Origin of the sequence: Arthrobacter sp. CAN_A212, from assembly GCF_015752345.1 — a bacterium.
Taxonomy (GTDB): domain Bacteria; phylum Actinomycetota; class Actinomycetes; order Actinomycetales; family Micrococcaceae; genus Arthrobacter_D.
Map to the genome: position 1 here is coordinate 1 of NZ_JADOUT010000002.1, position 57671 is coordinate 57671.

Here is a 57671-nt window from a genome sequence, read left to right on the forward strand (position 1 = left end):
CCTCCGCGCTCGGTGATTCGTGTTCAGTCATCGTCACAATGATTCTCCAATCAATCAGCAACCGCATCCCTTACACAATCAATCTGACACCCTCGGCACCGGACACCATGGCCTACCTGACAGCGTTGCTCCCGGTGAAGGAGGCCGTCGCGACCTACGCTGTGTTGACGCGTCACGCTGACACGGTCCGGGGTACCGGTGACCCGAGGTCTCGGGGTCAGGTGATGGCCGATACCCTCGTTGAACGCGTCACCGGTGTCCCCGGTGGGATCAGCCGGGTCGAGTTGCAGCTCATCATGACCGACCGTGCCCTCTTCCAGGGCGACAGCGAACCAGCCAGGATCCCCGGCTACGGCATCGTCCCCTCCAGCTGGGCACGCAACCTCCTCCAGGCAGGAACACCGACCAGCCCAGCAACCAGCCGAGCAAACAGCCAGGACAATCCGGCCGGCCCACTAACCGGCGAGGGCAGTCGGATCAGCCCAGCAACCAGCCAGGACAATCTGACCGGCCAAACCAGCCCAGCAGATTCGACCGGGTCAGGACCAGCTGGCGGCACTGGCACTGGCCGGAAGGATCAAAGCCGGTCGGGGCAAGGAGGTTCGGCTTTCGACGTCTGGTTACGTCGCCTCTACACGGCACCATCGACCGGGGATTTGGTGGCGATGGATTCCACGGCCCGGCTCTTTACGAAAGCGCAACGCCGGTTTATCACCGCCCGGGATGACACCTGCCGGACCTCGTACTGCGACGCACCGATCCGCCACATCGACCACATCATCCCGTGGCACCCGGGAGGACCGACATCGATCACGAACGGGGCAGGACTCTGCGAAGCGTGCAACCACACCAAAGAACACCCCGGCTGGACTGTAGCCCCCGCACCCGGACCGAGACATCAGCTCAAAACCACCACCCCCACCGGCCACACCTACCACTCCACCGCACCACCATTGCCTGGAGCTGGAGCTGGAGCTGGAGCTGGAGCTGGAGCTGGAATTGGAGCTCGAGCTGGCGCCGAGCCGGGGAGAGCCAAACCAGCTATTCGGCTCGAATCCGTCACGCTAGGTATCCGACGCCGACGGATACGGAAACGCGGAAGCCCTCAACCCGGAGCGGCTTGAACCCGGTGCGGCCCAACATCCCCGATACTGACAGAGTGCTTGCCGAATTCACCTCGCCCAAAGGCACGATCAAAGCGGTGAACGAACAGCATGGGGATGACCATCGGGTGAAACTGGGTCGCAGGATTGCGGGACGGGACTGTGAAACCTACGTGCCGCAGAAGGTCCGGTAGGTTCCGAAGTCCTCAGGTGCGCCGGTAGCGTAGCGTTCCAGTCCGGGGCGGCTGTCAAAAGGCGCGGTGACCGCTTCCAGGAGGCGTCCGAGTGGCTCCAAATCGCCGTCCGTCGCCGCCGCGAGAGCTTCCTCCACCAGATGGTTGCGGGGGATATAGACGGGATTGGTCCGATCCATCGCTGCGGAATCCGGACCCAGAGCGAGCCAGCGGTTCAGCCACTCATCCAGACCCTGCTGGTCGCCCTCAAACAGGGCGTGTACCGGACCGGCGTCGCCCCGTGCCGCAGCCCCGAGGGACCGGAAGAAGGAGGTGTAGTCGGCGCGAGAGTCCTGCAGCAGGGCCAGGAGCTGATCCACCAGCGGCAGCACCACCGAATCAGCATGGTCGGCGGCGAACCCCAGTTTGGACTTCATCCCGGCTGACCACGCTGCACCGTACTGATCACGGAACCGGCCGAGGGATTCGGTGGCCAATGCGACGGCCTGCTCCTGGTCATCGTCCAGGAGGGGCAGCAACGCCTCGGCGAGCCTGGCCAGGTTCCATTCGGCAACCACCGGTTGGTTGGCGTAGGCGTAGCGACCGGCGTCGTCAATGGAGCTGAACACTGCTCCGGGATCAAACCCGTCCATGAACGCGCACGGTCCGTAGTCAATCGACTCCCCGGAAATGGTCATGTTGTCCGTATTCATTACCCCGTGGACAAACCCGACGAGCATCCATTGGGCCACCAGGGAAGCCTGGGCGGCCTGGACTGCCTCGAACAGAGCGAGATAGGGGTTGGCGGCGATCGCGGCCTCGGGATAGTGGCGGCTGATCGCGTGATCGGCGAGGCGGCGGAGGAGGTCGACGTCGCCCATTGTCTGGACGTACTGGAAGCTGCCTACCCGCAGATGGCTGGCCGCCACCCGGGCCAGCACGGCACCGGGCAGGAGCGTCTCCCTGCGGACGGATTGTCCGGTCGCCACCACGGCAAGGGATCGGGTCGTTGGAATACCGAGGGCGTGCATAGCTTCGCTGACGATGTATTCACGGAGCATCGGTCCGACAGCGGCCAGCCCGTCGCCGCCGCGGGCGAAGGGCGTGCGCCCCGACCCCTTGAGGTGGAGGTCGTAGCAGTGGCCGCTGGGGTCAGTGAGTTCCCCGAGCAGGAGCGCCCGACCATCACCGAGACGAGGAGAGAACCCCCCGAATTGGTGCCCGGCGTAGCCTTGCGCCACCGGGGTTGCACCTTCGGGCACCTCGTTACCCGTCAGGAGCCCGAGGCCCCCGGGTGTGCGCAGTGCAGAGACGTCGAACCCCAACTGCGTAGCGAGAGGTTCGTTCAGGACGAGCAACCGGGGTTCAGGCGTAGTCTCAGCCTGCCAGGGAACCGCCAACTCGGGCAGTTCCCGCACGAAGCGGTTGTCGAGTGAAAGTGCCAGCTCGGGTGTAACGCTCATGGTGTGAGCCTACAGGGCAAGGTCCGCCGGCGGTGCGGGGCAACCCGGGCTCTAGTCATCGGACACTTTCCGGAGCGCTGCGGCCTCGGCTGCCTCCCGGTGCTGGCCGAGCCACCACGCGACGCCAATGGTGATCACGGCGGAGCATAGGATCGGCAGCAGCCAGCTGAGCCAGAACAGATCCGGGTTGTAGCCGAGCCCGGTGAACTGCACGATCACCCAGGCCGCCAGTCCCGAGGCGAGGGCAACGACCGGTAGCAGCAACGTGTTGTAGTGCTGATGGTGCCGGTTGGCGAACCGCACGGCAAGGCCGAGCACCAGCGTCACCAGGGTGACCGCCAGGAGCGTTACCATGCCCGACCCCGCCTATGGTCCCTGTGGACCGTTCCCTAGAGGGCCCCGAAACCTACCCGACGCGACTCTTCGGCGCCGATTTCCACGTAGCCGAGAACGTTTGCCGGGACAATGACGTGGCGGCCCTTGCTGTCTGCCAGCCGGAGCTCAGCGCCGCCGTTCATCGCCTTCGCCACAATGTCCGCAACCTCGTCGGCGGTCTGTTCGGACTCGAGAACAATTTCCCGGTTGACGTTCTGGATACCAATCTTGATTTCCATGGCGGTTCCTCCTGCTATAGCGGTAAGTGGGTGGTTATTGCTTGCCCTCACTGGAACTTACTCTAGATTTCCTTGGGGAAGCGACTGATTCCGCGCCAAGCTAAACGGTAAATCAGCTCGCTTGCCACATCGATGTCCATGCTGCCGTCTGTCTCAAGCCAGTAGCGCGCGCTGACCTGTGCCATCCCGGCCAGACCGTGCCCCAGCAGGGTCGCTTCCAGGTGGGACAGGCGGGTGTCCTCGGCGATCACGCCGGCGATCGCGTCGGCAAACCGGGCGTTGAACTCTTCGAGTTTGCCGCTGACATCAGGGTCGTTGAACAGGTCGGATTCGAAGACCAGCCGGTGGGCCTGGCTGTCCTGGGCGATGAACTGGAAGTAGGCCCGCATCGTGGCGTGGACCCGGAGCTTGTTGTCGGTGGTGGACTGCAGAGCCTCCACCAGCAGGGCGGTCAGCTCGGCGAGGTGGCTCTCCAGCAATGCCAGGTATAGCTCCCGCTTCCCCGGAAAGTGCTGGTACAGCACCGGTTTGCTGACTTTCGCCACCTCTGCGATCTCGTCCATCGCCGCACCGTGATACCCGTTGGCGACAAACACTTCGTGGGCGGCGCTCAGCAGTTGGCGTCGTCGCTCATCCCGCGGTAGGCGCGTCGATTTGCCGCCTGTCGGTACTTCTGCGCTCACAGTTCGTCTGGCTTTCGGTCGAGGTGCGTCCCGCGGTGGGGCCGGGGAGGGTAGCCTCCAGTTTACCCGCGGGTAACCTCGTTGGTCGCGCGACTGGCCCCCGGGAGTTTGCCGGGCATACATTTAAGGCATGAGCACAAACGGCCAGGCTCTGGCCCCCCTGGTCGGCCCGGATGCCACGCTGACCAAGGAAGAGACCGAGCGCTATTCCCGCCACCTGATCATCCCCGAGTTCGGGATGACCGCGCAGCAGCGACTGAAGAACGCCCGGGTGCTGGTCATCGGCGCGGGAGGCCTGGGCTCCCCAGCGCTGCTGTACCTCGCCGCCGCCGGGGTGGGGACCCTCGGGATTGTCGACGACGACGTCGTCGACCTTTCCAACCTGCAACGCCAGATCATCCACGGGGTCTCGAACGTCGGTCAGTCGAAAGCGGAGTCGGCCGCACAGCGCATCGCCGAATTGAATCCGTTGGTCACCGTCGTCAAGCACGAGGTGCGGCTGGACAACAGCAACGCGGTGGACATTTTCTCCGGCTATGACCTGATCCTGGATGGCACCGACAACTTTGCCACCCGCTACCTGGTGAACGACGCCGCAGAGATCCTGGGAAAGCCCTATGTCTGGGGTTCCATTCTTCGGTTCGACGGTCAGGTGAGTGTGTTCTGGGCCAAACACGGCCCCAGCTACCGTGACCTGTACCCGGATGCGCCGCCGCCCGGATCCGTTCCGTCCTGCGCCGAGGGCGGGGTGCTCGGTGTCCTGTGCGCCCAGATCGGCTCGGTCATGGTCAATGAGGCAATCAAACTCATCACGGGCACGGGGGTTCCGCTGCTGGGCAGGGTGCTGATCTTCGATGCACTGGAGATGAGCTGGCGTGAGGTGCGGGTCCGCCGCGATCCCGACGCGGTGCCGGTCACCGAGTTGATGGACTACCAGGCGTTCTGTGGCCTGCCGGCCGTCGGCGACGCGACCGGCGATGCGGCGTCGGAGAACCCCATACCGTCGGTAAGCGTCACCGAACTGGAGCAGCTGTTGCGCGAGCGGGGGAGCGGGCAGCGTGACTTCGACCTGATCGACGTCAGGGAACCGGGCGAATACCACATCGTCCATATCGACGGCGCTACCCTCATGCCCAAGAACTCGGTGCTCTCTGGCGAACTCACGGTCAGCGCGGACCGGGACGTCTACGTGCACTGCAAAGCGGGTGGTCGATCGGCGGACGTAGTCCGGCACCTGCGGACCGAGGGACATTCGCGGGTCTACAACGTGGACGGCGGAATCCTGGAGTGGGTCAAACAGATTGAGCCGGAGAAGCCGGTCTACTAGATAGGGGTGCGGTTATCCAGTGCCGGTGGCGGGTGGATCCTGCCTCACCGGGCAACCGGCGTCGCCTGACTGGTCGGCCGGGGCATCCAGATTGATGCCGTACAACGCTTCCAGCGCTGCGGCGTAATCCTGTTGGCGGCCGTCAGCGGCCAGTTCCCGGGCGCGGACCGTCGGCACGTGCAACAGTTGGCGGACCATCCGGCGCAGAGCGAACTCCACTTCCTCAGCGGCCGCCGTGCACCCGTGCTGGGCCCGGACCTTCTGCATCTCGGATTCCAGTACCTGCTGCGTGTGCTTCCGGAGCGCGACAATGGCGGTGTCCATTGCGCGTGAGTCCTGACGGTCCTGGAAGTTCTTTGCGGCGTCGATGACGAGGGTGCTTGCCTGGCCGAGGGCCGCTGCCTGCTCGCTGGGTGCCGCAGCCCGGACCGATTCAAGGGTGATCAGTTCAACGTTGTGCAGGGACCCGACGGCCGGGTCGAAATCATGGCTCAGCGCGAGGTCGACGATGATCAGGGGCTTGTCGACGCCGGCCCGCACCCGTTCGACGTCGTCGGCCCCAACCCGGTTATCGCTGCCGCTGCAGCCCACGACGATGTCGGCGTCGGCCAGCGCGGCCGGAAGTGTTTCGGAGGTCAGCGCGACCCCGCCCCGGGTGGAGACGAAGGTTTCGGCGCGATCGGAGGAGGAGTAGACCGAGACGCTGGTGCAGCCTTTCTCCTTCAGCAGTGCCATGGTCGCACCGGCGTAGGCCCCGGTGCCGAACACCACCACTGACTTGTCAGTAAACTCGCGGGTCAGTGACAGGTCCGCCGCCAGCTCGAGGGCTACCGACACGATGGAGCGGCCCTGGCTACCCAGCGCTGTCTGCGCGCCGACGTCCTTCGCGGTGCGGGAAGCTTCCTGGAAGAGCTGAACCAACGGTCCGCTGGTGGTCCCGTTAGCCTGGGATTCGATCAATGCCCGTCGCACCTGGCCGGCGATTTCCCGTTCCCCGACGACAGCAGAGTCAAGACCCGCCCCGACGGCGAAGAGGTGGCGGGCAACGTCCTCGCCCGTACGGGTAGTGAAGGCCGAGGAGACCCAGCTTTCGGGCAGGCCCGACAGTCCGCTGATGCGGGCGATGACGGTGGAGCGTGCAGCCTCCACATCATCGGTGGACGGGGCATCGCAATAGATTTCGAGGCGGTTGCACGTGGCCAGGGTGACAGCGCCAGAGACCGCCGGGCCGTCAGCGAGCACAGCGGATGCGACCTGGTCGGCGCCGACACTGAGTCGGGCGACGGTTTCCAGATCCACATCGGAATGGGTTGCAACCAAAGATAGTAAAACCACAGCCCCATCAGCATAGCGAAATCTCCTTCCTGCGCTTCAATAGGTATGCCTAAGTTCCCCGCCAATTCGGTGATCGTGGCGGGTGAGATTCACCACCCTCCATCGGCTGTGGCCAGCGGAGGCAGGCGGACCGCTCAACGTCGGCGACCGGTGGGTTAACCCAAACCGTCTGAACTTGGGCACAATCGAGATATGACTTTGAGTGCAGCACACCCCCTGGTAGATGGCCGGACTTCTTCCTCGCCTCTGATCTCGGCCTACCGCGGTCAGCGGCCCAGCCGTCGTCCGGTGTGGTTCATGCGCCAGGCCGGACGGTCCCTCCCTGAATACCGCAAGCTGCGGGAGGGGACAGCGATGCTCGACTCCTGCCTCGACCCGGCCATGGCCTCGGAGATCACTCTCCAGCCGGTCCGCCGGCACGACACAGATGCGGCCATCTTTTTCTCCGACATCGTCATCCCGCTGAAGCTCGCCGGTGTCGACGTCGACATCGTCCCGGGGATCGGTCCCGTGCTCGGCGCCCCGATCCGCACTGCCGCCGACGTCGCGGCGCTTCCGGAGCTTACCGACGAGGCACTTGAACCAATCCGTCAGGCGGTCGCACTGACCGTCGCTGAACTCGGCAGCACCCCCCTGATCGGGTTCGCCGGTGCGCCGTTCACCCTCGCCGCCTACATGGTCGAGGGCAAACCCTCCCGCGACCACCTGGGTCCGCGCACCATGATGCACTCCGATCCCGAGACCTGGGGTGCGCTCACCCGCTGGGCTGCCGATGCGTCGGGTAAGTTCCTCCGGGCCCAGCTGGAAGCCGGCGCCAGCGCGGCGCAACTGTTCGACTCGTGGGCAGGGTCCCTCGGTCTGGCGGACTACCAGGCGCACGTCGCCCCGGCCTCCGGACGTGCCCTCGAGTTCGTGAGGGGTCTCGGCGCACCCCTCATCCACTTCGGGACCGGTACCTCGGAGCTGCTGGTCGCCATGCGCGACGTCGGCGTGGACGTGGTGGGAGTGGACTACCGGCTACCGCTCGACGAGGCCAACCGGCGCCTCGGCGGCACGGTTCCCCTGCAGGGCAACATCGACCCTGCACTCCTGACGGCGCCGTGGGAGGTGCTCGAAGCACACGTTCTCGACGTCCTCAAGGCAGGGTCGGCTGCCCCGGGCCACGTGGTGAACCTCGGCCACGGGGTACCACCGGACACCGATCCCACCGTTCTGACGCGCATCGTCGAACTTATCCACTCGGTGGAACCGTAACCATGCCGCACCGCACCACTGTTTCCCGCCAGCCAGCGGCCAGGACCGTCGTCGTGGTCGGTGGCGGAATGGCCGGGCTGGTCGCTGCCCGCGAGCTGGCGGAGCGGGGCCTGGACGTGACTGTCCTTGAGCGCTCGGCGGGTTTCGGCGGTTGCGTCGCTGACCATGAGGTCGCCGGGCTGCGGCTGGACAGTGGTGCCGAGTCCTACTCCACCCGGTCGGAGACCGTCCCGGCGCTGGCACGTGAGCTGGGCCTCGGAGATCTGCTGGTCACGCCCAACCCGGTGGGCGCCTGGATTCAGTTCCCCGGGAAGGATCCGCAGCATAGCGCGATGCCGTTGCCCCGCAGCGGCATCCTGGGTATTCCCGCAGACGTGCTCGACCCGGACATTGTCAACGCTATTGGCCGCGCAGGAGCGCTGCGGGCATCCCTTGACCGGGTGCTGCCCCTCGGGAGCCTGTACAAGGACGACGGCGTCAGCCTCGGTGAGGTGGTGCGCGCCCGCATGGGAGTCGACGTCCTCGACCGCCTCGTTGCCCCAGTGGTCGGCGGAGTATTCTCGGCGGACCCCGACGACCTGGACGTCGATTCGGTGGCGCCGGGCCTCCGCAAGATGATGAAGAAACACGGGTCACTCGGTGCCGCAGTGGGTGCCATGCGTGCCGCTGCGCCAGCCGGATCAGCGGTTGGTGGACTGAGCGGAGGAATGGCCCAGCTCACCCGGGTGCTGACCGACGAATTACGGGCCGCCGGAGTCCACCTGCGCCCCGGGAGCGAGGTGCGCAACATCGCCCGTTCCGGGACCGGCTGGACAATCACGACGAGCGTTTCCACCAGCACGGAATCCACCAGCACGAATCACGCCAGTGCAGAAGTTTCCAGCACGGAATCCGACGCGGAGTCCACGGTGAAGGCCGACGCCGTCGTCATGGCAGTGGATGGGCCCGGCGCCGTCGACCTGCTGGGCGACGCGCTGCCGCGCCTCCTCGCCGACCGTCCCCGGGCCGTTCCCGGCGTTGCACTGGTGACCCTCGTGGTCGACGTCCCGGAACTCGACGCGCATCCCCGGGGGACGGGGGTTCTGGTGGCTGCCGGGGCCGAGGGCGTCAGCGCCAAAGCCCTCACCCACGCCACCGCCAAATGGCAGTGGCTGGCCGACCAGGCAGGGCCGGGCTCGCACGTGTTGCGACTGTCCTATGGCAGGGCCGGGCAGGTGGGGGAGGAACTCGCCGACGACGACAGCCTGTACCGGCAGGCGCTCGCCGACGCGTCGGCCCTGCTCGAGACCCCGATTGCCGATGACGACGTGGTGGGGTGGAAGGTGGTCCGCTGGAACGGAGCCCTCCCGCACGCGTCGGTGGGACACCGGGACCTGGTGGCACGGGTTCGTGCCGCCGCCGCCGCCGAACGGAACCTGGAGATCACGGGTGCCTGGCTGGCGGGCACCGGCCTGGTCGCCGTCATCGACGATGCACGGGTCCGGGCGACAGCGCTGGCCGACCGGCTCACCTAGCGGTCGGCAACGTGGCCGCATTGTGATGTTCGCGACTTTCTACGCGCAGTAGAACCTTTGAATTTCGGTTTGCTCATTGCGGCGGGGCAGACTAGTACCATGAGTGAGCAAACCCGCACGGAGCACACGCAGAATTCCTCGACAGCCACCGACGGCGACGCCGCGGTAGAGCAGTACTTCACCCTGTGGACGGTGTTCAAACGCAGTGCCGTCACGCAGCCCTCCGCCACCGGATCTCTCGATGAGGTAGTCACCTCCCTCGACGCTGACGGTGTGACACTGCGCGGCTTCTATGACGTGTCAGCGATGCGTGAGGATGCCGACGTCATGGTCTGGCTCCACGGGTCCAAGCCCGAAGCGCTGCAGGCAGCGGTCCGCAAGATCCGTCGGACCACCGAGTTCGCAGCCGCCGAGATCGTCTGGTCGGCAATGGGAGTCCACCGGGCTGCCGAATTCTCCAAGAGCCACTCGCCGGCCTTTTCACGAGGCGTGGCGCCGGCCGAATGGGTCTGCGTCTACCCGTTTGTCCGCTCCTACGACTGGTACATCCTGCCATCGGAAGAACGCCGAGAAATGCTGTACGACCACGGCTTAAAGGGCCGCGACTACCCGCAGGTCCTGTCCAACACCGTCTCCTCGTTCGCCCTCGGCGACTGGGAATGGATCCTGGCCCTTGAAGCACCCGAACTGGTTGACCTCGTTGACCTCATGCGCCACCTGCGTGAGACAGAGGCCAGACGCCATGTTCGTGACGAGATTCCCTTTTATACCGGACGGCGGATTGATACCGCCGGGATTGCAGAGGTGCTCCTATGACCGCACAGGCATTTCACCCGCTCGACGGTGTTGACGACAATGGCAGGATGGCGCCGAAGGACTACGACGCTATTGTGCTCGCCTCCTTCGGCGGACCCGAAGGCCAGGAAGATGTCATTCCGTTCCTCCGGAACGTGACCCGGGGCCGCGGTATCCCCGACGAACGGCTCGAAGAGGTCTCGCACCACTACCGTGCCAACGGCGGCATCAGCCCGATCAACGCGCAGAACCGTGCGCTGAAAGCGGCGATGGAGGCCGAACTGGCCAGCCGCGGGATCGACCTGCCGGTGTTCTGGGGCAACCGCAACTGGGCCCCGTTCATCGCTGACACGCTGCAGGAGGCGTACGACGCCGGCCACCGCCGCGTGCTGACCGTCACCACCAGCGCCTACTCCTGTTACTCCAGCTGCCGCCAGTACCGCGAAGACTTGGGGATGGCCCTGGTGGAAACCGGCCTCGACGGGAAGCTCGAGGTGGACAAGGTCCGGCAGTACTTCGACCACCCCGGCTTCGTTGAGCCCTTCGTTGAAGGGGTGACCGATGGCCTGGCCGCGCTGCGCCGGAAGCTCGCCGACAGCGGGGAGGCCGATGCGCCGATCCACATCCTGTTCGCGACCCATTCGATTCCCACCGGTGACGCCGACGCCGCCGGACCCCGGGTCAACGGCGAAGCCGACGGCGGCCCCGCCTATGCCGAGGGTGCCTACGTGGCCCAGCACCTGGCCACCGCGCAGGCGGTTCTGGACCGCATCCCGACGTCGGCCAACGTCGACTGGTCGCTGGTGTACCAGTCGCGCTCCGGAGCGCCCCATGTGCCGTGGCTTGAGCCGGACATCAACGACGCCATCAAGGACCTCGCCGCTGCTGGCACCAAGGGCGTCGTGATCGTGCCTCTCGGATTCGTCAGCGACCACATGGAAGTGAAATGGGACCTCGACACGGAGGCCCTGGAGACCTGCGCCGATCTGGGCGTCCTCGCTGAGCGGGTGCCGACCCCGGGAACCCACGAGAAGTTCGTCGCCGGTCTGGTAGACCTGATCTGCGAACGGACCGTCGACAACAACATCACCGAACGGCCCGCCGCAACGAACCTGGGACCCTGGTTTGACGTGTGCCGGCCCAACTGCTGCGCCAACCGCCGGGGGCCCAAGCCCACGGTGTCCGCCGCCGACTCGACGGTCGGTGTACCGGGGGCGGTGCCGGGCGCGTGACCCAGCCGCTCCGGGTAGGCACCCGCGCCAGCGCGCTGGCGCTCACCCAGACCACCACGGTCGCCGAGCGGATCAGCGACCTGAGCGGAGCGCAGCACGAACTGGTCCGGATCCGTACCGAAGGGGACGTCCACAAGGGATCGCTCACCCAGATCGGCGGGACCGGGGTGTTCGTCGCCGCGCTCCGGGACGCGCTGCTCGCTGACCGCTGTGACCTTGCGGTCCACTCCCTGAAGGATCTGCCAACCACCCTTGCCGACGGGTTGACGGTAGCTGCCATTCCGGAACGCTCCGACACCCGGGACGCGCTGTGCGCCCGCGACGGACTGACCCTGGCCACCCTGCCCGACGGCGCCACCGTGGGAACCGGGTCGCCCCGCCGGGCGGCACAGTTGCGGGCCGCCCGGCCGGGCCTGGACGTCATCGACATCCGCGGCAACGTGGATACCCGGCTGGCCCGGGTGGCTGGGCTGAGCGAATCGGGACCCGGGGACCTGGACGCCGTGGTACTCGCAGCCGCCGGGCTGCTCCGACTCGGCCGCGATTCCCACATCACCGAACTCATCGACCCGGCCGTCATGTTGCCGGCACCCGGCCAGGGTGCCCTGGCCGTCGAATGCCGGACCGGCGACGCCGGGGATTCACCGTTCGCCGCGGCCCTGCACGACTACGACCACACCCGGACCCGGTTGGCGGTCACCGCAGAGCGGGCCGTCCTGCGCCGGCTCGAGGCGGGGTGTAGTGCCCCCATCGGGGCGCTCGCCACCGTCAACGACGGGGTCCTCGCCCTGCAGGCAGTGGTGTGCAGCCTCGACGGGACGAAACTGCTCCGTCTGGCGCGCTCGGGACGGGACCTGTCCGTTGACGGCGCCGACGCGCTGGGTGTGGGGCTCGCCGAGGACCTGCTCGCTGCGGGCGCCGCCACCATCGCGCCGTTGACCGCTCAATGATCCCAGCCCCGGCCTCCGGTGCGCTGCCGCTTGATGGTGTCAGCACTGTGTTGCTGCGCGGGGCAGACCAGGCAGGGCCGATCGTTGGGGAACTGACCTCCCGGGGGGCGACGGTGAAGCTGCTGCCGCTTATTGACTTCGAAATTCCCCAGGACACCGCACCGCTTGATGCCGCCCTGGGTAGCCTGCGCGAGGGCGGGTATCACTGGCTCATCGTGACGAGCAGCACCACGGTCCGCGCCCTGAAACAGCGCTCGGCCCACCTCGGTTTGGATCTCCCCGGTGGGATTCCCCGCCACACCCGCATTGCTGCAGTCGGGGAGGCCACCGCCAGTGCCCTGGCAGCCGAAGGCTACCGGGTGGATCTGGTGCCCGGGCGGTCCGGCCAGGAGAGCTCGGCGTCCGGGCTGGCCGTCGCCCTGGGCATGCTGCCACCCGTCGGCCGTGTCCTGGTCCCGCAGGCCGACCTCGCGGCTGACACCCTGGAGCGTTCGCTCAGGGAACAGGGCTGGGATGTGCTCCGGGTCATTGCCTACCGAACGGTCGCTTACCCGGCGGTGGCTGCACAGCGGCTGACCACCGAGATTTCGCTGGCCTCCGAACGGGGCGTGCCGCGACCGGCGTCAACCGAGACCGAGTTGGATCCGGCGGGTTTTTGGGCGGCCGTGGCCGACGGTGCAGTCGACGCGGTGGTGTTCACCTCACCGAGCACCGTCCGCAGGTTGAGCGAGCAACGTCCCGGACCCAGCGGTAAGGATTTTCCGGCCGGGCTCGCCGCCGTCATGATCGGTGCCAGCACAGCTGCGGAAGCGGTGCGGTGGGGCATCCCCGTCGCTTCCGTGGCCGTCGAGCCGACCCCCGCGGGAATCGCCGACGCCGTCGCCGTCGCCATCGCGGGACCACTTCCAATCGTGACAGGCTAAGTGCAAGAGAGAAGGAGCACCATGAGTTTCCCCCAACACCGGCCCCGTCGGTTGCGGACTACGCCGGCGCTGCGCCGCCTGACCGCCGAGCACCGCCTCAGCCCCGCCGAGCTGGTGCTGCCAGCCTTTGTCAGGGAGGGCCTCACCAGCCCCCACCCTATTTCGTCGATGCCCGGGGTAGTACAGCACACCACCGACTCCCTGAAGCGCGCCGCAGCGGAAGCTGTCGGATTGGGCGTTGGCGGAATCATGCTGTTCGGTGTTCCCGCGCACCGCGATGCGACCGGCAGCGCTGGCCTGGATCCGGACGGCGTGCTGAACCGGGCGATCGCCGATGTCCGCGCCGAGGTGGGCGATGATCTCGTGATCATGAGTGACGTGTGCCTGGATGAATTCACCGATCACGGGCACTGCGGTGTCCTGGCCGCTGACGGCACTGTCGACAACGACGCGACGCTCGCCGTCTACGCCGAGATGGCCGTCGCCCAGGCGGACGCCGGTGCCCACGTCTTGGGGCCGTCGGGGATGATGGACGGCCAGGTCGCGGTCATCCGGCAGGCCCTCGAGGAGGCGGGACATCAGGAGACGGCCGTCCTGGCCTACGCCGCCAAATACGCTTCGGCGTTCTACGGCCCGTTCCGGGAAGCCGTGGACTCCCAGCTACAGGGCGACCGGCGCACCTACCAGATGGATGCCGCCAACCGCCGCGAGGCACTCCTCGAGGTCGAGTTGGACCTCGAAGAGGGTGCTGACATGGTGATGGTCAAACCGGCCATGAGCTACCTCGACATCCTGGCCGACGTCGCTGCGCTCTCCCCGGTGCCGGTCGGGGCCTACCAGATCTCCGGCGAGTACGCCATGATCGAAGCCGCCGCAGCCAACGGGTGGATCGACCGCCGCCGGGCCATCGAAGAATCGGTCCTCGGCATCAAACGCGCCGGGGCAAACATCATTTTGACCTACTGGGCCGCCGAACTTGCCGGCTGGCTGAAGGAGCAACACTCATGACCGTTTCAGAAGATCTCTTCGCCCGCGCGCAGACCCTCATGCCGGGTGGTGTGAACTCGCCAGTCAGGGCCTTCGGGTCCGTCGGCGGCACCCCCCGCTTCCTGGTCTCCGCGAAGGGCCCGCACGTGATCGACGCCGACGGCACAGAATACGTCGACCTGGTCTGCTCGTGGGGGCCAGCGCTGCTCGGACACGGCCACCCGGCGGTGTTGGATGCGGTGCACCGCGCCGCCGACAACGGTCTATCCTTTGGAGCTTCGACCCCGGCCGAGGCTGACCTCGCGCAGCTGGTGCAGAATCGGGTGCCCGCCGTGGAACGGTTGCGGATGGTCTCCACCGGCACCGAAGCCACCATGACCGCTGTTCGGCTGGCCCGCGGCTACACCGGACGCAACCTTATTGTGAAGTTCGCCGGGTGCTATCACGGTCACCTGGACTCGCTGCTGGCCGCCGCTGGGTCCGGCGTCGCCACCCTGGCGTTGCCCGGCTCGGCCGGGGTCACCGCGGCCACCGCAGCCGAGACACTCGTCCTGCCCTACAACGACCTTGCCGCCGTTGAGGCGGCGTTCGCCGACCACGGGGATTCAATCGCCGCGGTCATCACCGAGGCAGCACCGGCCAACATGGGTGTCGTCACGCCGGGCCCCGGCTTCAATGCCGGCCTTGCCAGGATCACCGCAGCGCATGGCGCGCTACTCATTGTCGACGAGGTTCTCACCGGATTCCGGGTGGGTCCGGGCGGGTACTGGGGCCTCACCGGTGGCGCGGCCGACACCGCCGAGGCCTGGACCCCCGACCTGCTGACCTTCGGAAAGGTGATCGGTGGCGGACTCCCCGCTGCGGCCCTTGGCGGCCGCGAAGAGGTGATGAATCACCTCGCCCCGCTCGGCCCCGTCTACCAGGCTGGCACGCTGTCGGGCAACCCGCTGGCGATGGCCGCCGGAGTCGCCCAGCTGACCGCCGCGACGCCGGAGGTCTACCGGCAGATCGACTCCGCGTCGTTGGCCCTCTCGACGGCACTGTCCACCGAACTGGACCGGGCCGGGGTAGATCACTCCATCCAGCGTGCCGGTAACCTGTTCAGCGTGGCCTTCGGTACGTCGTCGGGCGGTGTGCACAACTACGCTGACGCGCTGGCGCAGGAGGCCTACCGGTACGCTCCGTTCTTCCACTCAATGCTGGACTCCGGTGTCTACCTGCCGCCGTCGGTGTTCGAGGCCTGGTTCCTGTCCTCGGCGCACGACGACGCCGCCCTGAACCGGATCTACGATGCTCTGCCCGCCGCCGCGGCGGCCGCTGCGCGTGCGACGCCGGAGAGCTGAAGCTGACGCAGACACCAAAGAACCCCGCACCGAGACGATGAGCGCTCTGGGTGCGGGGTTCTTTGGCGAAGGCCCTGTCTAGGAAGCCGGTGCGACGTCGCCGCTCGGCCACTGTTCCTCAATGTAGGCCTTGACCTCGGGGGAGTGCAGGAGTTCCTCCAGCTTGTCGATCCGCGCGTCGCCCTCCGACGCGGTGTTCCACGCCAGGAAGTTTGCGTACGGGTTGCCGTCCAGCGACTCCACCACCAGTGCATCAGTGGTGCTCAGCCCGGCGTCGAGGATGTAGTTCCCATTGATGATTGCCAGGTCAACGCTGGGATCCTGCAGGTCGTTCAGCAGCAACTCCGGCTGGTTCTCGATAAACTCCAGGCCCATCGGGTTCTGCTCGTCGGACAGCGCGAGCACTGACGCGTCCTCGGCAATGTCCTCCAGCAGCCCGGCATCCTGCAGCAGGGTCAGCGCGCGGGCCTGGTTGGATGGATCGTTGGTGATCGCAATACGTCCACCCTCGGGGATCTCAGCGACGTCCCCGTGCTGCTCCGAAAAAGCGGCGTACGGTTCGATGTGGACACCCTCACCATGGGCGAACTCGTAGCCCTGGCCCTCGACCTGGCTCTCAAAGTACGGCAGGTGCTGGAAATAGTTGGCATCCAGATCCCCGTCGCTGAGCGCGATATTGGGGGTCGTGTAGTCGTCGAACTCGGTGATCTCCAGGTCGAGCCCTGCGTCCTCGGCGAGGTTCTCGTCGACAAATTCGAGGATCCGGGCGTGGGGTTGCGGGCTCGCGCCGACGGTGATGGTCTGAGGGTTTGCCGGGTCCAGCGAGGAGACGACCTCGGTATCGGCTGACCCTCCACAGGCGCTCAGGGCCAGGGAAGCAGCGACACCGGTAATGGTGAGGGTAAGTAGCTTGCGCAACAGAGTTGGTTTCCTTTCGAGATGACGTGCAAAAAAGATTCGTGACCGGGTGGGCTAGCTGCCGACCACCTGGACAGCGGCCCGACGGCGGAGCCGCCTGCCGCTTCCCGCAGTCGCGGCCGAGCGATGATCAACGCGGCGCGCGGCTGCGTCGCCGGCAAGCTGGATGGCCTGCACAATGAGCACGATGATGACGATCACCACCACCATGACCGTGGTGTCGAACCGTTGCAGGCCGTAGTTGTAGGCCAGCCGTCCCAGCCCGCCACCACCGATGATCCCTGCCATCGCTGAATAGCCGACCAGGGTGACCAGCGTGGTGGTGAATGCGGCAATCAGGCCAGGAAGCGCCTCACGAAGCAGGACCTTGCTCACCACCTGCATCCGGGTAGACCCCATCACGAGCGCGGCATCGATCTTTCCGCTGCTCACATCCCTCAGCGACGTTTCGACCAGGCGTGCGAAGAACGGGATGGCTCCGATGCTCAACGATACTGACGCCGCGACCGGCCCGATCGAGGTGCCGGTCAGGAGCCGGGCCAGCGGGATCAGGGACACCATCAGGATGGCGAACGGAATGGAACGGGTGATGTTGACGACGACGCCGCTGATCACCTTATTGGTCAGGGGCATCGGCCGCAGCCCGTCGGGGGCGCTGGCGGAAAGGAAGACACCCAGGGGTAGCCCGATCAACAGGGTGAAGAACCCTGAGATGCCGACCATCTGCAGGGTCGCTGCAAATTCCTCGGGCAACGCGCGGGTAATGCCCGGGTTGGTGAACAGCTGATCAAAAAATTCCATTACGCCACCTTCGCCGAGACGCCCTGGGACTGCAGGTACTCGAGCATCTCGTCGATGGGCGCCAGTTCCCCGACTTCAATGCGGAGCCGGCCAAACCGGCTGTCTGCAAGCGTCTCCACACTCCCGGCCAGCACATTGATCCTCTGATCGAACTGGCGGCCAAGATCGGACAGTACGGGCCCGGAGGCGACCTCACCGGCTAGCAGCAGTTCAAGCACTGGCCGGTCACCCGGCCGGTGCGCCGGTAACGGCAGGAGGGCCTGCGACAGCTTTCCATCAAGCTGGGCGGCGACGTCCCGCAGTTGGCCGTGCTCCACGACGCGTCCATCCTCAAGCAGGGAGACCGAATCGCAGATCCGCTTTACGACATTCATCTCGTGGGTGATGATCAGCACAGTCAGCCCGAGGGTGTCGGTGAGATTGTGGATCAGGTCCAGGATGTCATCGGTGGTCGTCGGATCGAGGGCTGAGGTGGGCTCGTCGCAGAGCAGCACATCCGGGTCGGAGGCCAGGGCGCGCGCAATCCCGACCCGCTGTTTCTGGCCGCCGGAAAGTTGTGAGGGGTAGGCATCGGCGAAACCGGCCAGGCCCACCAGATCCAGGAGCCGTGCCACGGTGCTGGCGATTTCGGCCTTCGGAGTCTTCACCAGCTCCAGCGGATGGGCCACATTCTGGGCGGCTGTCCGCGAATCCAGCAGGTTTGCATGCTGGAACACCATGCCGATCCGGCGTCGGGCGGTGCGAATCTGGGAATCGTGGACCGCGGTGAGTTCCCGGCCGTCGATCGTCACCGAGCCGGAGGTGGGACGGTCGAGGAGGGTAAGACACCGGACGAGCGTGGACTTTCCGGCACCGGAGTGCCCGATGATGCCGTGGATCGACCCTCGCGGCACTGTCAGGGAAACGCCGTCCAGGGCGGTGATGGTGCGGGTGCCCTGCCGGTAGGTCTTGCGCAGGTCGGAGACGGTGATCATTGGCCCTCACGGTTGCAGGTGCGCCCCAGGACCTGTTGGGATCCCGGTGGCGGGCGCGCTGGCCAGCGCCCAAGCCATCTTCACACGCATGAAAGATGTGACTGAACTTTAGTGCTACGCATCACGCTGACGCCGTCGATGGGGGATCTGGGTCCCTATCCTCGAAGAATCTTCGATGGGCCTCGGGTGGTGGTGCGGCGAAGTGGGGACGACGGGGCCCGGTGGCTAGGAGGCGATCGCCGGCCAGCGCCCTTCGACGACTGCCGACGGGTTCTCGCGGCGGAGGTACTCCTGGAAGCTTTCAGCCTGTCGCGCCGCCCACACCACCTGCGATGCGTGCAGCGCATCAGCCGGGTGTTGCAGGTGGGGGAAACGAACAGCCAGGACCGCTGCCACCTGCAGCGTGGCCAGCACATCGGCGGCCGAGGTGTGGGCGTTCTGAAACGGCACCCCATAGTGCTCGCACATGGCCGTCAGGGTCCGTTTGCCGCGACGGAAGCGATCCGCCTGTTTGTCCATGATGTAGGGATCCAGCACGGGGAACGGAAGGGGCACTTCCACGCCGTGACGTGAGCCTTCGCGGGCCAGCACAGTGAAGTCATAGCGGGCGTTGAAGGCGAGCACCGGGATGCCCGCCGCGAACAGCCGCCCGAGGACTGCCGAGATCTGGCCAACAACCTGCTGTATCGGGTGACCGTCCCGGCGGGCTCGTTCGGTACTGACCCCGTGGATGGCTGCGGCTTCGGCGGGAATCTCGACGCCGGGGTCAGCCATCCACTCGTGCTGTTCCAGCACCGCCCCGTCGCCGTCGACAAGCAGGATCGAGGCGGTCACGATCCGTGCCTGCTGCGGATCGCGTCCGGTGGTTTCGAGGTCAAATGCTGCGCGTGGGTGGTGGTGCCAACTGTCCATACCTCAAGACGCTATCGGTCGGCTATGACATTTTCGGGGAGGTTCCTCCGGCTAGGCTGGAATTCATGCGCGGGGACTTTGCTGAGGCGGTGTACGAGGTGGCGGGGCTGATTCCCGCCGGCCTGGTGTTGTCCTACGGGGACATTGCCGAACTCCTGGAAATGTCCGGCCCGCGCCAGGTGGGGGCCGCGATGTCCCGATCCGGGGACGGCTCCCCATGGTGGCGGGTTATCCGCGCAGGCGGGCAGCCACCCCGCGGCCTCAGCGCACGGGCGCTGCCCTGCTACGAAGCAGAAGGCACCCCGCTGCGCAGCAGGGGGTCGGACCGGGCACCGTCCCCAGACGGGTACTCGATCGACATGCGGGCAGGGCGCTGGCAGCCGACAGCCCAGGAGCGGGCCATCCTCGACGGCATCCGCGACCGCCTCGCGGCGTACTCTGACCCGGCTGCGGACGTCACGTCAGTGGAAGTCATGGCAGCGGAGAAGACGGCGTCGAAAATGTCAGTGGCCCGTGATGAGCTGGTGCCATGAATTCGATACCACGGCTGGTGACGGCTCCGGACGCCGCGGCGCCCGCATCAGCACTACCCCAACTCAGCCCCGAGCAGCTCCGGGTCGTTGAGCTGGGTGCTGGCAGTGGCCCGGTGCTGGTCCTCGGCGGTCCAGGAACCGGCAAGTCAACTGTCCTGATCGAGTCGGCCGTGCGCAGGATCAACGAGGAGGGCCTCGACCCGTCGACAGTGTTGGTGCTGGCACCCTCGCGCCTGGGCGCCGCGCGCTTGCGTGATGCATTGACCGCCCGCCTGAACCGGAGTCTCAGCACTGCGCCGGCGAGGACCTGGACTTCCTACGCCTTTGATCTGATCCGTAGGGCACGGATCGCCGGCAGGATGCCGGAGCTGGTCCGCAGCCCCCGGCTCCTCTCGGGCGCTGAGCAGGACCTCATCATCAAGGAACTTCTGGACGGGCACAATCGCCCCGGGGCCACCGCGCTGGGCTGGCCGGACGGGCTGTCCCTGGCGCTGGGAACCAGGGGTTTCAGGCAAGAGGTCAGGGAGCTCTTTGACCGGATCAGCGAATACGGAATGGACCCGGCCGAGCTGGCCGATCTGGGACGCCGGTTCGACCGGCCCGACTGGACGGCGGGCGCGCAGCTGTACCGCGAGTACCGCGACGTCGTGGACCTACGGATGCCCGAGGCCTTCGACCCGGCCGGAGTGCTGACCGCCGCCCGGCACCTGCTGGAGTTCGATGAGGAGTTCCTCGATCAGGAGCGTGCCCGCCTGCGGCTGATACTGGTGGATGACTACCAGGAGTCCAACGCAGCCGTCCACGCATTGCTGACCCTGCTGGCCCGGGACCGCGACGTGCTGGTGGCGTCCTGCCCGGACACGGTGGTCCACGGATTCAGGGGTGCCCGCCCGGAGCTGACGGGGAGACTTGCCGCAGACCTGACGGGCACCACCGAACTCCACACCGTTGCGCTCACAGCCTCCCACCGGTTGTCGGGTTCACTTGCCAGTGCCTGGCAAAACGTCGCCTCCCGTATCTCGGTGGTGGGCGGCGCCCCGGTGTACCGGACGCTCGAGCCTCCTACCCCAGGCACAGGATCTGTCCTCGCCGCGGGAGCGGCAAAGGTATCAGCGCACCTGGTCGATTCCTCCTTCCACGAATTGCGGTACGTTGCCCAACGCATCCTTGAGGCACAGCTGTTCGGCGGGCGAAGCCTGGCCGACATCGCCGTGATCGTGCGGACCGGCGCACAGGTGAACGAGTTCCAGCGCTACCTGACGGGCCAGGGCATTCCCGTGAATGTCCCCGCCGCCGAGCGGGCCATCCGTGACGAGCCGGCGGTGAAGCCGCTTCTGGACCTTTTCGGCGTGGTGCTGGGTCAGCTCCACCTCGACGCCGAGGTGGCCGTTTCACTGCTCTGCTCGCGGATCGGGGGAGCAGGGACCCTGGAACTTCGTCGGCTCCGCCAGAGTCTCCGCCAGGAGGAAGTGGCGTCCGGCCGCGGACGTACCAGCGACGAACTGCTCGTGGAAGCCCTGACCGATGCCCGGCTGCTCGGCACCGGGCTGCAGGGCGGAACGGCGGCGCGGCGGATCTGTCGCATGATTGCCGCTGGAACCGCTGCGCTCGACGCACCCGGTGCCAACCCCGAGACGGTGTTGTGGGCTCTCTGGGAGGCCTCCGGGTGGTCCACCAAATGGGCCGACGCTGCGGTGGCGGAAGGGCCGTCGTCGGTCCGGGCGGACCGTGACCTCGACGCCGTCGTCGCACTTTTCCAGACCGCTGAACGGTTCGTCGACCAGGTCCCCGGTGCTCCGCCGGCACGATTCCTGGAATATCTGACCAGCCAAGAGCTTCCCATGGACACGCTGGCGCCGCGTGCCCAAAAGCAGGAGTCGGTCGCCTTACTCACTCCGGCCAGCGCTGCAGGCAGGCAGTGGCCAGTGGTTATCGTGGCGGGTATCCAGGAGGGGATCTGGCCGAACCTGCGGCTGCGGGGGGAGCTGCTGGGGTCGGGGGAGCTCACAGCGCTGATGGACCATGGAGCCGACTTCCGGCGGCACCGCGACCCGTTGATCCTGATGCAGGACATTCGCTTCGATGAACTGCGAAGCTTCTCGGTCGCCGTGTCACGGGCCGCCGAGGAGCTCATCTGTTGCGCTGTCGCTTCAGATGTCGCGCAGCCGTCCCCGTTCCTCGACCTGGTGGATCCGCTCCCGCCAGGGCAACTGGAGCGTTCCCGCACCGAGGTCCAGCGGCCCCTGACGCTCCGGGCCCTGGTGGCCGAACTCAGAAAGTATGCTCAGCAGGCTCCCACCCACCCCGACCTTGCAGCCGAAGCGGCGCGCCATCTGGGATCCATGGTCAATCATTCGCCTGCTGTACCCGGTGCCCATCCGAACGGGTGGTGGGGCCTGTTGGACCTCTCCACCACGTTGCCCGTCGCGCCGGTGGACCAACCGATTCCGGTGTCTCCCTCCAAGGTCGACGCCGTGTTGAAGTCACCGCTGAACTGGTTCGTCTCAGCCGCCGGTGGTGAACCGACGATGGACTTCGCCCGATCGCTGGGGACGCTGGTCCACGGGATCGCCCAGGACTATCCCGAGGCGACCGGAAACCAGTATGTCGAGGAGCTGCAGCGGCGGTGGCCATCCCTGGGAATGAAGGAGAATTGGGAAGGGAAGATCGATTTCGAACGGGCCGAACAGATGGTCCGGAAGCTCGCCGGCTACGTCCTGATGATGCCTAAGTCGGGCCGGTCGCTGGTCGGGACAGAGGTGGACTTCGAGGTCGATCTTGAGGTCGCTGTCGGGGACGAGCAGCGTGTCGCGCGGCTACGGGGACAGATCGACCGCCTGGAAATAGATGCCGAGGGCCGTCTGGTCATTGTGGACCTCAAGACGGGGAAATCCTCGCCGTCCCAGACGGACCTTCAACAGCACCCCCAGCTTGCTGCCTACCAGGTGGCCTTGAACGAGGGGGCGCTGGCGGGTGGGCAGGCCGCCGGATCCGGCGGTGCGGCACTGGTTCAGCTCGGCACCACCCGCAAGGAGGCGGGAGTTCAACAACAGCCAGCACTATCCACCGACGACCGGTGGGCGAGGGAAATGATTGAGGAGGCAGCGGGTCTGATGTCCGCAGCGCAGTTCGACACGATCCACGATCCGAAACGCTCGGGTCACGGCGGATCGGGGTGCAGGCTCCCCGAGATCTGTCCGCTGTGCCCAGAGGGTCGGCAGGTGACCGAATGACCAGCCCGGTGGCCCCGACGAGTGTCACAACCCCGACCCCTGCCGACAAAGCGCCGGAGAGTCGCCCCACGCCGCGGTTCTCCGCCCGGGAGCTCGCCGAATTGCTGCACCAGGACCCGGACTCCCCGGTGCAGTACCCGACGCCCGACCAGGTCACGATCATTGAGGCACCCCTCGAACCGCTGCTCGTGATCGCGGGTGCCGGATCGGGCAAGACGAAGACAATGGCTGACCGCGTGGTCTGGCTCGTGGCGAACGCTCAGGTACGTCCCGAACAGATCCTGGGGGTGACCTTCACCAAGAAGGCGGCGGGGGAGCTGTCCACCCGGATTCGGCAGCAGCTCGCCGCCCTCTACCCGGCGCTGCACGCGGCCGGCTACGACAACGCCGACGAGGACCGCCTGGATCCCAGTGTCTCCACCTATCACTCCTATGCGAACGCCATCGTGCAGGACTACGGGCTACGGATCGGTGTGGAACGGGACTCGGTGCTGTTGGGGGCGGCACAGGCCTGGCAACTATCCAGTGCTGTGGTGGAGGCCTACGAAGGGGAGTGGGAACACTTCAGCGCCACGAAGTCCACCCTGGTGAAGGCTGTCCTGTCGATGGCCGGGGAATGCGCTGAGCACCTGGTCACCCCCGCGGAGGTGCGGGGGATTCTTCGGGAACAGATCGCGGCCGTGGGCGAGCTGGAGTACGCGGCAGGTACGTCCCGCCGCCCGGCCCAGGCGGTATCGAAACTGTTGGACAAGCTGCGGACCCGGATTACCGTCACGGAGCTGGTCGAGCATTACTCCGACGCCAAGCACTCCCGCAGGCAACTCGACTTTGGAGATCTGGTGGCACTTGCGGCCCGGATTGTCAGTGACATTCCTGAGGCTGTCGAGATGGAGCGCCGCAAGTTCAAGGTGGTGCTGTTGGACGAGTTCCAGGACACCTCGTTTGCCCAGATGGTGTTGTTCTCCAAGCTTTTCGGGGACGGGCGGGCAGTCACCGCAGTGGGTGACCCCCACCAGTCGATCTACGGGTTTCGGGGAGCGTCGGCGGGCCAGCTCGGCACCTTCCGCCACACGTTCCCGCTGAGTGTCGGTGAGGGACTCCGTCCGTCACCGGTGGCCAATCTTTCGGTCGCCTGGCGCAACGGGACCAGTATCCTCGCTGCAGCGAACACCGTCGCCGCGGAACTCAACCAGACCCCCAGCTGGCTCCGATCCACCACGCTGTTCGTTCCCCCACTCGCACCCAAACCTCGGGCAGGCGTGGGCCAGGTGTATCTGGGCCGGTTTCTCTGCGAAGCGACAGTGGCACATCAGGGTGGCCCGCTTCCCGGTGAGGCAGCAATGCTTGCGGACCAGGTGGTCCAGCACCGGCGTCGAACGTTCGAGCGCGGCGGGGACGGCCGCCGGCTCAAACCAACCGTGGCGGTGCTCTGTCGCGGGCGTCGGCAGTTTGAGCCCATCAGGGCCGAACTTGTTCAGCGCGGGATCCCCGTCCAGATCATCGGGCTGGGCGGACTGCTCCGCACCCCCGAAATTGTGGAGGTGCTGGCTGTCCTGAGGGTACTCGGCGATCCGGACCGGTCGGACTCGCTGCTCCGGTTGCTCTCCAGCGCGCGGTGGCGGATCGGTGCCGCAGACATCATGGCCCTCGGGGACTGGGCCAGGCAGCTGGCCAGACGCAGACTTTTCTCGGCGACCGGCCAGGGTTCCGGCGCTGAGGCAGCGCCCGGCTCGGGGGCCGTCAATGAGCCGAACGAGACGGTGGTCCTGCCCGACACGGTGGTCCTGCCCGACACAGTGGAAGCGGGCAGCCTGGTCGAGGCGGTCGACCAGCTTCCGCCGAGCGACTGGATCTCGGGAAGCGGCCGCGGGTTGAGCGCCGAGGGTCGTACCCGCCTGACCCGGCTCCGCGATGAGCTGCGGGTTCTCAGGGATTTCGTCGGTGATGACCTCACCACCCTGATCAACGAGGTGGAACGCCGGATCCTCCTCGACATCGAGGTGGCCGCAAAGCCCGAGGTCGGTATCCACGAGGCCCGGCGGAATCTTGATGCATTTGTCGAAGCGGTGGCCGGGTTCAGCTCGACCGCCGAACGGGTTGACCTCGCGGCCTTCCTGGCATGGCTTGAGGCGGCTGACGCCGAAGAGGACGGCCTGCCCGTCACCCAGTTGGAGACCAACCGGGACGCCGTGCAACTCTTGACGGTGCACGCAGCGAAGGGGCTGGAATGGGACGTCGTGCTCGTCCCGGGCCTCAACGAAGGGTCCTTCCCCAGTGGGTCGGACTCCCGGTGGAGCAGCGGCGATTCGGCGATCCCCTGGAATCTCCGTGGAGACGCTGCCGAGCTTCCACAGTGGGATTGGGAACAGCCTGACCAGGTGTCCTGGATCGCCAGTGAGAAAGACTTCACCGGGGAGGCCCGCTACCACGCCGAGAGGGAAGAACGCCGGCTCGCCTATGTGGCCTTCACCCGAGCGAAGTACGTCCTGGTCTGCACCTCGGCGGCATGGGGTGGGGGTCGGACCAAACCCACGCCGCCGTCGCCGTATCTCACCGAGCTGCGGGAACTCGCCGAGCAGCGTGAGCCTGGCTTCACTCTCCTGAACTGGCTGCCCGAGGAGGATGAGGGGGACACGAATCCAGCGAACTCAGTGCTGGCGCGGGCTGCGTGGCCCGCGGATCCCCTGCGTTCGCGGCGGCAGGGAGTCGAGACAGCTGCGTCAGCGGTTCTCGCCGCAGCTGCCGAGCAGATGGCAGGTACGGGCCCGGACGCCGCCGGTACTGACGCCCCATCGCAGACCCCAGGCGGCCGCTGGGCCGAGGAAACCCGGCTGGCACTCGCCCGGCATTCGCGCCACGTGGTGAGTTCTGCCGTGGAACTGCCCGCGCATATATCGGCGTCGTTGCTGGTGGAACTCTCCGACGATCCAGCCGCCGTCGCACGCCAGCTTCGGCGGCCGGTACCGCGGCGTCCCGGAATGGCCGCGCGTCGTGGCACTGCCTTCCACTCCTGGATCGAGGAGTACTACGGTAAGAGCGGCATGCTGGACCTCGGCGAGACCCCGGGCGCGGACTCGCACATTGACGAGGCGCTCGATCTGGAGGAGATGATCAAGACGTTCAAGAACTCCATCTGGGCGCAGCGGGTGCCGGTGGAGCTTGAAGTGCCGATTGAAACGAAGGTGGGTTCCCTGGTGGTCCGGGGCCGGATCGACGCAGTGTTCAGCGACGGCGATGGCACCTGGGAATTGGTCGATTGGAAAACCGGTAACCCTCCGTCGCGGGAGAAACTCGCTGTCCGATCGGTGCAGCTAGCGCTCTACCGGCTGGCCTGGGCACGGCTGAAGGAGGTTCCCCTGGAATCGGTCCAGGCAGCGTTCTACTATGCGAGCACGGACACCGTCATTCGTCCCTACGACCTGGCTGACGAGGCGGGACTGGAGGACATCATTCAGCGGGCGACGGCCGAACCCCGGGCTCCCCACAAGGGGCCGGCCCGGCGGGCCACACGAGGCTAGTCGGACTTGATGATGGGAAGCGCTGAGGTTTCGGTGTCCTCGGCGGGAACCCGGGACGCGGAGACTGTATTCCGTGGATTCTCCTCAGCGAGATCCTGCCCGGGGTGCACCTCGGCAACGAGTTCCTCGGGGGTGGTGCCGGCGAGGTGGTCCTCGTCCGAGAGTTCGCCGTCCCGGGGATCCCGCCCGTCAACGCCGTCGTCAGATGTTTCCCCGTCGTTGTAATCCTCGCTGTCGTCGAAACCGTCAATGTCGTCGAAACCGTCAGTGTCGTAACGGTCACTATCGTCGGTGCCGCCGGTAGGGTCCTGGTCTGCCGCTGCCCGGTTGGCTTCCTGGGCTGCCAGGTAGGCGGCGGCCGATGCTTCCTCCGCCTGGAGGTCGCGGTCGAGCGTGGCCATCATGTCCTCCGCCTCGGCGATCATCTCGGCGTTGTCCATGGCCACGCCGCGCACGAGCCACTGCGCCAGGGCGAACTCTGCAGCCAACGCGGCACGCCGCATCAGGTGCGGGTCGGCGGGGTCGGCACGGGCCGAGAGATAAGCGTCGTGGACGTCGACGGCGAAACGCGGGTTCGTGGCGGCCAGGAGCCAGGCGAAATCGTCCGCGGGGTCACCCACCCGAAGATCGGTCCAACCCGTCACGGCGCTCACCCGGCCCGCCGAAATCAGCAGGTTGTCCTCATGCAGGTCCCCATGGACCACAGTTGGGTGGAACCGCCACAACGTGACGTCCTCCAACGCGTGTTCCCAGCGCCGCAGGAGGTGGGCGGGGATCCGGCCGGTGATGGCTGCCTGGTCGAGTTCGTTCAGCTTCCGCTGACGGAACTCGTTTGCCTCGTAGCTGGGCAGATCAGCGTTGTGGACCAGCAGCGGCGGAAGATCATGAATGACGGCGAGGGTCCGTCCCAGCTCGCGGACCATCTCGGGGCCTCCGGCGGCGAGGCCATCGAGCTCGCGGGGGGACCCCTCCAGATGGGCGTACACGAACGTACACAGCTCGCCGTGCCGCAGGGTTCCGGCGATGTGGGGCACCTGGAACGGCAGTTCTGCCCGCATTGCGGGGGTGAAGGCCTTCAGCGCCTGAAGTTCGGTCTCGAGCCTCATGGAGGCGTCCGGGTGCTTCGGTGACCGCACCCGCCACTGCTTCCCCGAGTCATCGACCAACAGCGCCGACTCGAAGTCTGCTGCATCGTCCGGGACGCCCGCCACCCCGGTGGGGGTAAGCCCGGGTACGGCGGCGCTGGCAATCGCGGCGAGTTCCATGGGTGTCCGTTTCACATCCTCAACGGTAGGGCTGACACCCCCATAATGGGGTGGTAACGGGCGGCGAGTCGTCAGAACCTCGTCCACCGTCCGCCGAAAAGCCCTGTGAAATGTGTTTTGGGGGAGCAAGAACGTACCGTAGAACCATGAGTGAAACCCTCCGGATCCCTGCACTGCCATCCTTCGGAAATCTCCCCCTGGCACGGGTGTCCCTGGACCGGGGCGGTGCCCTCCGGTCCGACCCTGCGCTCCTGGATGAGCTGTGGGGAGCACCCGGCACCCGGGTGATGTTCATTGCGGGGGGCCGGTCACCGGTGGTTGGCGGCCAGCTGATGCTGAAGGATTCGGCTCAGGTGGAGCGTCCGGACACGCCCATTTATCTCGGCAGGACACTCACGGATGAGCCCGACCATGGCGGTGTCACCGAAGGCACCCATATTCTTTTGGCGGTTCTGGACGCGGTGGACCCGGACATCCTTGACGACGGCGGCTGGGTGGGCCTGCGCGAGGCCGCGACTCTCCTGTCTGGTCGGGACGCAGGTATTTTCGTCCAGGCGGCCGCCATTGCCAACTGGCATGCCAAACACACCCACTGCCCCCGCTGTGGCACGCTGACCGAGGTTGTTGAGGGCGGGTGGGTGCGTCGCTGCCCGACCGACGGCACAGGCCACTACCCCCGGACCGACCCGGCTATCATCGTCGCAGTTGTCGACGACGACGATCGGCTCCTGCTGGGATCGGCTGCTGCCTGGCCGGAGGGAAGGTTCTCCACCCTCGCCGGGTTTGTTGAACCGGGTGAATCACTCGAGGGCGCGGTGATTCGTGAGGTCGCCGAAGAGTCGGGGATCGAAGTGCATTCGCCGCAGTACCTCGGTTCACAACCATGGCCCTTCCCTGCCTCCCTGATGCTGGGTTTCATCGCTACGGCCGTGAATACCAATCAGGTGCCCGACGGCGTGGAGATCATGGACGTCAGGTGGTTCACCCGCTCAGAACTCGCGACAGCGGTGCGCGACGGCGACATCAGCGTCCCCACGGGGGCGTCGGTCTCCCGGGCACTGATTGAGCACTGGTACGGCGGTCCCCTCGATGAGTCCGTCGCGGAGGGTCAACCATAGGCATGGAAACAACTCTCGAAGAGAGGATCCTGGCCGGCCTCGATGACGAACAGCGCACAGTCGCGTCCACCCTCACCGGGCCACTGTGTGTTCTGGCTGGTGCCGGTACGGGCAAGACCAGGGCCATCACCCACCGGATCGCCTACGGCGTCCATACCGGGGTCTACAAACCACAGCAGGTGCTCGCCGTCACCTTCACGGCACGTGCCGCTGCTGAGATGCGCACCCGGCTTCGCGACCTGTCCGCCCAGGGGGTGCAGGCGCGGACGTTTCACGCCGCCGCACTTCGCCAACTCCAGTACTTCTGGCCCACTGCGGTGGGCGGCCCGCTCCCGGCCCTCCTCGACCACAAGGCCCAGCTGATCGCTGAGGCCGCCCGACGGTTGCGGCTTTCCACCGACCGTGCGGCGATCCGGGACGTAGCGGCAGAAATTGAATGGGCCAAGGTCTCGATGCTCACCCCCGAGCGGTACACAGTGGCGGCCGCCGGCCGGGTGGAACCCGCCGGCATGGACCTCACCACCGTGGCCCGAATCTTTGCGGGCTACGAGGACCTGAAGATCGACCGCAATGTGATCGACTTTGAGGACGTCCTGCTCATCACAGTGGGCATCCTGCAGGAGGACGAGAAGGTCGCGGCCACCGTGCGTGCCCAGTACCGCCACTTCGTGGTTGACGAATACCAGGACGTTTCCCCGCTCCAGCAGCGTCTGCTCGACCTGTGGCTCGGTGACCGGCGTGAACTCTGTGTCGTCGGTGATGCGAGCCAGACGATCTACTCGTTCACCGGGGCGACATCGCGTCACCTGCTCGACTTCACCGGTCGGTACGAGGGAGCCCAGGTGGTACGGCTGGTCCGGGACTACCGGTCCACGCCCCAGGTGGTCCGGCTCGCCAACAACCTGCTTGCGGCCCGGACCGCGGAAACCGGTAGGCATCCCGGTTCGTCCAGCTGGTCGACCCCGCTGGAACTGATCGCGCAGCGGCCAGCCGGTCCTGAGCCCTCCTTCACCGAGTGCAGTGATGATGAAGCCGAAGCGGCCGAGGCAGCACGCCGGATCGCCGCGCTGCTGGACAGCGGGGTGCTGGCCAGTGAAATCGCCATCCTCTACCGCACCAACGGGCAATCCGCAGCTTATGAACAGGCGCTCGCCAGCGCCGGGATCGGGTACCAGTTGCGCGGCGGTGAACGGTTCTTCGCGCGCCGGGAAGTCCGGGACTCGCTGCTGCAACTGCGCGCCGGTGCACGGACTGCCGGGTCCGACGACGTCCCCCAGCTGGTCCGCGACATCCTGGCCAGCCTTGGGTACACAGCCGTAGCGCCGGGCAGCTCGGGTGCCGTCCGGGAAAAGTGGGAATCGCTCGCCGCGCTGGTTGCACTGGCTGACGAGCTTAGCGAGTCACGGGCGGCGGACGGGTTCACCCTGCAGGACTTCGTTGCCGAACTTGAGGAGCGGGCCGCAGCCCAGCACGCTCCCACCGTGCAGGGGGTCACCCTGGCCTCCCTCCACGCCGCAAAGGGCCTTGAATGGGACGCGGTCTTCCTGGTGGGACTCAGCGAGGGCCTGATGCCGATCTCTTTCGCTGATACGCCCGAAGCGGTCGACGAGGAGCGCAGGCTCCTTTACGTTGGTATCACCCGGGCGCGGGAGCACCTGGCTCTGTCCTGGTCGACCGCGCGCACCCCGGGCGGGCGCGCCAGCCGGAAACCTACCCGCTTCCTCGACGGGCTGCGCCCCACCGCCGATGGCGAACGGGTCTACCGCACTCCGAAGGCCAGGCAGCCACGCAAGGTATCGGCCCCGTCCACCTGCCGGGTGTGCGGGAAGGTGTTGGGCTCCGGGTCCGAGCGGAAGATCGGCCGCTGCGCTGACTGTCCGGCAACCTACCAGGAAGCCACGTTCGAGGCGCTGCGAGCCTGGCGCCTGGAACAGGCGCGTGAGAACGACGTGCCAGCGTTTGTGGTGTTTACGGATGCCACGCTGGTCGCCATCGCCGAGGCACGACCGGAAACCATCGAGTCCCTCGGCGGTCTCGCCGGGATTGGGCCGTCAAAGCTGGAGAAGTACGGCGAGTCAGTCCTGGGTATTATCGCGGACAGCAACTCCTCATGACCGCCGCGCCTGCCGATGGCTGGTCGCCGGGGACCGGCAACCCACCCGTTGAAGTCCGACGCTCGGCGCGCCGGCGGCGCACTGTGAGCGCGGACCTGCGCGACGGCGTCGTCGTCGTCTCTATCCCCGCCCACTTCAGCGCCGCGCAGGAGAGGGAGTGGGTGCACCGGATGGTCACCAAGCTCCAGTCCAAATACCAGCAGGCGCCCCGGCCGGAGGATGGCGACGGGGCCTCCGGGTGCGCGGATGAGCTTCTGCAGCGGGCGGCCGGTCTGTCGCGGGACTACCTGCAGGGTAGGGGGCAGCCCCTGAAGATCGGGTGGGTGAGAAACCAGAACTCCCGGTGGGCCTCGGCCACTCCGTCACGCAGGACGATCAGGCTGTCCCACAAACTGCAGGGCATGCCCGACTGGGTGGTTGACTATGTGATCCTGCATGAGATGGCACACCTGATCGAACCGTCCCACAACAGGGCCTTCTGGCGGCTGCTGGAGGCCTACCCGCAGACGGAAACAGCGAAGGCCTTTCTTGCCGGTGCGGCCTTCGCGGCCAACCACGCGTTGGTTGGCCGCTAGGCAGCGACCCGGGTGCCCGGCCGAGGCCCTGCCAGAGCTCTGTCAGGGTGAGTCGTCAGCGACGACGCCGCGCGGCGTCGAGCCAGTAGTTGCTGAAGCCAGCATCGGCCGGGTCGATGTTGGTACCGGGGGGAACAATCCCGTCGATCCGGTCAAGGGCCGCGTCGTCGAGTTCCAGGGCCGCCGCGTCGAGCAACGATTCGAGCTGCTCCATAGTGCGGGGCCCGATGATCGCGCTGGTGACCCCCGGATGGCGGAGGACGAAGGCCAATGCGAGGTGCGTCAGGGGCACCCCCAGATCGTCAGCCAGTCCGCCCAGGGCGTCGGCCGCCTCGAACTTCGCAGCGGTGACGGGGTTGGTCAGGTCGAAGGGATCCTTTTCGGAGCCACGCCTCGTCGCTGGGAGGTCCTGGCCCTTGCGGTACTTCCCGCTCAACCAGCCACCAGCGAGCGGGCTCCACACCAGCGTCCCCATCGAGTGGCGGTGAGTGGTCGGCAGAAGATCAGCTTCAACGCCCCGCGCCAGCAGGGAGTAGGGCGGCTGCTCGGTGACAAAGCGGGAGGTGCGATGCTCCCGGGCGGCCCACTGGGCTTCAACCACCTGCGAGGGCTGGAACGTTGACGAGCCAATGTAACGGACCTTGCCCTGACGGACGAGGTCATCGAGTGCACCGAGGGTTTCGTCGATGTCGGTGTGCTCATCGGGCCGGTGCATTTGGTACAGGTCGATGTAGTCGGTGCCCAACCGGCGCAGCGAGTCCTCGACCGCGCGCATGATCCAGTGGCGGGACCCGCCGCGATAGTTCGGTTGCTGCTTCATCCCATTGAAGAATTTGGTAGCGATCACCAGGTCTTCGCGGTTGCCGTGCTCGGCAATCGCCTTGCCGAGAATTTCCTCCGACTCGCCGTACGCGTAGATGTCGGCGCTGTCAATGAAGTTGATTCCCGAATCGATGGCGCGCCGGATGATCCGCACCGAATCCTGGTGGTCCTTGTTGCCCCAGTCGCCGAACATCATGGTGCCGAGGCAGAGGCGGCTAACCTCCACGCCGGTCCTGCCGAGCTGGGTCGTGGGCTGGGTCGTGGTGTGCTCAGACACTAGGCTTTCCCGCTTTCGGAACTGTCGTCGTCGTTGTCGTTCTTCTCGGGCTCGTCGGTCGGGTCAGCCTCAGCCGCTTCGGGGGCCTCGTCAAAACCGCCGTCCAGCAAACGCTGCAGGGCCGCATCGACCTCGGAGTCCGAGGACTCAGCGAGCTGCCGACGCTGACTGAACCCCTGGGGGTCATCGAGGTCCTCTGCTGTCGGCAACAGATCGGGGTGGTCCCAAACTGCGTCCCGGCCATCGATACCGCGCTCTTCGGTCAGGTGAGCCCACAGCGCGGCCGCGTCGCGGAGCCGCCGGGGGCGTAGCTCAAGTCCCACGAGCGAAGCGAACGCCTGCTCGGCGGGCCCGCCGGTGGCGCGGCGGCGCCGCACCATTTCCCGCAGGGCAGCGGAGGATGGCAGGTTGGCGGTGGCGGTGGCGGTCAGTTCGTCGACCCACCCCTCCACCAGGGCAAGGGCGGTTTCCAACCGGACCAACGCGGCGTCCTGCTGTGGGGTGCGTCCTGGCATGAAAACACCCTCGGACAGGGCAGCCTGCATCGACTCGGGGTTGGACGGGTCAATGTCCCGTGCGACCTCTTCGATCTTGGACATGTCGATGTGGATCCCGCGGGCGTAACTTTCAATTGCGCTCAGCAGGTGGCCGGAGAGCCACGGCACCCTGGTGAACAGACGGGTATGGGCGGCTTCGCGCACCGCGAGGAACAGCTTGACTTCCTGCTCCGGAATGTCCAGACCCTCCCCGAACGCGCTGACATTCGCAGGGAGGAGTGCCATTTGCCCCTCGGCCAGCGGCACGCCGATGTCTGTGGAACTCACCACGTCCTTGGACAGGCCACCGACCGCCTGGCCCAGCTGCATGCCGAACATGGCACCGCCCAGATTCTGGAGCATCGAGGACGCCCCGCCCATCATGGTTTTCATTTCCTCGGGCAGCTGCTCCGAGATTGCATCGGACAACGCCTTCGCGATGCTGACAGCTACCGGTTCGGTCAACCGTTTCCAGGTGTCCATGGTCGCCTCGACCCATTCGGCACGCGACCACGCACGGCCGAGGGTGCTGGTGGACGGGAAGTCTGTCACCGGATCCAGCCACATTTCGGCGAGCTTCAGGGCCTCGTCGACGTCGCGGCGCTGCTGTGGTGTGACCGAAGGGTCACTATCGGCGGCCGCGACACGTCGGGCATGCTCATGGGCGAGCTGCCAGTTCACCGGACCGTCGCTCTGCGCAGCGAACATCGCCTGCACCTGCTGCATCATCATCGCCATCGCCTGGGGATCCGAAGGCAGCCCCGCGGCCTTGGCGAGCTCCTGCGGGTCCATACCCTGCGCGTTACCACCCATCAGGCGCGCCAGCATTTCGGCGAGGGGGTCCTTGGGAGTGTCGCCGTCGTCGTTCGACGGATCTGACGGGTTGGAGGTCACTGCTACCACCGGTCCTGGAATTGACTGCTGTTGGATGTGGCTGCGGCTAGAGCAGAAAGTGGCTCAGCTGCAGCCGGTGAACAACTTGTTCTGGCGCCCACGTTACCCGCCGCCGCCGGGCGTTGTCCCGGGCGCGCTGAACCGTTCGCTGAGGGCAAAGCAGACACCTGGCCAGCGGTAGGTGCCCCTGGTCGGTGCACGAAGTACGCTGGAGAGGCTCACGAGTGGGGTCCGGTGAACCGGCAAAGTCTGGCAAAGACAAGTTGTTCAATCACGCACCACCAGCCAAGAGCGCCGTGTCTGATCGTCGTGGCAGTGTCTGAAGAAGGGCAGTGCCTGAATTCAAGAGAAGGTTCCCTGTTGACCCAGCCCACCCACGTCGACGTCCCGGCACCGCCCAGCAAGGCAACGAGGGACCCCCGCTTTACGGTGATGGTGGTGTCGGGATTCCTGGCGCTCCTGCTGGGTGCGGCGGCGATTCTGTTGCCAGCACCCTACGTGGTGGAGTCTCCCGGCCCAACCTTCAACACCATCGGGGAAATCGATTCCCAGCCACTCATTGAGGTGGACGGTAGGGAAACCTTCCCGACCTCCGGCGACCTTGATCTCACCACCGTGTATGTGACCGGTGGGCCGGGAACCCAGCTCGGTATTTTTGAAGTCTTCAGGGCGTGGCTCGACCCCACCGAGTCGGTCGTGCCACGCGAACTGAGGTACCCGCCCGAGGTCACCCAGGAAGACATCCAGGAGCAGAACGCCGTCGCGATGACGTCCTCCCAGGAATCGGCAATCGCCGCAGCCCTCGCCCACCTGAATATCGAGTTCGAAGAGGAGCTCTCCGTCGCTGGTCTGGTCGAAGACGCGGCAGCGGCAGGAATCCTGGAGGAGGGCGACGTCATCACCTCTGTCGACGGGACCGACGTGACCAATATCGGGGTGCTCAGGGATTCATTGAATGCAGCGAACGGCTCAGCGGTCGATATCGGGCTATTGCGCGACGGCGGGGAGCTCACCGAGTCCGTCATCCCCAAGGAGTCACCGGAGGGAGATTTCCAGCTCGGGGTGGGGCTGGTCGCCAACTTCACCTTCCCGTTCGACATCACCATCGCCCTGGACAACGTGGGGGGACCGTCGGCAGGGTCGATGTTCGCCCTCGGGATCGTCGACCTGCTCACCGAGGGTGAGCTGACGGGCGGCAAGCACTTCGCCGGGACGGGAACCATCGACTCGGCCGGCAGTGTGGGACCCATCGGCGGGATCAGGCAGAAACTGGCGGGGGCCCGTGAAGCAGGGGCCGAAGTATTCCTGGCCCCTGCCGCCAACTGCGACGAAGTGGTGGGCCATGTGCCCGACGGGCTGCAGGTGGTCCGGGTCGAAACCCTTGACGACGCCGTGGAGGCTGTCAGCACTCTCGGTGCCGGGGACGACGGCGCCGACCTTCCCACCTGCGAAGCCAGCTGATCGAGCAAATCGGTGACTCCGCGATGCTTTCTGCGGGCGGGGTCGGACAGGTTCCGGGCGGGTTTGGACACGATTTCATTTCGATCCTGGGTCCAGGGGCTCGGACCGGAACGAAATTGGGCTGCTTAGACGTGTTCAGGGCAGAATGTAAATGCATGGAACTACTGTGTTGCGCTGCCGATCTGGGTAGTTGGAACACGGTTTCCGTGATCCAACGGATCCAACGATGAGGTAAATGTGACTTCCGGAGAAGACCGGCCGTTCGGCAGCAGGCCGAGCCAGACCAATTCCAGCAGCGCGAAAAGACGCAGCCCGCTCATCCCGACCCTGGTGGTGCTGGCCGTGCTGGTCATCGCCTTCGTCTGGGTCTCTCAGATTTACGCCGATGTGCTCTGGTACAGCCAGCTCGGTTTCGTGGAGGTCTTCGTCACGGAGAACCTGTCCAGGATCGGCCTGTTCGCAGCGGCATTCCTCATCATGGGAATCTGCGTATACTTCAGCCTCCGGGTAGCGTACCGGTCCCGGCCGATCTATGCTCCGGACAATGCGGTCCAGGACAACCTGAACCGGTACCAGGCCCAGCTGGAACCAATCCGCCGCCTGCTGATGCTCGGCATTCCCGTGGTGCTCGCGGCCTTCGCCGGCACCGCTGCCGCTTCCCAGTGGCAGCCCGTCCTCCTGTTCTTCAACCAGGTGCCGTTTGGCGAGGTGGACCCGGAGTTTGGTCTGGACATTGCGTTCTACGTGTTCACCCTGCCGTTCCTGAACTTCCTGATCGGCTTCCTGATCAGTGTCGTCATTATCAGCGCCATCGCCGGCATCCTGACCCACTACCTCTACGGCGGCATCCGCCTCGAGGAAAAGGGCCTTTTCACGTCGAAGGTAGCCCGCATCCACATTGCCATCCTCGCAGCCCTGTTCCTGCTGCTGCAGGGCGTCAACTACTGGCTGGACCGCTACGCTACCCTCACCGGCACCGGGGGACGCTGGGACGGAGCTCTCTACACCGACGTCAACGCGGTGATTCCCACCAAGGCGATCCTCGCCGCGGCCGCGATCATCGTCGCTGTGCTGTTCATCGTCTCCGCTGTCATCGGCCGCTGGCGCCTCCCGATCATCGGGACGGCAATGCTGATCATCGTCGCCATTCTGGCCGGCGGCGTATACCCGTGGGTCATCCAGCGCTTCCAGGTGGTGCCGTCGGAGTTCAGCCGTGAAGAGCCGTTCATCGAACGCAACATCGACCAGACGCGTGCGGCCTACGGGCTGGACGAGGTCGAGGTCAGTGCCTACAACCCAACGGACATCCCCGAGCCCGGCGCCCTCGACGAGGACGGCGAAACCACCGCGAACATCAGGCTGCTCGACCCGAACCTGGTCAGCGATGCCTTCAGCCAGCTCCAGCAGTTCCGGCAGTACTACCAGTTCCCGGAAACCCTCAACGTCGACCGGTACGAGATTGACGGCGAAGTCGAGGACACAGTGATCGCTGTTCGTGAACTGAACACTGCAGGCGTACCTGACGGCTGGATCAACGAACACGTCCTCTACACGCACGGTTACGGGATTGTCGCCGCGGCAGGTTCGACCACCGAACCCGACGGCCGGCCCACCTTCATCCAGTCGGGTATCCCGTCAACCGGGGTGCTGGGCGACGAGTCCAACTACGAGCCCCGGATCTACTTCGGCGAAGAGTCACCGCTGTACTCGGTGGTGGGTGCTCCCGAGGGAGCGAACCCCATTGAGATCGATCGCCCCCAGAGCGAAGAATCAGATCAGCAGTCGCGCAGCACCTTCCAGGGCAGCGGCGGCCCGGACGTGGGTAACATCTTCAACCGGTTGGTATATGCACTGAAATTCCAGTCGACCGACCTCCTGCTGTCCGATCAGGTCAATAGCGAATCCCAGATCTTCTATGACCGGGATCCGGTGGAGCGGGTCGAGAAGGTTGCCCCGTACCTGACCCTTGACGGCAACAGCTACCCGGCCATTGTCGACGGCCGGGTCAAGTGGATCATCGATGGCTATACAACCACCGCTGACTACCCGTACTCGACGCAGCAGGAGCTGCAGTCCGCAACCCAGGATTCACTGACCGCAGAGGGCCTTGCGACGGCGCTTCCGCCGGAGCAGGTCAACTACATCCGCAACGCTGTCAAGGCGACTGTCGATGCCTATGACGGGTCCGTGGATCTGTACGCCTGGGACGAGGAAGATCCGATTCTGAAGGCGTGGCAGAACATCTACCCCGCATCGATGCAGCCCTACAGTGCCATGTCGGCCGACCTGATGGCCCACGTGAGGTACCCGGAGGATCTCTTCAAGGTGCAGCGTGAACTGCTCGCCCGGTACCACGTGACCGAGACCGAGCCGTTCTACAGCAACAACGAGGCTTGGAGCGTCCCGAACGATCCAACGCTTGAGGGGGAGGCCGTCAGCGTCCCCCAGCCGCCGTACTACCTGTCACTGCAGATGCCCGAGCAGGAGGGGGCCAGCTTCTCGCTGACCACCCCGTTCATCCCGTTCGTCCCTGCGGGCCAGGAGGCCCGGAACGTGCTCTACGGTTTCCTTGCCGCCGACGGCGACGCCGGCACCGGCGAGGACGGCGTGAAAGCCGACACCTACGGCACGTTGCGGCTGTTGGATTCGTCCGGCCAGGACTCGGCGGTTGGACCCGGTCAGGCAGCCAACCTCTTCAACTCGGACACCACCGTGTCGCAGGAGCTGAACCTGCTGCGTCAGGGCGCTTCCGAGGTGATCAGCGGTAACCTGCTTACTCTGCCCATCGGCGGCGGCGTGGCGTACGTACAGCCGGTCTATGTCCAGTCGTCCGGCGACTCATCCTTCCCTGTCCTGCGACGTGTCCTGGTGAGCTTCGGTGAAGAGGTTGGTTTCGCACCGACCCTCGCGGAAGCCCTGGACCAGGTCTTCGGCGGAGATTCGGGTGCGGTGACTGGTGACCGCGAGAACGTCGGCGAGACGCCTGCTGATCCTGCTGCTCCACCTGTCGAGGGTGAGCCCACCGAGGGCGAGCCCACTGAGGCACCTTCCGAGCCAGCGACCGGCGGAACCGATGATCCGGCAGCGGACCTTCGGGCGGCGCTGGAGGATGCCAACACGGCTATCCAGGACGGTCAGGAAGCCCTTGCAGACGGCGACTTCGCCGCCTACGGTGAAGCCCAGGATCGGCTGAGCGACGCTCTGGCACGGGCCCTTGAAGCCGAAGAGCGGCAGTCAGGAGCCGCACCAGCAGGGGAGTAGGGCAGCAAATAGCCGCCCATTTCCCGCCGATTTGCACTATCCACCCCGGGGCCGTAACGTTGAGTCTACGCCGCGGGGTGGAGCAGTTCGGTAGCTCGCTGGGCTCATAACCCAGAGGTCACAGGTTCAAATCCTGTCCCCGCAACGAGAGAAAGATCCCGGCCAGTCACAGACTGGCCGGGATCTTTTTTTGTGCCCAGTCCACTCCCTCAGGAGGCTGCGCACAGGGCTTTCATCTGGCGCAGCCGCCCACGGGTTCAGTGGCCCCAGGGCCTGGGTGACCTATTTCTTGTTATCAGCCGCCGCGGAGATCCTGGTAAGCGGAAAGTGCACGTTCCCTGGTTTCGGCCAGGTCAACCACGGGGGAGGGGTAGCCGGTGGGCGCCTCCGTATCCTTCCACGGTTCGTGGACGTTCCCCGCAGCCCTCAGTTCCGGAACGAAGTGCTTGAGGTACGTGCCGTCCCGGTCGAACTTTTTGCTCTGGGTGACCGGATTGAAGATCCTGAAATAGGGGGAGGCGTCGGCACCGGAGCCCGCAACCCACTGCCAGTTCGCTGGATTGTTGGCTGGGTCGGCGTCGACCAGGGTGTCCCAGAACCATTGCTCGCCCACCCGCCAGTCCACCATCAGATTTTTGATCAGGAAGGAAGCCGCGGCCATCCGCACCCGGTTATGCATCCAACCGGTGTCCCACAGCTGGCGCATCCCCGCGTCGATCAGCGGGTAGCCGGTGCGTCCGCGCTGCCAAGCACCCAGCTCGCCGGGGGTTGGCGTCTGCCACGCGAACCCGTCGAAGTCCCGCCGATAATTCTCGGTCGCAAGATCGGGGTTGTGGTAGAGCAACTGCCAACAGAACTCGCGCCAGCCAACCTCGGAGCCGAAGACCTGGATGTCCTTCGCGATCGAGGGGTTGGTCGCGGCTCTGGACGCGTGCCAGATCTGGAACGGACTGATCTCGCCGAACCGCAGATGGGGTGAGAGCCTGCTGGTGCCCTCGACGCCGGGCAGATCCCTGTTCCCGGCGTACCCGTCGACGGATCCACCGAGAAACTCATCCAGCCGTTCCCCGGCTCCGTCCTCACCAGGGCTCCACTGTTCCTGCAGCCCGGCAGACCAATCCGGCCGGGTGGGGAGCAGACCCCAGCTGGCGAGGTCCTCCGACGGCAGGGATGGGCCCTCCAGCCGCTCAGGGGCGGGTAGGGGTGTCCGTGGCTCGGGCTGATCCCTGCAGGCCCGCCAGAATGGCGTGAACACCTTGTATGGTCCTCCGGAGCCGGTAGTGATCTGCCAGGGCTCGAACAGGAGGTTGGCTTGATAGCTGGTTGCTTCGATCCCGTTATCACCACACCACGTTTTCAGCGCGGCATCGATGGTCCGCTCGGGCTGACCGTACCGACGGTTCCACAGCACATGTTCGGCGCCGGTTTCGGCCACCAGGGCGCGAATGACGTTCTCGGCCGGACCGGAGCGCAGCACCAGCTGGCCGCCGAGCTGCTCGATGGCCTGGCCGAGTTTGGCGAGTGAATGGTGGAGCCACCAGCGGGTGGCACCACCGAGGGGGCGGATCCCCTCGCTTTCCTCGTCGAACACGAAGCAGACAATGGTGTTGGTGGCGTCAGCAGCCAGGGCAGCGGAGAGGGCCGGGTTGTCGCTGAGCCGGAGGTCGTCGCGGAGCCAGACAAGTAGTGGAGACATGGTGCCAATCTACCCGCAGCGGGGGACAAGAGAGGGGCAGCAAAAAGCCGGCGCCTGTCGCTCAACGCCGGACGCCGGCTTTGTGCTGTGATTCCTCCGGGGCTGCTCGCCCGGGTTCGCTGAGGGTTACTGGCCGGGCCGGTATTCCTCGGATTCGCTGCCCTGCCCGATGGCCGACGGAGTGCGACCGCCGGACCCGCCGGACTTCAGGGCGGCGAGGCGTGCTTCGACCTCGGTCTGCTCACCCAGGTCTTCGAGGCTCTCGAATTGTGAGTCGAGGCTTGAGTTGGCCAGTTCAGCCTGGCCGAGGACGCGGGCTTCCTCGCGTCGGATCTTCTCTTCGAACCGTCCCACCTCGCTCGTGGGATCCATGAAGTCGATGCTCTTCACCGCATCGTGCACCTGCTGCTGGGCCTGTGCGGTGCGGGAGCGGGCGATCAGCTCGTCCCGCTTGCTGGTGAGCTCGTTGAGCTTGCCCTTCATCTGGTTGAGCCCGGTCTTCAGCTTCTCGACGATCTCTTCCTGCGAACCGATGGTCGGCTCGGCACCGCGTGCCTCGTTCTCAGCGGTCATCTGGCGCTGGATGGCAACCTTCGCCAGGTTGTCGAACTTCTCGGCGTCGACCGTATCCCCGGCGTTGCGGTAGTCGTCGGCCTTCTTCGACGCGGCAAGTGCCTTGTTGCCCCAGTTCCGGGCATTATCCAGATCTTCCTTGTAATCCTCCTGCAGCATCCGCAGGTTGCCGATGGTCTGGGCCACGGCGCTCTCGGCTTCGGCAATGCTGTTGGTGTAATCACGGACCATCTGGTCCAGCATCTTCTGGGGGTCCTCCGCCTGGTCGAGGAGGGAGTTGATGTTTGCCTTGGCTAGCTGGGCGATACGTCCGAAGATTGACTGTTTTACCATGGGTTTGCCTTTCAATTCGCGTCTGTACTGGATAAATTTTCACCACTGCGGTGAGGTTTGGAGCCGAGGTGCGGGCTAGAAATCGCCGCCGCCGCCACCGAAGCCTCCGAAGCCTCCGCCGCCGCCACCGAAGCCTCCGAAGCCGCCGCCACCGAACATGTCGCCGCCACCCCCGCCGAATCCTCCTCCGCTGTCGCCGCCGCCCCCGAAAAGGCCTCCGCCTCCGCCGCCGCCGTTGAGGATTCCACCGAGCAGGATGCCGCCGAGAAGGGCTCCACCCATTCCGCCGCCGCCCTGGTTGCCCCGGCCACCGAACATGCCGCCGCCGCCGAAGCCGCCCATGCCGCCGCCGAAGCCGTCCACGTCCTGCTGGGCTATCTGAGCCGCCTGCTCTGCCAGGGCCGTGGCCTGTTGTGCATGGGACAGCGCGGCAACGGGGTCGTCCGACTGGATCTGGACCGCGTAGTCAAGGTTTCGTTCCGCCTCCGCGAGCCGGGTGCGTGCTTCACTGCCGACTCCGCCCCGCCGGGCGCGGATGTAGTCGGAGGTTCCTGAGATACGGGACTGGGCCGCCATGATGGCATGCTGCAGCGCCTCACGGGCTCGTTGCGTCTGCTCGGTCTGATTCTTGATGCCCCCCAAAGCAGCGTCCAGCTGTGCATGGGCAGCCTCGGTGCGTTGCAGGAGCGACACCGGGTCCACCCGGTTCGCCGATGATTCGTTACGGACAGTGTTCAGTGCGGCTTCTGCTGAGGCCACTGGGCCAGCCAACTCCTGGTGCTGCCCCGTCGCGAGCATCGCCTGCGCCTGTGCCAAATCCTGGGCGGTGTCGGACACGGAGCGGTCCAACTCCTCCTTCGCGGCATCCAGCTCGGTAGCCCTCTTGCTGATCGCCTCAAGAAGGACTGTCGTCTGGTGGACGCTCTCCTCTGCCGCCCGGACGGCGATGACCGCCGATCCGGTGTCACCGGTGTCCAGATGCTGCTGGGCGGATGCGGCGGCGCTGTCGACGAACTCCAACCGTTCGTTGGCCTGTTCGACGTTGTCGCGCACCTGGGACGTGGCCGAATCCGCGTACTTCTGCTGCAACTGCTGCAGGGTCTGCTCGGCGGTTGACACACGGGTCCTGACGTCCTCTGCTGAGCCCTGCGCCGCAGCCAGGGCTGCGGGGGCGTTGCGTTCGAGCTCCCTGAGGGCGTCGAAGTCTGCCTTGTGCTCCTGAAGTGAGCTGTTGACCGACTCGCAGCGGCGGATGATGTCGCCGAGCCAGGTGCGCTGTTGTTCCTTGGTGTCAGGAATATGGTCGTCGAGCTGCTGTTGGAGTTTGAAGGATTCGCTCATATGCGCCTTGGCAGCAGCGATGTCGTCAACGAAGGGCTGCACCGCAGCATCCCCGTACTGGGCCTGGGCGAACCCGACTTCCTGCTCGCTGGACTTGATTGCATCATCGGCGGCAATGAGGAGACTGCCCGCCTTCTTCCGCAGGTCCTCGACGCTGAAGGCTGCCAACGGGTCGAGGACTTCGCCGTCCGGTCCGCGTCCTGGACCGAAGTCCTGGGTGGTGGAGGGGCCGCTGGTAAGAGATTTCTGGCTGCGCGACCTCAGGAAGAAGAAGCCGCCGATACCGGCGAGCGCCACCAGGGCACCGACCAGAATCACGGCGCCCAAACCGCTACCGCCGCCGTTTAATTCGTCGGCGTCGCTGTCCCCTGAGCCGCCTGACTCGCCTGACTCGCCTGACTCGCCGGAGAGAATACTTGAGACGGACCCGGCTGCGGCAACCCCAGCACCGGCCCAATCGTCATCCCTCAGTTCGGGGAGGATGTCTGAATTGAACCGGGGTTCCGTGCCGGACTGCACGGGACTGGAGTTGCTGGCAAAGAAGCGGGCCTGCCCGTCCTCTACCGCCACCGTGAGGAGAACGTCAGCGTCATTCAGCTGACTGATTTCTGCAGTCTCTTGCGACCATTCATCGGGGTCGGCCGGATCAGTGAAGGAGTCAACATAGACGACGCGGAGCCGGTAGCCCTCAGTCTCTTCGAGCTGGGCAATTGCTTCTTCCACCTCAGCCAGACCTGCAGCGTCGAGCACTCCGGCGTCGTCGATCACGTTCTCTGCGCCGAAGTCGACCGGTGGCGCGGCATACGCGCCGGGAAGCGTCGTCAGGGGCAGCATTAGTGCAGCGGTGACGCCTACTGTTGCCGCGAGGCGCCTGGTGCTCGATCGCATTCAATACCCTTCGATGAGTGTCCCCGGAATCCCAGTGAACGGCGGGCCAGCGGTCGATGGCAGATGCCCCCACGCTGTCACACGCCCTTTGTGAATTCTAGGGTGCACCGGTGGGGCAGTCCACCTAACCCCATCTGCCCCTAGCGAAATCTGAACCACCACAGCCCCGATCTTTGCGGTGGGTGGTGGACCCGGGGAGAATATCTGTCAGGAGCGCCACAACGTCCGGTTGGCTCACAGTATTCACCCAGCGAACATCAGCCAAAGGCCCAGAATGGTTTGGCATAGTTCGATGCATCGAAACGAAAGGCTTTCCGATGACTGACGACAACCTGCACGGGTTCGAACGGAACATTCCACCACGCCCTCAGACACCCCCATCCCATGTGTGGGCGGATTCCTCTCGTCCAGACGGTGAAAACAGTGGTCCTGGGAACACCGGGCAGCACCACCGCGCCGCCTATGACGATGGCTCCTACTCCAGCGGTGGTTTTTATGGTTCTGCGCTGCCCCCTGCGGCGCTTCCCTCGCAGCGGGACAGGAAACGCTTCGGTACCGCCACCTTTGTCAGTGGGGTGTTGATCGCCGGCCTGCTTGGCGGTGGCGTGGTGGCGGGGGCAGATCAGCTGCTCGGCGGACAGGCAGTCACACCGGCCGCCACCACCGGCCAGTCACAGTCAGTCGTGGTCAACGACACCGAAAGCGTCAATGAGGTCACCGGGGCGGCGGTAAAGGCTTCCCCGAGTGTGGTCACGATTGCCGTGAGCGGCGCGGGCTCCGGTGGCTCCGGTTCTGGGATCGTGCTCGACGGGGAAGGACACATCCTCACCAATACGCATGTGGTCACTCTTGGTGGCCAGGTCAGCGATGCGGCGGTGGAGGTCCGCACCAGTGACGGACGGGTGTTCCCTGCGGAGATCGTCGGGACCGACCCGCTTTCCGACCTCGCAGTGATCAAGGTGGATGCCCCGGATCTGCAACCAGCAACCCTCGCGGACTCGGATGCGCTCAATGTCGGCGATACCGCCATCGCGATCGGCGCTCCGCTGGGACTCAGCGGAACGGTGACTGACGGCATCATTTCCACCCTGAACCGGACCATCAGTGTCGCCTCCTCGGCGGTGCCCGAGCAATCGGCCGATGCTGCTCCTGAGCAGGAAGGAGACGGCTTCAACTTCCTGCCGCCCGAAGGCGCCGAGGTACCACAGAACCAGGCACAGGGGTCGATCTACCTGAACGTCATCCAGACTGACGCGGCCATCAACCAGGGCAACTCCGGTGGAGCACTGGTGGACGGCCAGGGCAGCGTGATCGGGGTGAACGTCGCCATCGCCTCGGCGGGCTCGGCGGACAGCACCGGAAACATCGGTGTCGGTTTCTCCATTCCGATCAACTATGCGGAGCGGGTAGCCCGCGAGATCATCGAGGAAGGCAGCGCTTCCCACGGATTCCTGGGGGTATCGGTCTCACCATCGGCCTCGGAGAACTCCAGTGCGGAAACCTCCTTCTCCGTGGGTGCAGAGGTTGCCGGCGTCGAGCCGGGATCACCCGCAGCCAACGCCGGATTCCAGGAGGGCGATGTCATCACCAACGTGGCCGGACGGCAGATCACCGATCCACGGGACCTCACTGCGGCAGTGCGGATGCAGGCCGAGGGGGACACCGTAAGCGTCGAATTTCAGCGCAACGGTGAAAGCCAGACCATCGAGGTCACCGTGGGCCAGGCCGAGGGCTAACCAGCCATCGCCAGCGACTGGCCCCGGGCGTCCGAGCGCCCCGATATGCTTAGCTAGGTCACGGGAGATCCCCGTCAGAGGAAAGGCAGCAATGGAAGACGCATCGCAGGCAGGCCTGGACATTGTGGTCCTGGTGAAGCATGTGCCAGACGCGCAGTTCGACCGGCACATCGGCGGCGAAGACCGGACCACCGTCCGCGAGGAGAGCATCCTCTCGGAGCTGGACGAGTACGCGCTGGAAGCAGCACTGCAGATTGTCGAGGCGCACGGCGGGGAGGCTGCCGGTCACCGGGTCACAGCTGTCACCATGGGCCCGCCCGCAGCCGCCAGCGCGGTCAAGAAGGCGCTCCAGATCGGCGCCCACGCGGGAGTTCACCTGAGCGACGAGGCCCTTGCAGGCTCGGATGCGGCCGGTACCTCCCGGGCGCTCGCCGCCGTCGTCAGCCACCTCGGACCCGTGGATTTGGTGCTCACCGGGATGGCATCGACCGATGGCGAAACCTCGCTGGTGCCGGCGCAGCTCGCCGAACGCCTGGACCTGCCGCAGGTCACCTTCGCCTCGTCCCTGGAGTTGGAGCAGCAGGGAAGTACCTGGTCGCTGACGGCACGCCGGGACGGCGACGTCTACTCGGAAACCGTTGAGGCCACCCTGCCGGCCGTGGTCTCGGTGACCGACCAGATCAACGAGCCACGGTACCCGAACTTCAAGGGCATCATGGCAGCGAAAAAGAAACCCCTGACCACCCTCTCGCTGCAGGACGTCGGCGTCGATGCAAGCGAGGTGGGGCTTGCGGGTTCCTGGACGAGTGTGCTGACTGCCGATCCCAGGCCGCCACGGAGTCAGGGAACCATTATTAGCGACGAGGGTGACGCCGGAATCCGGATCGTGGATTTCCTTGCGGCGCAGAAACTGTTGTAGTAAGCCACAACAACCGTGGCAATCCACCGAATTTCGTGCCCTCATAGCGCAAAGGAGCCAGTCTAATGGCCACCGTTCTCGTACTGATTGACCAGCCCGGCGAAGCCCTGCATAAGAGCCATCGGGAACTCCTCACCATCGCTGCGCGTCTTGGCGGCGCAGCAGTCGCCTTCCTCGGTGACCTCAATGACGAGATCTCGCAGGAACTGGGCGCGCGGGGTGTGGAAACCATTTACCGGCCCGCTTCGCCCGATGTCGCGGAGTTCCTTGTTGCAGGGAAGGCCGCGTTCCTGGCGGCGACTGTCCGGGCGAGTTCACCGTCGGCCGTCCTCCTGGGCAACAGCTCCGAAGCCAAGGAGATCGCCGCGCGTGCCGGTGTCCAGCTGACGTCAGGCGTGATCACCGATGCTGTCGCGATCGGTGCGGACCTGACCGTCACCAAGTCGGTGCTGGCCGGTTCGTACGCGGTCGAGGCGAAAGTCACCACTGGAACACCGCTGATCACGGTCAAGGCGAACATCGTGGAGGTCGCACCCGCGGGCGACGGCGGGGCCCCCGAGATGGTCACCGTCGACTCGGTCATTCCGGCCCGCGCAGCACGGATCACAGGACGCACCGCGAAGGCCGCCAGCGGGCGCCCCGAGTTGACCGAGGCCCGGGTCATCGTGGCCGGTGGGCGTGGAGTGGACGGGGACTTCACCCCGGTGGAGGAACTCGCCGACGCACTCGGCGGGGCCGTCGGAGCCTCCCGTGCGGCCACCGATGCGGGCTGGATCGAACACTCGGCGCAGATTGGCCAGACGGGGAAGACGGTGTCGCCGCAGCTCTACATTTCGGCGGGTATTTCGGGTGCCATCCAGCAGAAGGCGGGCATGCAGACCGCGAAGGTAATCATCGCCGTCAACAAGGACGCAGATTCCCCGGTGTTCGAGATTGCTGACTTCGGGGTCGTCGGCGACCTTTTCACTGTGCTGCCGCAGGCCACGGCCGAGATTATCAAACGCAGGTCCTGATCGTCGTGTCAGCCATCTTCGACCCGGACCGCCACCTGATCACCAGCGTCCTGTGTTTCGCGGCCCACCCCGACGACATCGACTTCGGCGCTGCCGGCACGGTGGCGCAATGGACGGCTGCGGGAGTGCAGGTCCACTACTGCATCATGACCGACGGCGACGCCGGTGGTTTCGACGCGGCACAGCGGGACACCATGGTCGAACTGCGCCGCAGCGAGCAGGTTGCTGCGGCCCGGGAGGTTGGTGTCCAAGACATCCATTACCTGGGGGAACGGGACGGATACCTCGAACCAACGACCGACGTCATCAGGCGGGTGGTTGAGGTCATTCGTCGGGTTCGTCCCGACGTCGTCCTGTCCATGCACCCTGAACGAAACTGGGACCGGATCCAGAAGAGTCACCCGGACCACCTCGCCTGCGGCGAAGCGGTGACCCGGGCGGTGTATCCCGCCGCAGAGAATCCCTATGCCTTCCCCGAGCTGGAGGCGGCAGGCCTGGCAAGCCACCGGGTGTCCTGGCTATGGTTCTACGCAGGCCCGACACAGTGGGAAAACCACTTTGTGGACATCACCGAAAAGGTGGAGGACAAGCTGCGCGCCCTGCATTTCCACAGCAGCCAGCACCCGGACGCTGGGCGGATGGACGAAGTGGTCCGCGGAATGCTCCAAGCCAACGCTGCGCGCGGAGGATTGGCCGCGGGACGCAGCGCCGAGGTCTTCCACGTGGTTCCGGTTAACTCAGACCAGACCATCGCCGGCTTCTAGCCACCGGCGCGGAACAGGCTCGACTCAGGCTTCGAACGGAATCTCAGCGACCAGCGGAAGGGTGGGCTGTTCGGACCCGCCATCAGGTTCGACCGTGATCGCGAACCCCATTGACGAGCCGATCCCCTCGACGGTGGTCACCAACGAATCCTCGACGTCCTCGCCGGTCATCGTGCTGATAGACACCGGGGCAGAGCCATCGGTGGGTACCCGCCACATCTGGTACACCTTTCCTGCCGGGGGAGCGGGGACCTTTTTCAGCGTGATCACTGCTGCGTCCTCGGCGCGGGACAGCCTGAGCTCGGCGGTGCCCCCGGCGGGAATGGTGAACGTCCCCGACTGGAGGTCCTGTGCCTGCAGCACCTCCTGCTCCACGGAGGTCTGCTGAAGGTTCTGCACGACGCTGACTCCACCGACCGCGATCACCACGGCTGCCGCAGCAGCAACCAGCCAGCGTCCCATGGGTCGGGATCGGCGCTGCCTCGACTCCCGGCGGGAGGCCAGGTCATCGGTGGTGCCCGAGGTTTCCGCCGCGGCCCGTGGAGCATCGGGCTCTCCCGGGGTGGCCATGCTGGCGGGCAGCTGGGCAAGAATACGGTCGAACAATGCGGCGGGCGGCTCGACGTCGTCCACCACGTAAGCCCGGGCCAGGGTTTCCCGGGTGGAGCTGACACGGTCGTTGAAAGCTTTGCGCTGCGCGTCGGCGGCAGCTGACACGTGTGCCTCAAGGACTGTCCGTTCGGGGTCGCTGAGCGCGTCCAGGGCGTACAGTTCAGCCCATTCGAGTGCGCGGCCGCCCTCCAGGTCTTGCCGAAGGTCCGCGGTTGATTCGTCACACATTGAGTTGTCCTGCATCTCAGTTCACCCCCAAACAGGTTTTCAGTCGGAGCAATCCGTCACGGATCCTCGATTTGATGGTTGGTACGGCAACGCCGAGTTTTTCGGCGACTTCACGGTAGGTCAGGCCCCCGTAGTAGGCGAGTTTCACTGACTCCTGCTGGGTGTCAGTGAGCGTCTCAAGGCATTTCACGACGGTCTCCGCTTCGAGACGCTGGGTGACCGTGTCCACGACATTGTCGTGATCGATCTCCTGCATCGCCGCCCCGTAGCGGGCCTCCCGGTCCGTTGAGCTCTGCTCCGACCGGACCTTGTCCACGGCCCGCCGGTGGGTGAGGGTCATCAGCCACGCCATGGGTGATCCCATCTCAGGCCGGAACCGGTCGGCGATGTTCCAGACCTGGAGGTACACCTCCTGGGTGGTGTCCTCGCTAAGTTCCGGGTCGATCAGAACCCGGCGGGCCAGACCATACACACGGCGCGAGGTCTGCGCGTAGAACGCGGCGAACGCCTGCTGATCTTTGGCAGCCACCCGCAGCAGAAGATCGGTGAGGGTGGCCATGGTGGGTTCAGCGGCGAATCCACTCGCTGATGAACCTGCTGAGGTGGTTCTGCTGGCTCGTGGAGTTTCCATATCCTCCAAGCATAAAGCGCCCGGTCTACGATTCCGAACAGGCGACGGCCCGGTGCGGTGCAACTCGATCGTGCCCCCCGCGTACCTGCTCATCCGTCCCACCGTCCTGATCCTTAGTCCAAGGACAGTCGCTGTCACCGCCCGGGACGTTAACTACCCCGCCCAGGCGGATCAGCATTTGCTGTCATCAATTATTCGGAGCTGACGCCGCGTGGGATGGGAGGGGGCGGCAGGAGATCTGCCGCCGTGCTATTCGGCGGTTTCGGCGACGGCCACGAGGGACCGTGCATCGAGCACATAACCGGTTCCCAACCGGTCAAGGAATCCGCTCCGGATCCGCTGAGTTGCCGCGGGATCCTGTGGGAGGAGGTGGCGGAACAGCGAGCCATTCACGAGCGACCAGGCCGATTCCGCGTCGAGGGGCACCTCGAGGGGCACCGAGTCCACGCCTGCGGTGCTGAACCCATGGGCGAGCAACCACTCGCCCAGCCGCTCGGTGGAGGCCAACTGTTCCATGTTGGCCAGCTCCCGCTCCAGGAGGGCTTCACCCTCGGCGGGGACCTCGGCTGAGCAGACTTCCTGAAGAATCTGCCGGAACTCGGAGTGGGCTCCCGTGTCCCAGGTGCTCAGCGCAATCCGTCCGCCGGGGCGCAGCACGCCAGCCAGCTCGGTGGTGGCGACAGCCATGTCGGGAAAGCGGGGCAGTCCGTAGCAGCACAGCACCACATCGTAGGGGGTTTCAGGGGTCCACCCGGCGAGTTCGGCGGTGTCGAACCTGATCTGCGCGAGGTTCATCGCCTCGGCCTTTGCCCGCGCCAGGTCCAGCAGGGACGACGACGGGTCGAGGGCGTCAACCACTGAATCCGGACCGACGAACTGGGCGGCCGGGATGGTGCTTGCACCACTGCCGCAGTAGACGTCGAGCACCCGGTCACCCAGGACAATGTCTGCTGCCGCCGCAACGGCGTTCCCCATGGGGTTCCACAGGGCGGGGGCGAGACGTTCAAAGTCCTCGGCGCCGGTCTCAGACACATCTTCGGCATGGCGTGGTGGCATGGTGGCTCCTTGTGGGTGTGAGGATCAGCTGCCAGCGCCGCTAAAGCTGTGCTGCCGCCAGGCCTCATAGAGAACAATTGACGCCGAATTGGCGAGGTTGAGTGACCGACGGGTGGGGAGCATGGGCAACCTGACCCGGGCCGTGACCCGGGGATCGTGTTTGACGTCCGCGGGTAGGCCCACCGACTCGGGCCCGAACAACAGGACGTCGGACGCCTGATAGGAAATATCGGCGTAGGAGATTTCACCCTCCGCGGTGAAGGCGAACACCCGCTCAGGGGCGAGTTCCCGCCAGGCACTCTGAAGGTCCCGATGCACGCGGAGCACCGCGAGATCGTGGTAGTCGAGGCCCGCGCGGCGGAGCTTCGCATCCTCAAAGGTGAAGCCAAGGGGTTCCACCAGGTGCAACTCGGCGCCAGTCACCGCAGCGAGGCGGATGGCGTTGCCCGTATTGCCGGGGATCTCGGGAGTATAGAAAAGGATACGGAACACGTCTCAATCCTAGCGCTCGGCGTACTTCAACAACCGGCCCAGCGCTGGTAGCTGCACCACATACGGCTGGGGCCCGCCGCCCAGAAACTTCCGGAGCTCCCGCAGGAGCGTTCCAGGGTTGGCCACATGGACTGCTGTCAGCGCTGACTTGTCCAACGACGGTGGGTAATCAACGATCGGCTCGAACGGATTGCCCTCCCCGCCGTGCAGCACCAGCCACGCCTGGACGTTGCACTCGGGGAAGAGATCCTGCACGCGCCGGACGGATTCGATGATGCGCACATCTCCGGCGATCTTCCCGTTGCGGCGCAGGGCCGAGCCGTCCCACCGGTAGTTGCCCGGAGGGGCGAGCAGTGAGTCGATGATCGCCAGCCGATAGCCGGCCAGAACCGCGTGAGATGCTTCGGTCCCGGCGTCGTCCCCAAAACGCAGCCCGTTGACCAATCGTGCCGCGGGGAAGCCCGGAAGGAAACGGTGCTCCAGCAATGCCGAGGTGCGGCGTTCGCCGTCGTACCGTGAGCCGCTGTTGGACCCGAGCCGCGCCAGGAATCCGGGTTGCCGGGCGGTGCCATGCACTTGGCTGCCCGCAAGAGTGAGGGGGACCACCGGTGGCTGTTGGGGGGAGAAGGGGGGCTCGTAGATGGCCGGTCGCTGGTAGGCCTCGTCGTCGGCCGCCTGTGCACTGGGCGTGGTGGATGACGCCCGGGAGGGAGGGCGCGGAGCCGGCTTGTCCCGGCCTGCGGCACTGCCGCCGAGCCCCTGATCGTAGCGACGGCGTCGTTCGGGGTCCGCGAGGGTCTCGTAGGCGACAGCCACGTCGTGGAACTGCTCGGCGCTGCCTCCCGCATCCGGGTGCGTCGACCGGGCCGCCCGGCGGTAGGCGTCCTTCACCTGTTTGGCGGTGGCGTCCCGTGACAGCCCGAGCACGGCGTAGTAGGACCGGTCGGACGGTGTCGCCATGGGTGCCTTTCATCTTCGGTGCGGCTTGCGCATCAGGGCAAGACTGTAGACGTATCAGTAGCCACCAACCAAATGCCTGCTCCTCTCTCAACGGCGGAGGAGGCCGATGGGTTCGGTAGCATCGTAGGAATGGTGATCAGTGGCGAGGATTGGTATGGGAAAGTACTCGACCGGGAAGACTATGCCGGGGCGACGTTCATTGACTGCGACTTCACCGAGGTACGCACCGCAGGGTCAACTTTCAGCAATTGCGTGTTTCGCAACGTCAAATTCAATGTCTCGACCCACACGGAGGGAGCGTTCGATGGCTGCCGCTTCGAATCCTGCAGCTTCTTCGATTCCACCTTTGTTGGCTGCCGGCTGACCGGCAGCACCTTCAGCAACTCCTCACTGGTGCCGTTGAAGGTCACCGGGGGCAACTGGTCCTATGTCTCGCTGGTGAGGGCCGACCTCTCCTCGGCCGAATTCAACGAGGTGACACTGACCGAGGCCGACTTCACCGGAGCTAACCTCAACCGGGCCGTCCTGCGGAATTGCCGGTTATCCAACCTGGAGTGGTCCGGAGCCCGGCTGCGGGACACGGATCTTCGGGGCAGCGAGCTGGGTGAGCTGTCAATGGAAAATGTGCAGTTCCGGGGTGCGGTGATCGACGTCGCGCAGGCCATGACGATTGCCGAGGCGCTGGGGCTGGTGATCCGGTAGCGCGGTCACCCGGTGGCACAGGCGATTGCCGGTTCCCGGACCCGACGTGAAGTGTGGGGCCGAAACGGCTAGAATTGATCGATGCCCGTGTATCTTGACCACGCGGCGACCACGCCCCTCTCGGCGCCCGCGCTCGCCGCACTCACCACAGAACTTAGCCGTAGCGGCAACCCCTCGTCGCTGCACGGCTCAGGCCGCCGTGCCCGCAGGGTCGTTGAGGACTCCCGCGAAACCCTCGCTGCCGCGGCCGGAGCGCACCCGTCGGAGGTCATCTTCACCTCGGGCGGCACCGAGGCGGACAACCTTGCCGTGAAGGGCCTGTACTGGGCCCGCAGGTCAGCCGACCCGCGCCGACGCAGGATCCTGTGCTCAACAATCGAACACCCGGCTGTCCAGGACACCGTCGAGTGGCTGGCCCGGCACGAGGGCGCCGTCGTCACCTGGCTGCCCGTGGGTGCCGACGGGATCGTTTCGCTTGACGCTCTGCAGGGCGAGCTCGACGACGACCCAGCGTCGATCGCCCTGATTACCGTCATGTGGGCGAACAACGAGGTTGGTGCAGTCCAGCCGATCCGGCTCATCACCGAGGCGGCGGCTGCGCACGGCATCCCCGTCCACTCCGATGCCGTCCAGGCCTTCGGCTCCCTCCCGGTGTCGTTCGCCGAGTCTGGTCTGGCCACGATGGCTGTCAGCGCCCACAAGATTGGTGGTCCGGTCGGCGTCGGCGCCCTATACGTCGGGCGGGCAGTGAAGCTCACCCCGGTGCAGCACGGCGGCGGGCAGGAGCGGGACATCCGGTCAGGGACCCTCGACGCCGCTGGCATCTCGGCGTTCGCGGCCGCAGCCTCCGATGTGACCGCCGACCTCACCGGGGAATCCGACCGCATCGCCGCCCTCCGGGATCGGCTGATCAGCGTTGTCGAGGCAGCGGTGCCTGACGCCGTACTAAGGGGGCATCGCACCCAAAGACTCCCCGGCAACGCCCATTTCACCTTCCCCGGCTGCGAGGGGGACTCGCTCTTGTTCCTCCTGGACCTGGCAGGGGTGGAGAGCTCCACCGGGTCGGCCTGCACCGCCGGTGTCCCCCGACCGTCGCACGTTTTGCTGGCAATGGGGCTCTCCGAAGCGGAGGCCAGGGGAGCCCAACGTTTCTCCCTGGGGCATACCTCGACCGCCGCGGACGTTGATGCTCTTGGTACGGCCTTACCCGAGGCCTACCAACGGGCCCGCCAGGCCGGGATGGCATCCCACGCGTCAAGCATCCAGACAGCTGGCACAGGATTTCGATTGTGAAGGAATATTCATGAAGGTACTCGCAGCAATGAGCGGCGGAGTGGACTCCGCCGTCGCCGCAGCACGCGCCGTTGAGGCGGGGCACGACGTCGTCGGTGTCCACCTGGCGCTGTCCCGGATGCCCGGCACCCTCCGCACCGGCAGCCGGGGATGCTGCACCATCGAGGATTCCCGGGATGCCTGGCGTGCCTGTGACATCCTCGGGATCCCCTACTACGTGTGGGACTTCTCCGAGCGGTTCAAGGAAGACGTTGTTGACGACTTCATTGCCGAATACGCGGCGGGCCGCACCCCCAACCCCTGCATGCGCTGCAACGAACGAATCAAGTTCGCCGCGCTGCTGGAGAAGGCGCTGGCGCTGGGCTTCGACGCCGTCTGCACCGGCCACTACGCGAAGGTGATCGAGGACGGCGACGGCAACCGCGAGCTGCACCGGGCAGCTGATTGGGCCAAGGACCAGTCCTACGTGCTGGGTGTCCTCACGCACGAGCAGCTGAAGCACTCGATGTTTCCGCTCGCCGAAACGCCGTCCAAGGCCGAGGTCAGGGCCGAGGCGGAACGCCGCGGGCTGTCGGTGGCGAACAAGCCCGACAGTCACGACATCTGTTTCATCCCCGACGGCGACACCAGAGGCTGGCTCGCCGAGCGGATTGAGATGACCGAGGGTGCCATCGTGGACACCGACGGTGAGCAGGTGGGAACCCACCCGGGCGCCAACGCTTTCACCGTGGGACAGCGCCGTGGCCTGAAGCTCGGAACCCCCGCGGACGACGGCAAGCCGCGCTTCGTGCTGGAGATCCGGCCCAAGGAGAACAAGGTGGTGGTAGGCCCTGAACGGATGCTGGCCGTCGATCAGCTCCGGGGGATCAAGGTCTCCTGGGCAGGGCTGCCAATCGACGCCGTCGTGAACGGCGGAGAGTTCGACTGCATGGCGCAGGTCCGTGCTCACGGCGACCCTGTGGACGCGGTGGCCTGGATGGAGGACGACGCCGACGGGCAGGCCGAACTCGTGGTCCGCCTGAACGAACCGATGCGAGGCGTGGCACCCGGCCAGACGGTGGTGCTGTACCAGGGCACCCGGGTCCTGGGCCAGGCGACCCTCGACTCCGCCCGGTCCCTGGAACGCCCGGAGCTGCAATCCGCCCACTGATTGTGTCGTCGCCGGATTAGTCGGCGGTCCGCACCTGGTGCTTGACTTGGGTCATGACTGAATCGACCAGCAGCTACGACCCGGCGGCGAGCTCGCTGGCCGGGCAGGTACAACCAGAGGTAATGGCGGAACTGTTGTCGGTGCGGAGCAGCATCGACAACATTGATGCGACACTCGTTTATCTCCTCGCCGAACGGTTCAAGGCCACCCAGCGGGTCGGGGTCCTCAAAGCCGAACACCAGCTGCCAGCCGGTGACCCGGACCGGGAAGCGTCCCAGATCACGCGGCTCCGGGCGCTCGCTGAGGAGGCCAACCTCGACCCGGCCTTCGCCGAGAAGTTCCTCAACTTCATCATTTCCGAGGTGATCCGGCACCATCAGGCGCTGTCCGAGAACCGTCGGCCAGCGGAGGGCACCAGTGGCGCCTGACGCCCCACAGGTCACCGCAACGGCGCTCGGCGACTGGCCGGGAACCGACCCGCTGGAGGCGACCCGCGTGGTCCGAGGCGAACTGGGCGACCCCCATCTACCCCACCTGGTCTCCCTGCCCCACCGCGGAGTCGGTAGCGACGCGGTCGGACGCACCGCCGCCATCCTGGTGGAGCTGCCGGTCGATCTGCAGCCCCACGGCTGGCGACTCGTTGACCGGCCCGGGAAGGACCACCGACGCGCGGTGTCCGCACTCTCGACCGACCTGAACGTGCTCGGTGATCTGATCGGCGCCGAGTCCCACCCGGCACCGGCGCTGAAGATCCACCTCCGGGGTCCGCTGTCCGTGGCTGCCAACCTCCACCTGCACAGCGGCGAACGTGCGCTGCTCGACCATGGTGCCCGCCGGGAGATCAGGGACTCCCTGACCCTTGGGGCGGCGGAGACGATCAGCAGGGTCCAAACCCTGGCCCCGGGGACCAGGGTCCACCTGCAACTGGACGAACCCGAGATCGCCGACATCCTCGCGGGCGGGATCCCGACGGCGAGCGGGTACCGAACCCTGCGCGCGGTGCCGGACCAGGAAGTGTCGGACGCCTGGGATGCGATCGCGGAGGCGGTGCGCGCCGCCGGGGCAGCCACCGTGACCGTGTCCTTCCCAGCCGACCGTGCGCCCCTGGACGTTCTCGGCATGAGCACCCTCAGTGCGGTGGCGGTCCCGCTGGCGGGGCTGACCATGGCGCAGTGGGAGCAGCTCGCGGGACATCTCGAAGCCGACGGCGAATTGTGGGCGGGCATTGTTCCGGATCCCCGCCGACCGCGGACAGTCGCGACGCTCGCCGCTTCCGTCCTCACCCCGTGGCGTCAACTTGGCCTGCCCGTCAGCCGGTTGGCGCAGTTGCGGCTGACGCCTGATGCGGGGCTCGAGAGCGTTTCCCCGTCGGCGGCCGGGACCATCCTGAGCCGGCTGACCCAGACCGCCGACGCCCTGAACCAGGAGATGGCGGGGAACTAGCTGCGCCGTTCCCAGCGCCTCGGTTCGGCCTCGGCGGGCAGCACCCCGTCAAAGTCGATCAGGTGGTAGTCGAAGGCCCCCGCGTAGACCAGGAGGGTACCCAGTTGCCGCTGCACCACCCGGGTCTGGATCCTGAACCTGCCCGTCGCCTCATCCCACCACTGCTCCATGTAGGCCACGGCGCCGACAACATCGGGTACAGCCAACCGCGCCGGGCCGGCAAACACGCGGGTCCGGTTGGAGACCATCCGCATCCGACCCTCAGCGGTGACGGAGCAGGTGAGGTCGGTGAGCGTCAGCCGGTGTGCCCCCACGTAGTCGAGCAACTGACCGTCCTCCTCGGAGGTGGTGTCCTCGAAAACGCGGTCGACCCCGGGAAAGTGCAGCACACGCCGGGCGGTCAGCGAAGACCTGCCGAATGGATCCGTATGCGGGTAATTGACGATCGTGAACGGTACATCGGTCCCGTATTCGGGGAAGAACGAGTTCTCCGCAGCCGCCAGCCGGAAAACGGGTCGAGCGAACCAGGCCGGGCAGCCCGCCACCTCAAAGGTGCCGCTGCCCACGCCGGCCTTTCCCGCGTCGGAGTGGAGGCTGAAATATGCCTGCAGTTCCGGCTGGAGCCGGTCAAAGTCAGTGCCCAAAGCGCGCTGGTAGATGGATTGCATGTTAGAACTCCCAGTGTCGTCGTTCGCTGATCCAGTCGATCAGGATGCGTGCGGTAAATCGTTGGTGGGTGCGCAGGAAGGGACTGGTGGCCAGGTCCGGTTGGGATCCACTGGTCACCATGTAAGCGGCAAGGACCGCCAGCCAGGCATCAATATGGTCGGGGTCGGCGTCTGCACTCAGCGGTGACTCGGTGAGCCAGGGACCGACGTCGATCCCGGCGTGGCGCGGATACACCAGCAGCGCCACCCAGTCCGCCCACGCCGG

At 66.0% G+C, this 57671-nt stretch carries 49 protein-coding genes and 1 tRNA gene (1 of these 50 running past the window's edge); 28 read left to right on the forward strand and 22 right to left on the reverse strand.

Annotation, left to right across the window (positions count from 1 at the left end):
* On the forward strand, positions 1 to 1124 hold a 1124-nt coding region (locus IWX64_RS16930; RefSeq protein ID WP_334683128.1), incomplete at its 5' end, for an HNH endonuclease.
* A gap of 148 nt (positions 1125 to 1272) precedes the next feature.
* On the opposite strand, the gene IWX64_RS02665 is transcribed toward IWX64_RS16930, so the two are convergent.
* The 4 genes from IWX64_RS02665 to IWX64_RS02680 all read right to left on the reverse strand — a co-directional run bounded on the left by IWX64_RS02665 (position 1273) and on the right by IWX64_RS02680 (position 4036).
* Positions 1273 to 2739 (reverse strand): protein adenylyltransferase SelO, encoded by a 1467-nt coding sequence (locus tag IWX64_RS02665; RefSeq protein WP_196865627.1) that lies wholly within the window; start codon positions 2737 to 2739, stop codon positions 1273 to 1275.
* A gap of 51 nt (positions 2740 to 2790) precedes the next feature.
* The gene (locus IWX64_RS02670) at positions 2791 to 3093 is read right to left on the reverse strand and encodes a hypothetical protein (protein ID WP_196865628.1); all 303 of its coding nucleotides are present in this window, start codon (positions 3091 to 3093) and stop codon (positions 2791 to 2793) included.
* A gap of 35 nt (positions 3094 to 3128) precedes the next feature.
* Positions 3129 to 3353 (reverse strand): DUF3107 domain-containing protein, encoded by a 225-nt coding sequence (locus tag IWX64_RS02675; RefSeq protein ID WP_196865629.1) that lies wholly within the window; start codon positions 3351 to 3353, stop codon positions 3129 to 3131.
* A gap of 62 nt (positions 3354 to 3415) precedes the next feature.
* Positions 3416 to 4036 (reverse strand): TetR/AcrR family transcriptional regulator, encoded by a 621-nt coding sequence (locus tag IWX64_RS02680; protein WP_334683129.1) that lies wholly within the window; start codon positions 4034 to 4036, stop codon positions 3416 to 3418.
* A gap of 130 nt (positions 4037 to 4166) precedes the next feature.
* On the opposite strand from IWX64_RS02680, the gene moeB reads away from it, so the two are divergent.
* Positions 4167 to 5363: a molybdopterin-synthase adenylyltransferase MoeB gene (moeB, locus tag IWX64_RS02685; RefSeq protein ID WP_196865630.1), complete on the forward strand. Its 1197-nt coding sequence runs from the start codon at positions 4167 to 4169 to the stop codon at positions 5361 to 5363.
* 12 nt (positions 5364 to 5375) lie between these two features.
* On the opposite strand, the gene IWX64_RS02690 is transcribed toward moeB, so the two are convergent.
* Positions 5376 to 6698, reverse strand: a complete 1323-nt coding sequence (locus tag IWX64_RS02690; RefSeq protein ID WP_196865631.1) for a glutamyl-tRNA reductase — start codon at positions 6696 to 6698, stop codon at positions 5376 to 5378.
* Positions 6699 to 6890: 192 nt separating this feature from the next.
* Here IWX64_RS02690 and hemE point away from each other — a divergent pair, with 192 nt between their 5' ends.
* From hemE to hemL, 8 genes are all read left to right on the forward strand, one after another.
* Positions 6891 to 7952, forward strand: coding sequence for a uroporphyrinogen decarboxylase (gene hemE, locus IWX64_RS02695; protein ID WP_196865632.1), 1062 nt, complete (start codon positions 6891 to 6893; stop codon positions 7950 to 7952).
* Between the two features lie 2 nt (positions 7953 to 7954).
* On the forward strand, positions 7955 to 9466 hold the full coding sequence (hemG, locus tag IWX64_RS02700) for a protoporphyrinogen oxidase (RefSeq protein ID WP_196865633.1): 1512 nt from the start codon (positions 7955 to 7957) through the stop codon (positions 9464 to 9466).
* A gap of 99 nt (positions 9467 to 9565) precedes the next feature.
* Entirely contained in the window at positions 9566 to 10282 is a 717-nt protein-coding gene (gene hemQ / locus IWX64_RS02705; RefSeq protein ID WP_196865634.1) for a hydrogen peroxide-dependent heme synthase, read from the forward strand.
* Positions 10279 to 11493: a ferrochelatase gene (locus IWX64_RS02710; RefSeq protein WP_196865635.1), complete on the forward strand. Its 1215-nt coding sequence runs from the start codon at positions 10279 to 10281 to the stop codon at positions 11491 to 11493. The genes hemQ and IWX64_RS02710 overlap by 4 nt, the downstream gene beginning before the upstream one ends.
* Positions 11490 to 12443 carry a hydroxymethylbilane synthase gene (hemC, locus tag IWX64_RS02715; protein ID WP_196865636.1) on the forward strand — a complete coding sequence of 318 codons (954 nt, stop codon included), beginning with the start codon at positions 11490 to 11492 and terminating at the stop codon, positions 12441 to 12443. The genes IWX64_RS02710 and hemC overlap by 4 nt, the downstream gene beginning before the upstream one ends.
* The gene (locus tag IWX64_RS02720) at positions 12440 to 13366 is read left to right on the forward strand and encodes a uroporphyrinogen-III synthase (protein WP_196865637.1); all 927 of its coding nucleotides are present in this window, start codon (positions 12440 to 12442) and stop codon (positions 13364 to 13366) included. The genes hemC and IWX64_RS02720 overlap by 4 nt, the downstream gene beginning before the upstream one ends.
* 21 nt (positions 13367 to 13387) lie before the next feature.
* On the forward strand, positions 13388 to 14374 hold the full coding sequence (hemB, locus tag IWX64_RS02725) for a porphobilinogen synthase (protein ID WP_196865638.1): 987 nt from the start codon (positions 13388 to 13390) through the stop codon (positions 14372 to 14374).
* Positions 14371 to 15696, forward strand: a complete 1326-nt coding sequence (hemL, locus tag IWX64_RS02730) for a glutamate-1-semialdehyde 2,1-aminomutase (RefSeq protein WP_196865639.1) — start codon at positions 14371 to 14373, stop codon at positions 15694 to 15696. Before hemB ends, hemL begins: the two co-directional genes overlap by 4 nt.
* A gap of 78 nt (positions 15697 to 15774) precedes the next feature.
* Here the strand turns inward: hemL and IWX64_RS02735 are convergent, their stop codons facing one another.
* The 4 genes from IWX64_RS02735 to IWX64_RS02750 all read right to left on the reverse strand — a co-directional run bounded on the left by IWX64_RS02735 (position 15775) and on the right by IWX64_RS02750 (position 19301).
* On the reverse strand, positions 15775 to 16614 hold the full coding sequence (locus tag IWX64_RS02735) for a MetQ/NlpA family ABC transporter substrate-binding protein (RefSeq protein WP_196865640.1): 840 nt from the start codon (positions 16612 to 16614) through the stop codon (positions 15775 to 15777).
* A 54-nt stretch (positions 16615 to 16668) separates the two neighbouring features.
* On the reverse strand, positions 16669 to 17415 hold the full coding sequence (locus tag IWX64_RS02740; RefSeq protein ID WP_196865641.1) for a methionine ABC transporter permease: 747 nt from the start codon (positions 17413 to 17415) through the stop codon (positions 16669 to 16671).
* Positions 17415 to 18389: a methionine ABC transporter ATP-binding protein gene (locus tag IWX64_RS02745; protein WP_196865642.1), complete on the reverse strand. Its 975-nt coding sequence runs from the start codon at positions 18387 to 18389 to the stop codon at positions 17415 to 17417. Before IWX64_RS02745 ends, IWX64_RS02740 begins: the two co-directional genes overlap by 1 nt.
* 225 nt (positions 18390 to 18614) lie before the next feature.
* The gene (locus IWX64_RS02750; protein ID WP_196865643.1) at positions 18615 to 19301 is read right to left on the reverse strand and encodes a 3'-5' exonuclease; all 687 of its coding nucleotides are present in this window, start codon (positions 19299 to 19301) and stop codon (positions 18615 to 18617) included.
* Positions 19302 to 19366: 65 nt separating this feature from the next.
* On the opposite strand from IWX64_RS02750, the gene IWX64_RS02755 reads away from it, so the two are divergent.
* The 3 genes from IWX64_RS02755 to IWX64_RS02765 are packed head-to-tail and all read left to right on the forward strand — an operon-like array spanning position 19367 to position 26585.
* Positions 19367 to 19834 carry an MGMT family protein gene (locus IWX64_RS02755; RefSeq protein ID WP_196865644.1) on the forward strand — a complete coding sequence of 156 codons (468 nt, stop codon included), beginning with the start codon at positions 19367 to 19369 and terminating at the stop codon, positions 19832 to 19834.
* Entirely contained in the window at positions 19831 to 23067 is a 3237-nt protein-coding gene (locus IWX64_RS02760; RefSeq protein WP_196865645.1) for an ATP-dependent helicase, read from the forward strand. The genes IWX64_RS02755 and IWX64_RS02760 overlap by 4 nt, the downstream gene beginning before the upstream one ends.
* A complete protein-coding gene (locus IWX64_RS02765) occupies positions 23064 to 26585 on the forward strand; it encodes an ATP-dependent helicase (RefSeq protein ID WP_196865646.1) in 3522 nt (1173 codons plus the stop codon). Before IWX64_RS02760 ends, IWX64_RS02765 begins: the two co-directional genes overlap by 4 nt.
* Here the strand turns inward: IWX64_RS02765 and IWX64_RS02770 are convergent.
* The gene (locus tag IWX64_RS02770; protein WP_334683130.1) at positions 26582 to 27865 is read right to left on the reverse strand and encodes a macrolide 2'-phosphotransferase; all 1284 of its coding nucleotides are present in this window, start codon (positions 27863 to 27865) and stop codon (positions 26582 to 26584) included. The two genes, IWX64_RS02765 and IWX64_RS02770, sit on opposite strands and share 4 nt — an antisense overlap.
* 131 nt (positions 27866 to 27996) lie before the next feature.
* Here IWX64_RS02770 and nudC point away from each other — a divergent pair, with 131 nt between their 5' ends.
* From nudC to IWX64_RS02785, 3 genes are read left to right on the forward strand one after another with little or no spacing between them, the layout of a single operon-like run.
* Positions 27997 to 28968 (forward strand): NAD(+) diphosphatase, encoded by a 972-nt coding sequence (nudC, locus tag IWX64_RS02775; protein ID WP_196865647.1) that lies wholly within the window; start codon positions 27997 to 27999, stop codon positions 28966 to 28968.
* 2 nt (positions 28969 to 28970) lie between these two features.
* A complete protein-coding gene (locus IWX64_RS02780; protein WP_196865648.1) occupies positions 28971 to 31082 on the forward strand; it encodes an ATP-dependent DNA helicase UvrD2 in 2112 nt (703 codons plus the stop codon).
* Complete coding sequence (locus tag IWX64_RS02785; RefSeq protein ID WP_196865649.1) at positions 31079 to 31657, forward strand: M48 metallopeptidase family protein; 579 nt, start codon at positions 31079 to 31081, stop codon at positions 31655 to 31657. Before IWX64_RS02780 ends, IWX64_RS02785 begins: the two co-directional genes overlap by 4 nt.
* Before the next feature lie 55 nt (positions 31658 to 31712).
* Here the strand turns inward: IWX64_RS02785 and IWX64_RS02790 are convergent, their stop codons facing one another.
* Positions 31713 to 32756, reverse strand: a complete 1044-nt coding sequence (locus IWX64_RS02790; RefSeq protein ID WP_196865650.1) for an aldo/keto reductase — start codon at positions 32754 to 32756, stop codon at positions 31713 to 31715.
* A complete protein-coding gene (locus IWX64_RS02795) occupies positions 32756 to 34186 on the reverse strand; it encodes a zinc-dependent metalloprotease (protein WP_196865651.1) in 1431 nt (476 codons plus the stop codon). The genes IWX64_RS02790 and IWX64_RS02795 overlap by 1 nt, the downstream gene beginning before the upstream one ends.
* A gap of 360 nt (positions 34187 to 34546) precedes the next feature.
* Here IWX64_RS02795 and IWX64_RS02800 point away from each other — a divergent pair, with 360 nt between their 5' ends.
* The 3 genes from IWX64_RS02800 to IWX64_RS02810 all read left to right on the forward strand — a co-directional run bounded on the left by IWX64_RS02800 (position 34547) and on the right by IWX64_RS02810 (position 39053).
* Positions 34547 to 35647, forward strand: coding sequence for a YlbL family protein (locus tag IWX64_RS02800; RefSeq protein ID WP_196865652.1), 1101 nt, complete (start codon positions 34547 to 34549; stop codon positions 35645 to 35647).
* Between the two features lie 237 nt (positions 35648 to 35884).
* Positions 35885 to 38908, forward strand: a complete 3024-nt coding sequence (locus IWX64_RS02805; RefSeq protein ID WP_442859023.1) for a UPF0182 family membrane protein — start codon at positions 35885 to 35887, stop codon at positions 38906 to 38908.
* A gap of 71 nt (positions 38909 to 38979) precedes the next feature.
* Positions 38980 to 39053 (forward strand) — tRNA-Met (locus IWX64_RS02810).
* A gap of 150 nt (positions 39054 to 39203) precedes the next feature.
* On the opposite strand, the gene IWX64_RS02815 is transcribed toward IWX64_RS02810, so the two are convergent.
* The 3 genes from IWX64_RS02815 to IWX64_RS02825 all read right to left on the reverse strand — a co-directional run bounded on the left by IWX64_RS02815 (position 39204) and on the right by IWX64_RS02825 (position 43739).
* Complete coding sequence (locus tag IWX64_RS02815) at positions 39204 to 40604, reverse strand: cryptochrome/photolyase family protein (protein WP_196865653.1); 1401 nt, start codon at positions 40602 to 40604, stop codon at positions 39204 to 39206.
* 126 nt (positions 40605 to 40730) lie between these two features.
* Entirely contained in the window at positions 40731 to 41510 is a 780-nt protein-coding gene (locus IWX64_RS02820; RefSeq protein ID WP_196865654.1) for a PspA/IM30 family protein, read from the reverse strand.
* A gap of 75 nt (positions 41511 to 41585) precedes the next feature.
* Positions 41586 to 43739, reverse strand: coding sequence for a TPM domain-containing protein (locus IWX64_RS02825; protein ID WP_196865655.1), 2154 nt, complete (start codon positions 43737 to 43739; stop codon positions 41586 to 41588).
* A gap of 317 nt (positions 43740 to 44056) precedes the next feature.
* Between IWX64_RS02825 and IWX64_RS02830 the strand changes: the two genes are divergently transcribed.
* From IWX64_RS02830 to IWX64_RS02845, 4 genes are all read left to right on the forward strand, one after another.
* A complete protein-coding gene (locus IWX64_RS02830; protein ID WP_196865656.1) occupies positions 44057 to 45475 on the forward strand; it encodes a S1C family serine protease in 1419 nt (472 codons plus the stop codon).
* Between the two features lie 91 nt (positions 45476 to 45566).
* On the forward strand, positions 45567 to 46394 hold the full coding sequence (locus IWX64_RS02835; protein WP_196865657.1) for an electron transfer flavoprotein subunit beta/FixA family protein: 828 nt from the start codon (positions 45567 to 45569) through the stop codon (positions 46392 to 46394).
* 65 nt (positions 46395 to 46459) lie between these two features.
* The gene (locus IWX64_RS02840; protein ID WP_196865658.1) at positions 46460 to 47407 is read left to right on the forward strand and encodes an electron transfer flavoprotein subunit alpha/FixB family protein; all 948 of its coding nucleotides are present in this window, start codon (positions 46460 to 46462) and stop codon (positions 47405 to 47407) included.
* A 5-nt stretch (positions 47408 to 47412) separates the two neighbouring features.
* Positions 47413 to 48171, forward strand: a complete 759-nt coding sequence (locus tag IWX64_RS02845) for a PIG-L deacetylase family protein (RefSeq protein ID WP_196865659.1) — start codon at positions 47413 to 47415, stop codon at positions 48169 to 48171.
* A 24-nt stretch (positions 48172 to 48195) separates the two neighbouring features.
* Here IWX64_RS02845 and IWX64_RS02850 read toward each other — a convergent pair whose 3' ends face one another.
* The 5 genes from IWX64_RS02850 to IWX64_RS02870 all read right to left on the reverse strand — a co-directional run bounded on the left by IWX64_RS02850 (position 48196) and on the right by IWX64_RS02870 (position 52150).
* A complete protein-coding gene (locus tag IWX64_RS02850) occupies positions 48196 to 49011 on the reverse strand; it encodes an anti-sigma factor (RefSeq protein WP_334683131.1) in 816 nt (271 codons plus the stop codon).
* 16 nt (positions 49012 to 49027) lie between these two features.
* On the reverse strand, positions 49028 to 49642 hold the full coding sequence (sigK, locus tag IWX64_RS02855; protein WP_334683132.1) for an ECF RNA polymerase sigma factor SigK: 615 nt from the start codon (positions 49640 to 49642) through the stop codon (positions 49028 to 49030).
* 249 nt (positions 49643 to 49891) lie between these two features.
* Positions 49892 to 50698, reverse strand: coding sequence for a class I SAM-dependent methyltransferase (locus IWX64_RS02860; protein WP_196865661.1), 807 nt, complete (start codon positions 50696 to 50698; stop codon positions 49892 to 49894).
* Positions 50699 to 50722: 24 nt separating this feature from the next.
* Positions 50723 to 51190, reverse strand: a complete 468-nt coding sequence (locus tag IWX64_RS02865; protein WP_196865662.1) for a tRNA (cytidine(34)-2'-O)-methyltransferase — start codon at positions 51188 to 51190, stop codon at positions 50723 to 50725.
* Positions 51191 to 51199: 9 nt separating this feature from the next.
* Positions 51200 to 52150, reverse strand: a complete 951-nt coding sequence (locus IWX64_RS02870) for a J domain-containing protein (protein ID WP_196865663.1) — start codon at positions 52148 to 52150, stop codon at positions 51200 to 51202.
* 72 nt (positions 52151 to 52222) lie between these two features.
* On the opposite strand from IWX64_RS02870, the gene IWX64_RS02875 reads away from it, so the two are divergent.
* The 5 genes from IWX64_RS02875 (at position 52223) to IWX64_RS02895 (ending at position 56738) form a co-directional block, all read left to right on the forward strand.
* Complete coding sequence (locus IWX64_RS02875; protein ID WP_196865664.1) at positions 52223 to 52852, forward strand: pentapeptide repeat-containing protein; 630 nt, start codon at positions 52223 to 52225, stop codon at positions 52850 to 52852.
* Between the two features lie 81 nt (positions 52853 to 52933).
* A complete protein-coding gene (locus tag IWX64_RS02880; protein WP_196865665.1) occupies positions 52934 to 54145 on the forward strand; it encodes a cysteine desulfurase family protein in 1212 nt (403 codons plus the stop codon).
* A gap of 10 nt (positions 54146 to 54155) precedes the next feature.
* Complete coding sequence (gene mnmA / locus IWX64_RS02885) at positions 54156 to 55295, forward strand: tRNA 2-thiouridine(34) synthase MnmA (protein ID WP_196865666.1); 1140 nt, start codon at positions 54156 to 54158, stop codon at positions 55293 to 55295.
* Positions 55296 to 55348: 53 nt separating this feature from the next.
* On the forward strand, positions 55349 to 55723 hold the full coding sequence (locus IWX64_RS02890) for a chorismate mutase (protein WP_196865667.1): 375 nt from the start codon (positions 55349 to 55351) through the stop codon (positions 55721 to 55723).
* Positions 55713 to 56738 carry a hypothetical protein gene (locus tag IWX64_RS02895; protein ID WP_196865668.1) on the forward strand — a complete coding sequence of 342 codons (1026 nt, stop codon included), beginning with the start codon at positions 55713 to 55715 and terminating at the stop codon, positions 56736 to 56738. The genes IWX64_RS02890 and IWX64_RS02895 overlap by 11 nt, the downstream gene beginning before the upstream one ends.
* On the opposite strand, the gene IWX64_RS02900 is transcribed toward IWX64_RS02895, so the two are convergent.
* Positions 56735 to 57406, reverse strand: coding sequence for a DUF4166 domain-containing protein (locus IWX64_RS02900; RefSeq protein WP_196865669.1), 672 nt, complete (start codon positions 57404 to 57406; stop codon positions 56735 to 56737). The genes IWX64_RS02895 and IWX64_RS02900 overlap by 4 nt on opposite strands.
* Position 57407: 1 nt before the next feature.
* Positions 57408 to 57671, reverse strand: partial view of a phosphotransferase gene (locus tag IWX64_RS02905; RefSeq protein ID WP_196865670.1) — the final stretch only. It continues 741 nt past the right edge of the window; the window shows 264 of its 1005 coding nt (coding positions 742-1005); the start codon falls outside the window, past its right edge — the gene reads right to left on this strand; the stop codon is at positions 57408 to 57410.

Bases quoted from the DNA above. Each gene is read 5' to 3' on its own strand.
- IWX64_RS02665 (WP_196865627.1), bottom strand. From the start codon at position 2,739: ATGAGCGTTACACCCGAGCTGGCACTTTCACTCGACAACCGCTTCGTG.
- IWX64_RS02670 (WP_196865628.1), bottom strand. From the start codon at position 3,093: ATGGTAACGCTCCTGGCGGTCACCCTGGTGACGCTGGTGCTCGGCCTT.
- IWX64_RS02675 (WP_196865629.1), bottom strand. From the start codon at position 3,353: ATGGAAATCAAGATTGGTATCCAGAACGTCAACCGGGAAATTGTTCTC.
- moeB (WP_196865630.1), top strand. From the start codon at position 4,167: ATGAGCACAAACGGCCAGGCTCTGGCCCCCCTGGTCGGCCCGGATGCC.
- hemE (WP_196865632.1), top strand. From the start codon at position 6,891: ATGACTTTGAGTGCAGCACACCCCCTGGTAGATGGCCGGACTTCTTCC.
- hemG (WP_196865633.1), top strand. From the start codon at position 7,955: ATGCCGCACCGCACCACTGTTTCCCGCCAGCCAGCGGCCAGGACCGTC.
- hemQ (WP_196865634.1), top strand. From the start codon at position 9,566: ATGAGTGAGCAAACCCGCACGGAGCACACGCAGAATTCCTCGACAGCC.
- IWX64_RS02710 (WP_196865635.1), top strand. From the start codon at position 10,279: ATGACCGCACAGGCATTTCACCCGCTCGACGGTGTTGACGACAATGGC.
- IWX64_RS02720 (WP_196865637.1), top strand. From the start codon at position 12,440: ATGATCCCAGCCCCGGCCTCCGGTGCGCTGCCGCTTGATGGTGTCAGC.
- hemB (WP_196865638.1), top strand. From the start codon at position 13,388: ATGAGTTTCCCCCAACACCGGCCCCGTCGGTTGCGGACTACGCCGGCG.
- hemL (WP_196865639.1), top strand. From the start codon at position 14,371: ATGACCGTTTCAGAAGATCTCTTCGCCCGCGCGCAGACCCTCATGCCG.
- IWX64_RS02740 (WP_196865641.1), bottom strand. From the start codon at position 17,415: ATGGAATTTTTTGATCAGCTGTTCACCAACCCGGGCATTACCCGCGCG.
- IWX64_RS02745 (WP_196865642.1), bottom strand. From the start codon at position 18,389: ATGATCACCGTCTCCGACCTGCGCAAGACCTACCGGCAGGGCACCCGC.
- IWX64_RS02750 (WP_196865643.1), bottom strand. From the start codon at position 19,301: ATGGACAGTTGGCACCACCACCCACGCGCAGCATTTGACCTCGAAACC.
- IWX64_RS02755 (WP_196865644.1), top strand. From the start codon at position 19,367: ATGCGCGGGGACTTTGCTGAGGCGGTGTACGAGGTGGCGGGGCTGATT.
- IWX64_RS02760 (WP_196865645.1), top strand. From the start codon at position 19,831: ATGAATTCGATACCACGGCTGGTGACGGCTCCGGACGCCGCGGCGCCC.
- IWX64_RS02765 (WP_196865646.1), top strand. From the start codon at position 23,064: ATGACCAGCCCGGTGGCCCCGACGAGTGTCACAACCCCGACCCCTGCC.
- nudC (WP_196865647.1), top strand. From the start codon at position 27,997: ATGAGTGAAACCCTCCGGATCCCTGCACTGCCATCCTTCGGAAATCTC.
- IWX64_RS02780 (WP_196865648.1), top strand. From the start codon at position 28,971: ATGGAAACAACTCTCGAAGAGAGGATCCTGGCCGGCCTCGATGACGAA.
- IWX64_RS02785 (WP_196865649.1), top strand. From the start codon at position 31,079: ATGACCGCCGCGCCTGCCGATGGCTGGTCGCCGGGGACCGGCAACCCA.
- IWX64_RS02815 (WP_196865653.1), bottom strand. From the start codon at position 40,604: ATGTCTCCACTACTTGTCTGGCTCCGCGACGACCTCCGGCTCAGCGAC.
- IWX64_RS02820 (WP_196865654.1), bottom strand. From the start codon at position 41,510: ATGGTAAAACAGTCAATCTTCGGACGTATCGCCCAGCTAGCCAAGGCA.
- IWX64_RS02825 (WP_196865655.1), bottom strand. From the start codon at position 43,739: ATGCGATCGAGCACCAGGCGCCTCGCGGCAACAGTAGGCGTCACCGCT.
- IWX64_RS02830 (WP_196865656.1), top strand. From the start codon at position 44,057: ATGACTGACGACAACCTGCACGGGTTCGAACGGAACATTCCACCACGC.
- IWX64_RS02835 (WP_196865657.1), top strand. From the start codon at position 45,567: ATGGAAGACGCATCGCAGGCAGGCCTGGACATTGTGGTCCTGGTGAAG.
- IWX64_RS02840 (WP_196865658.1), top strand. From the start codon at position 46,460: ATGGCCACCGTTCTCGTACTGATTGACCAGCCCGGCGAAGCCCTGCAT.
- IWX64_RS02850 (WP_334683131.1), bottom strand. From the start codon at position 49,011: ATGTGTGACGAATCAACCGCGGACCTTCGGCAAGACCTGGAGGGCGGC.
- sigK (WP_334683132.1), bottom strand. From the start codon at position 49,642: ATGGAAACTCCACGAGCCAGCAGAACCACCTCAGCAGGTTCATCAGCG.
- IWX64_RS02860 (WP_196865661.1), bottom strand. From the start codon at position 50,698: ATGCCACCACGCCATGCCGAAGATGTGTCTGAGACCGGCGCCGAGGAC.
- IWX64_RS02870 (WP_196865663.1), bottom strand. From the start codon at position 52,150: ATGGCGACACCGTCCGACCGGTCCTACTACGCCGTGCTCGGGCTGTCA.
- IWX64_RS02875 (WP_196865664.1), top strand. From the start codon at position 52,223: ATGCCTGCTCCTCTCTCAACGGCGGAGGAGGCCGATGGGTTCGGTAGC.
- IWX64_RS02880 (WP_196865665.1), top strand. From the start codon at position 52,934: ATGCCCGTGTATCTTGACCACGCGGCGACCACGCCCCTCTCGGCGCCC.
- mnmA (WP_196865666.1), top strand. From the start codon at position 54,156: ATGAAGGTACTCGCAGCAATGAGCGGCGGAGTGGACTCCGCCGTCGCC.
- IWX64_RS02890 (WP_196865667.1), top strand. From the start codon at position 55,349: ATGACTGAATCGACCAGCAGCTACGACCCGGCGGCGAGCTCGCTGGCC.
- IWX64_RS02900 (WP_196865669.1), bottom strand. From the start codon at position 57,406: ATGCAATCCATCTACCAGCGCGCTTTGGGCACTGACTTTGACCGGCTC.